Annotated in this window: 52 protein-coding genes, 1 tRNA gene and 1 rRNA gene (1 of these 54 cut by a window edge); 31 read left to right on the plus strand and 23 right to left on the minus strand. The window is 67.8% G+C overall.

Annotated features, from left to right (window positions below; genetic code table 11):
- The 3 genes from rrf to NDI79_RS06395 form a co-directional block, all read left to right on the plus strand.
- A 5S ribosomal RNA gene (gene rrf / locus NDI79_RS06385) occupies positions 1-118 on the plus strand; the annotation flags it as partial.
- 335 nt (positions 119-453) lie between these two features.
- Positions 454-529 (plus strand) — tRNA-Cys (locus NDI79_RS06390).
- Between the two features lie 227 nt (positions 530-756).
- Positions 757-1,614 carry a hypothetical protein gene (locus NDI79_RS06395; protein ID WP_310927647.1) on the plus strand — a complete coding sequence of 286 codons (858 nt, stop codon included), beginning with the start codon at positions 757-759 and terminating at the stop codon, positions 1,612-1,614.
- 68 nt (positions 1,615-1,682) lie between these two features.
- On the opposite strand, the gene NDI79_RS06400 is transcribed toward NDI79_RS06395, so the two are convergent.
- Positions 1,683-1,952 (minus strand): winged helix-turn-helix domain-containing protein, encoded by a 270-nt coding sequence (locus tag NDI79_RS06400; RefSeq protein WP_310927648.1) that lies wholly within the window; start codon positions 1,950-1,952, stop codon positions 1,683-1,685.
- Positions 1,953-2,096: 144 nt separating this feature from the next.
- Between NDI79_RS06400 and NDI79_RS06405 the strand changes: the two genes are divergently transcribed.
- On the plus strand, positions 2,097-2,441 hold the full coding sequence (locus tag NDI79_RS06405; protein WP_310927649.1) for a DUF8062 family protein: 345 nt from the start codon (positions 2,097-2,099) through the stop codon (positions 2,439-2,441).
- Between the two features lie 189 nt (positions 2,442-2,630).
- Here the strand turns inward: NDI79_RS06405 and eif1A are convergent, their stop codons facing one another.
- From eif1A to NDI79_RS06420, 3 genes are all read right to left on the minus strand, one after another.
- Positions 2,631-2,918: a translation initiation factor eIF-1A gene (gene eif1A / locus NDI79_RS06410; RefSeq protein ID WP_310924936.1), complete on the minus strand. Its 288-nt coding sequence runs from the start codon at positions 2,916-2,918 to the stop codon at positions 2,631-2,633.
- A gap of 87 nt (positions 2,919-3,005) precedes the next feature.
- On the minus strand, positions 3,006-3,680 hold the full coding sequence (locus NDI79_RS06415) for a class I SAM-dependent methyltransferase (RefSeq protein WP_310927650.1): 675 nt from the start codon (positions 3,678-3,680) through the stop codon (positions 3,006-3,008).
- Between the two features lie 86 nt (positions 3,681-3,766).
- A complete protein-coding gene (locus NDI79_RS06420) occupies positions 3,767-5,146 on the minus strand; it encodes a M28 family peptidase (protein ID WP_310927651.1) in 1,380 nt (459 codons plus the stop codon).
- A gap of 198 nt (positions 5,147-5,344) precedes the next feature.
- Between NDI79_RS06420 and NDI79_RS06425 the strand changes: the two genes are divergently transcribed.
- From NDI79_RS06425 to NDI79_RS06445, 5 genes are all read left to right on the plus strand, one after another.
- Entirely contained in the window at positions 5,345-7,075 is a 1,731-nt protein-coding gene (locus tag NDI79_RS06425) for an ABC transporter substrate-binding protein (protein ID WP_310927652.1), read from the plus strand.
- A gap of 79 nt (positions 7,076-7,154) precedes the next feature.
- Positions 7,155-8,132, plus strand: coding sequence for an ABC transporter permease (locus tag NDI79_RS06430; RefSeq protein WP_310927653.1), 978 nt, complete (start codon positions 7,155-7,157; stop codon positions 8,130-8,132).
- Positions 8,133-8,136: 4 nt separating this feature from the next.
- The gene (locus tag NDI79_RS06435; protein WP_310927654.1) at positions 8,137-9,117 is read left to right on the plus strand and encodes an ABC transporter permease; all 981 of its coding nucleotides are present in this window, start codon (positions 8,137-8,139) and stop codon (positions 9,115-9,117) included.
- Positions 9,114-10,166: an ABC transporter ATP-binding protein gene (locus tag NDI79_RS06440; protein WP_310927656.1), complete on the plus strand. Its 1,053-nt coding sequence runs from the start codon at positions 9,114-9,116 to the stop codon at positions 10,164-10,166. The genes NDI79_RS06435 and NDI79_RS06440 overlap by 4 nt, the downstream gene beginning before the upstream one ends.
- 1 nt (position 10,167) lies before the next feature.
- Positions 10,168-11,262: an ABC transporter ATP-binding protein gene (locus NDI79_RS06445; RefSeq protein ID WP_310927657.1), complete on the plus strand. Its 1,095-nt coding sequence runs from the start codon at positions 10,168-10,170 to the stop codon at positions 11,260-11,262.
- Between the two features lie 19 nt (positions 11,263-11,281).
- Here the strand turns inward: NDI79_RS06445 and NDI79_RS06450 are convergent, their stop codons facing one another.
- From NDI79_RS06450 to NDI79_RS06475, 6 genes are all read right to left on the minus strand, one after another.
- The gene (locus NDI79_RS06450; RefSeq protein ID WP_310927658.1) at positions 11,282-12,067 is read right to left on the minus strand and encodes an SDR family NAD(P)-dependent oxidoreductase; all 786 of its coding nucleotides are present in this window, start codon (positions 12,065-12,067) and stop codon (positions 11,282-11,284) included.
- A gap of 99 nt (positions 12,068-12,166) precedes the next feature.
- The gene (locus NDI79_RS06455) at positions 12,167-13,633 is read right to left on the minus strand and encodes a metallopeptidase TldD-related protein (RefSeq protein ID WP_310927659.1); all 1,467 of its coding nucleotides are present in this window, start codon (positions 13,631-13,633) and stop codon (positions 12,167-12,169) included.
- Positions 13,634-13,742: 109 nt separating this feature from the next.
- Positions 13,743-14,813: a succinylglutamate desuccinylase/aspartoacylase family protein gene (locus NDI79_RS06460; RefSeq protein ID WP_310927660.1), complete on the minus strand. Its 1,071-nt coding sequence runs from the start codon at positions 14,811-14,813 to the stop codon at positions 13,743-13,745.
- Positions 14,814-14,947: 134 nt separating this feature from the next.
- A complete protein-coding gene (locus NDI79_RS06465) occupies positions 14,948-15,202 on the minus strand; it encodes a hypothetical protein (protein WP_310927661.1) in 255 nt (84 codons plus the stop codon).
- A 208-nt stretch (positions 15,203-15,410) separates the two neighbouring features.
- Entirely contained in the window at positions 15,411-17,477 is a 2,067-nt protein-coding gene (locus NDI79_RS06470; protein WP_310927662.1) for a glycoside hydrolase family 15 protein, read from the minus strand.
- A gap of 99 nt (positions 17,478-17,576) precedes the next feature.
- A complete protein-coding gene (locus NDI79_RS06475) occupies positions 17,577-18,788 on the minus strand; it encodes an NAD(P)/FAD-dependent oxidoreductase (RefSeq protein WP_310927663.1) in 1,212 nt (403 codons plus the stop codon).
- 147 nt (positions 18,789-18,935) lie between these two features.
- On the opposite strand from NDI79_RS06475, the gene NDI79_RS06480 reads away from it, so the two are divergent.
- The 4 genes from NDI79_RS06480 to NDI79_RS06495 all read left to right on the plus strand — a co-directional run bounded on the left by NDI79_RS06480 (position 18,936) and on the right by NDI79_RS06495 (position 22,549).
- The gene (locus NDI79_RS06480) at positions 18,936-20,111 is read left to right on the plus strand and encodes an enolase C-terminal domain-like protein (protein WP_310927664.1); all 1,176 of its coding nucleotides are present in this window, start codon (positions 18,936-18,938) and stop codon (positions 20,109-20,111) included.
- Between the two features lie 57 nt (positions 20,112-20,168).
- Positions 20,169-21,044, plus strand: a complete 876-nt coding sequence (locus NDI79_RS06485) for an MBL fold metallo-hydrolase (protein WP_310927665.1) — start codon at positions 20,169-20,171, stop codon at positions 21,042-21,044.
- Positions 21,045-21,155: 111 nt separating this feature from the next.
- Positions 21,156-21,686, plus strand: a complete 531-nt coding sequence (locus NDI79_RS06490) for a hypothetical protein (RefSeq protein WP_310927666.1) — start codon at positions 21,156-21,158, stop codon at positions 21,684-21,686.
- A 68-nt stretch (positions 21,687-21,754) separates the two neighbouring features.
- On the plus strand, positions 21,755-22,549 hold the full coding sequence (locus tag NDI79_RS06495) for an SDR family NAD(P)-dependent oxidoreductase (RefSeq protein WP_310927667.1): 795 nt from the start codon (positions 21,755-21,757) through the stop codon (positions 22,547-22,549).
- Positions 22,550-22,822: 273 nt separating this feature from the next.
- Here NDI79_RS06495 and xacF read toward each other — a convergent pair whose 3' ends face one another.
- A complete protein-coding gene (gene xacF / locus NDI79_RS06500) occupies positions 22,823-24,286 on the minus strand; it encodes a 2,5-dioxovalerate dehydrogenase (protein WP_310927668.1) in 1,464 nt (487 codons plus the stop codon).
- A 112-nt stretch (positions 24,287-24,398) separates the two neighbouring features.
- On the opposite strand from xacF, the gene NDI79_RS06505 reads away from it, so the two are divergent.
- Positions 24,399-25,271: a fumarylacetoacetate hydrolase family protein gene (locus NDI79_RS06505; protein ID WP_310927670.1), complete on the plus strand. Its 873-nt coding sequence runs from the start codon at positions 24,399-24,401 to the stop codon at positions 25,269-25,271.
- Positions 25,272-25,302: 31 nt separating this feature from the next.
- Entirely contained in the window at positions 25,303-26,820 is a 1,518-nt protein-coding gene (locus tag NDI79_RS06510) for an alpha,alpha-trehalose-phosphate synthase (UDP-forming) (protein WP_310927671.1), read from the plus strand.
- A 51-nt stretch (positions 26,821-26,871) separates the two neighbouring features.
- On the opposite strand, the gene rpiA is transcribed toward NDI79_RS06510, so the two are convergent.
- Both rpiA and NDI79_RS06520 read right to left on the minus strand, forming a co-directional pair.
- Positions 26,872-27,744: a ribose 5-phosphate isomerase A gene (gene rpiA, locus NDI79_RS06515; protein WP_310927672.1), complete on the minus strand. Its 873-nt coding sequence runs from the start codon at positions 27,742-27,744 to the stop codon at positions 26,872-26,874.
- A gap of 12 nt (positions 27,745-27,756) precedes the next feature.
- Positions 27,757-28,848 carry an NADP-dependent phosphogluconate dehydrogenase gene (locus NDI79_RS06520; protein WP_310927673.1) on the minus strand — a complete coding sequence of 364 codons (1,092 nt, stop codon included), beginning with the start codon at positions 28,846-28,848 and terminating at the stop codon, positions 27,757-27,759.
- 230 nt (positions 28,849-29,078) lie between these two features.
- On the opposite strand from NDI79_RS06520, the gene NDI79_RS06525 reads away from it, so the two are divergent.
- Positions 29,079-30,950 carry a glycoside hydrolase family 15 protein gene (locus tag NDI79_RS06525; protein ID WP_310927674.1) on the plus strand — a complete coding sequence of 624 codons (1,872 nt, stop codon included), beginning with the start codon at positions 29,079-29,081 and terminating at the stop codon, positions 30,948-30,950.
- 31 nt (positions 30,951-30,981) lie between these two features.
- Here NDI79_RS06525 and NDI79_RS06530 read toward each other — a convergent pair whose 3' ends face one another.
- Positions 30,982-31,782 (minus strand): NAD-dependent epimerase/dehydratase family protein, encoded by an 801-nt coding sequence (locus tag NDI79_RS06530; RefSeq protein WP_310927675.1) that lies wholly within the window; start codon positions 31,780-31,782, stop codon positions 30,982-30,984.
- A 113-nt stretch (positions 31,783-31,895) separates the two neighbouring features.
- Between NDI79_RS06530 and NDI79_RS06535 the strand changes: the two genes are divergently transcribed.
- A complete protein-coding gene (locus NDI79_RS06535; RefSeq protein WP_310927676.1) occupies positions 31,896-32,756 on the plus strand; it encodes a cytochrome c oxidase subunit 3 in 861 nt (286 codons plus the stop codon).
- Between the two features lie 72 nt (positions 32,757-32,828).
- Positions 32,829-33,020, plus strand: a complete 192-nt coding sequence (locus NDI79_RS06540) for a hypothetical protein (protein ID WP_310927677.1) — start codon at positions 32,829-32,831, stop codon at positions 33,018-33,020.
- A gap of 20 nt (positions 33,021-33,040) precedes the next feature.
- Here NDI79_RS06540 and NDI79_RS06545 read toward each other — a convergent pair whose 3' ends face one another.
- Positions 33,041-33,547, minus strand: a complete 507-nt coding sequence (locus tag NDI79_RS06545) for a DUF7979 domain-containing protein (protein WP_310927678.1) — start codon at positions 33,545-33,547, stop codon at positions 33,041-33,043.
- A 76-nt stretch (positions 33,548-33,623) separates the two neighbouring features.
- On the minus strand, positions 33,624-35,915 hold the full coding sequence (locus NDI79_RS06550; RefSeq protein ID WP_310927679.1) for a DUF6789 family protein: 2,292 nt from the start codon (positions 35,913-35,915) through the stop codon (positions 33,624-33,626).
- Between the two features lie 201 nt (positions 35,916-36,116).
- Here NDI79_RS06550 and coxB point away from each other — a divergent pair, with 201 nt between their 5' ends.
- From coxB to NDI79_RS06570, 4 genes are all read left to right on the plus strand, one after another.
- Positions 36,117-37,088, plus strand: a complete 972-nt coding sequence (gene coxB, locus NDI79_RS06555) for a cytochrome c oxidase subunit II (RefSeq protein WP_310927680.1) — start codon at positions 36,117-36,119, stop codon at positions 37,086-37,088.
- A gap of 201 nt (positions 37,089-37,289) precedes the next feature.
- On the plus strand, positions 37,290-38,057 hold the full coding sequence (gene rdfA / locus NDI79_RS06560; protein WP_310927681.1) for a rod-determining factor RdfA: 768 nt from the start codon (positions 37,290-37,292) through the stop codon (positions 38,055-38,057).
- Positions 38,054-39,841 carry an archaea-specific SMC-related protein gene (locus NDI79_RS06565; protein WP_310927682.1) on the plus strand — a complete coding sequence of 596 codons (1,788 nt, stop codon included), beginning with the start codon at positions 38,054-38,056 and terminating at the stop codon, positions 39,839-39,841. Before rdfA ends, NDI79_RS06565 begins: the two co-directional genes overlap by 4 nt.
- Positions 39,842-40,027: 186 nt before the next feature.
- The gene (locus NDI79_RS06570; RefSeq protein ID WP_310927683.1) at positions 40,028-40,363 is read left to right on the plus strand and encodes a hypothetical protein; all 336 of its coding nucleotides are present in this window, start codon (positions 40,028-40,030) and stop codon (positions 40,361-40,363) included.
- Positions 40,364-40,384: 21 nt separating this feature from the next.
- Here NDI79_RS06570 and NDI79_RS06575 read toward each other — a convergent pair whose 3' ends face one another.
- Entirely contained in the window at positions 40,385-41,554 is a 1,170-nt protein-coding gene (locus NDI79_RS06575; protein WP_425499583.1) for a glutathione-independent formaldehyde dehydrogenase, read from the minus strand.
- Positions 41,555-41,763: 209 nt separating this feature from the next.
- On the opposite strand from NDI79_RS06575, the gene NDI79_RS06580 reads away from it, so the two are divergent.
- Both NDI79_RS06580 and NDI79_RS06585 read left to right on the plus strand, forming a co-directional pair.
- A complete protein-coding gene (locus tag NDI79_RS06580; RefSeq protein WP_310927684.1) occupies positions 41,764-42,870 on the plus strand; it encodes a S1C family serine protease in 1,107 nt (368 codons plus the stop codon).
- A 64-nt stretch (positions 42,871-42,934) separates the two neighbouring features.
- Positions 42,935-43,552, plus strand: coding sequence for a class I SAM-dependent methyltransferase (locus NDI79_RS06585; protein WP_310927685.1), 618 nt, complete (start codon positions 42,935-42,937; stop codon positions 43,550-43,552).
- A gap of 30 nt (positions 43,553-43,582) precedes the next feature.
- Here the strand turns inward: NDI79_RS06585 and NDI79_RS06590 are convergent, their stop codons facing one another.
- Both NDI79_RS06590 and NDI79_RS06595 read right to left on the minus strand, forming a co-directional pair.
- Positions 43,583-45,463, minus strand: coding sequence for a methyl-accepting chemotaxis protein (locus NDI79_RS06590; RefSeq protein WP_310927686.1), 1,881 nt, complete (start codon positions 45,461-45,463; stop codon positions 43,583-43,585).
- 100 nt (positions 45,464-45,563) lie between these two features.
- Positions 45,564-46,403 carry a VOC family protein gene (locus tag NDI79_RS06595; RefSeq protein ID WP_310927687.1) on the minus strand — a complete coding sequence of 280 codons (840 nt, stop codon included), beginning with the start codon at positions 46,401-46,403 and terminating at the stop codon, positions 45,564-45,566.
- Between the two features lie 238 nt (positions 46,404-46,641).
- Between NDI79_RS06595 and NDI79_RS06600 the strand changes: the two genes are divergently transcribed.
- Positions 46,642-47,400 (plus strand): glucose 1-dehydrogenase, encoded by a 759-nt coding sequence (locus NDI79_RS06600; RefSeq protein ID WP_310927688.1) that lies wholly within the window; start codon positions 46,642-46,644, stop codon positions 47,398-47,400.
- 12 nt (positions 47,401-47,412) lie between these two features.
- Here NDI79_RS06600 and NDI79_RS06605 read toward each other — a convergent pair whose 3' ends face one another.
- A complete protein-coding gene (locus NDI79_RS06605) occupies positions 47,413-48,057 on the minus strand; it encodes a type 1 glutamine amidotransferase (RefSeq protein ID WP_310927689.1) in 645 nt (214 codons plus the stop codon).
- A 159-nt stretch (positions 48,058-48,216) separates the two neighbouring features.
- Between NDI79_RS06605 and NDI79_RS06610 the strand changes: the two genes are divergently transcribed.
- Positions 48,217-48,855, plus strand: coding sequence for an NAD(P)-dependent oxidoreductase (locus NDI79_RS06610; RefSeq protein WP_310927690.1), 639 nt, complete (start codon positions 48,217-48,219; stop codon positions 48,853-48,855).
- A gap of 45 nt (positions 48,856-48,900) precedes the next feature.
- Here the strand turns inward: NDI79_RS06610 and NDI79_RS06615 are convergent, their stop codons facing one another.
- Positions 48,901-49,176 (minus strand): hypothetical protein, encoded by a 276-nt coding sequence (locus tag NDI79_RS06615; RefSeq protein WP_310927691.1) that lies wholly within the window; start codon positions 49,174-49,176, stop codon positions 48,901-48,903.
- Between the two features lie 159 nt (positions 49,177-49,335).
- Here NDI79_RS06615 and NDI79_RS06620 point away from each other — a divergent pair, with 159 nt between their 5' ends.
- A complete protein-coding gene (locus tag NDI79_RS06620; protein WP_310927692.1) occupies positions 49,336-50,304 on the plus strand; it encodes a DMT family transporter in 969 nt (322 codons plus the stop codon).
- 47 nt (positions 50,305-50,351) lie between these two features.
- Entirely contained in the window at positions 50,352-51,557 is a 1,206-nt protein-coding gene (locus tag NDI79_RS06625) for a glycoside hydrolase 5 family protein (RefSeq protein ID WP_310927693.1), read from the plus strand.
- On the opposite strand, the gene NDI79_RS06630 is transcribed toward NDI79_RS06625, so the two are convergent.
- Positions 51,558-52,097, minus strand: coding sequence for a hypothetical protein (locus NDI79_RS06630; RefSeq protein WP_310927694.1), 540 nt, complete (start codon positions 52,095-52,097; stop codon positions 51,558-51,560).
- A gap of 203 nt (positions 52,098-52,300) precedes the next feature.
- Between NDI79_RS06630 and NDI79_RS06635 the strand changes: the two genes are divergently transcribed.
- Complete coding sequence (locus NDI79_RS06635; RefSeq protein WP_310927695.1) at positions 52,301-53,641, plus strand: restriction endonuclease; 1,341 nt, start codon at positions 52,301-52,303, stop codon at positions 53,639-53,641.
- Between the two features lie 64 nt (positions 53,642-53,705).
- Positions 53,706-54,623: a UV DNA damage repair endonuclease UvsE gene (gene uvsE / locus NDI79_RS06640; protein ID WP_310927696.1), complete on the plus strand. Its 918-nt coding sequence runs from the start codon at positions 53,706-53,708 to the stop codon at positions 54,621-54,623.
- Positions 54,624-54,660: 37 nt separating this feature from the next.
- On the opposite strand, the gene NDI79_RS06645 is transcribed toward uvsE, so the two are convergent.
- Complete coding sequence (locus NDI79_RS06645) at positions 54,661-55,530, minus strand: hypothetical protein (RefSeq protein WP_310927698.1); 870 nt, start codon at positions 55,528-55,530, stop codon at positions 54,661-54,663.
- Positions 55,531-55,826: 296 nt separating this feature from the next.
- Between NDI79_RS06645 and katG the strand changes: the two genes are divergently transcribed.
- Positions 55,827-56,854: the 5' end (the start) of a catalase/peroxidase HPI gene (gene katG / locus NDI79_RS06650; RefSeq protein WP_310927699.1), read on the plus strand. The gene runs 1,117 nt beyond the window's last position; 1,028 of the gene's 2,145 nt are visible here — the first part of the coding sequence; the start codon lies at positions 55,827-55,829; the stop codon falls past the right edge of the window.

Raw genomic sequence — 56,854 nt, forward strand, 5'->3', positions numbered from 1 at the left:
GCGGCCACAGCGGCGAGGTAACACCCGTACCCATCTCGAACACGGAAGTTAAGCTCGCCAGCGTGAACGCAAGTACTGGAGTGTGCGAACCTCTGGGAACACGTTCTCGCCGCCTCCACTCATACTCGAAGCGATATTCACACTCGCCCGCACGGACCACCCGTGCGGGCGACTTTCATTTCGAACTCCCAGCGACCGCTATCGTCGGACAGCAACTAGCGTCGAGTGACAGCCAAACTCGGTATCGACACCGGCTACGAACGTCACACGAGTACGCGAGAACTCCGGGTAGGCTCCGAGAATGACTCGGTTCGTCGCTCCTGCTCACCGACTCGTCGCACTTCTTTGAGTCCGCTCTCGTCGCCCCGAACCCGAGGACTCGAGCGGGGTGATTCGTCTCTCGACACTCCAGACCGCTAGGCTTAAGCGCGCAACATCACTACACGAAACCGCGCCAAGGTGGCAGAGTTCGGCCTAACGCGTTCGCCTGCAGAGCGAATCTCCGCCGGTTCAAATCCGGCCCTTGGCTTACCGTCGCTCCACTGATCTCTCCTCTACTCGGCTGTCCGAACGAGCAGATTCGCCTCGAAACGTCAGCGTCGCCCGTTCGAGTCCCCGTGAGGGCGCACATCGAAGGTCCCGCGGTCTGACGACCCGTCTTCGCTCGACGAACCGGCGCCGGCGTTTCGACTCGCGGACCACCATGGGTCTGACGAAACGGTAACCGTTATACGCCATCTATTCTTTGCTCGAACTATGCAACGACGCGCCGCGGCTATCTACGTCGCACTCTTCGTAGTCATCGGTGCGGCCTCCTACTCGCTTCTGGTGACGGCGGAGACGCCGCAGATCGAGTTCCAGAACCCCGAGTACGAACTGTCGTCCGGACAGACGTTCCAGGCCGGGTCGCAGACGTACAACGTGACCGGAATAACCGCTGAGATGGAGGGCGGCGGGGCCGGGGGTTCGGCGTCGCTCGCACGGACCGGAACCATCGAGTACACGAACCAATCGGCCGATTACACCGCCTCGTGGTCGAACAACTCCACGGTGAGCATCGACAACACGACGTGGACCGTCCTCGCCCCCGAGGGGGAGAACGCGACGGAGTTCACGCTCCGCGAGGACGTCAACGAGACGGCGCTGCTCCAGCAGGACCAGAACGCCGAGGACGAGATGGTGACGGTGAACGGCACCCAGCAGGTCGTCATCCGGGAGAACGGCACGCGGCGTCTCACGCCGGCCAGCGAGTACTTCCCCGACCCCCGGTCGCAGAACTACAGTCAGGGAGCGACCCTCGACTACCAGGGTAATCAGACGACCATTACCGCCGTCGGCGGCGGCGCGGTCGAAGTCTCTTGGACCGCCCCGCGAACGAACACCATCGACGTGAGCGACCGAGGCAACGTGACGCTCGGCGACCAGACGTACCTCGCCTACTTCCCGAACAACGAGACGATGCAGCTCACGAGCAACTTCGAGAACTACAACGCCCAGAGCGAGGAGATAGAGACGTTCCACACGCACGAGAACGGTCTGTGGGGAATCAGCATCCTCTCGTTCCTGACCGCCATCCTCCTCGTCGGCATGGCGTACATGCCCTCGCGGTACTGAACGCGGACGCTCGTTTTCACGGCCGCTTCGATTCGGACCGTCCCGCCGAGGCCTCGCGGAGTCGCCGGTCAGTTCGGCGCGGGGACCGGGTCGGCTTCGGACCCGCCGTCGCCGGGAAGGTGGTACAGTCGCTTCCGCGCGTCTTGGAGGTAGAGTCGTTCTTCGACGATATCTTCGTCGCGGAGTCGGTCGAGGGCGTACCGAACGGTCCGCGTCGGTAGGAGCGAGTGGTCGGCCAACTGTCGCTGCGTCAGCGGACCGTCGTGCTCCAGCACCTTGTACACGAGTTTCGAACTCGGCGGCATCTCCTGGAGACCGTCGGGTACCTCGCCAGTCATATATCTCGTTCGAGGAGGCGGACCACGCCAAGTGCTTCGGAGTTGTGCGCGTCGCTCGCACAACCTCGGAAGGCGCCGTCGTCGTCCGAACGTGGGATCGGCGCCGGGTACAGATAGAAGAGGCCCGGGCCCGTACCGGCGGACGTGCCCGACCGAATCGACGACGACGCGCGCCCGCACGATATCGACGACACGCCCACGGTCACCTGTTCGCGGTGCGACCACGAGTGGGATTTGGAGTACGAACTCGACGATTTGGAGGTCGGAAACCAGTCGTTCGAGCAGTTCGCCCTCGACCACATGCGCCACACGGGACACTTCCCCGACGGCGTCTCGCCGTGGCTGGTCGCCTGCCGACGGTGTCCGGAGGGCGAGCGGTTCCTCTCGGAGGGGCCGGCCCGGCGGTGGGCCGAAACGCACGCGCGCCACGCGCGTCACGCGGTCGAAATCGAACACGAGGACGATGCGAGCGTCGTCACGCCGGGGTGAACCGGCGTCGCTCGCGGCCGCGGTGAGCGGTTCGCCGCCGCGGTGACGGCGGTAGTCGTCGGTCGCCCGCCGTTCGGAGGCTACCAGTCGTGCGGTCGGTCAGTCGGTGAGAGAAGTAGTCGGAAGCGGCCGCGCGAGTCCGCGCCCGGCGCTCGCGTGGGGCCTCCCAGCGCGGGGAGACACGTCAGTTCAGTCGATGTGGCCTTCGGCGCGGAGCTGCTCCGCGTCCTGCTCGCTGTAGCGCCACTCGATGTTGCCTTTCTCGTCCTGCCAGTCCCACGGTTCGACGAGGACGACGTCGCCCTCCTGAATCCACGTGCGGTACTTCATCCGGCCGGGGATGCGGCCCATGCGCTCTTTGCCGTCCTGACAGCGCACGGTGACGTGGTTGCCGCCGTTGTGCTGTGTGACTACCGCGAACACTTCGTCGTCGTTGGGCATTCGGAGGTTCCGACGCCCGCTGGATTCTTCGCTCATGTGTGTACTATAGGGGCGTCATGGGTTTAAGCCATTGGTGATACGTGGTTCCGCGCCGCACGGCGTCCTCGCGCGGGCGCCGCCGCGTCACTCCGGAACGAACGCGCGGAACGTGTCGCGGTCGAGCGACCGCCACTCGACTTCCGCGAGGCCGACGCCGGTGAACACGTCGTTCCAGTCGCGGTAGTAGAGGGGCACTTCGCCGTCGACGTAGTTGACCGCCGGTCCGCCGGTGCGGTCCGCGGCCGTCGCCGAGTTCTCGTCGTCGGCGCCGGCCCCGCCGTCCGCGTCGCTCTCGCTTCCGTCGTCGCCCTCGTTCTCCACGGTGACGAGCAACGCGCCGGCGACGCGCGCGAGTTCGGCGAACACCCACTCCGAATCGGGGTGGAGATGTTGGAGCGTCTCCACCGAGTACACCACGTCGAAGGCGTCGTCGTCGAACTCGCGGACGACGGACTCGATGGCGTCGTGGTAGAACGTCCCTTCGGCCGAGAGTTCGGGGTACGCCTCCGCCATCACGTCGAACGCCTCCTCGTTTATCTCGACACCTGCGACGTCCTCGTACCCCTCCTCGAACAGGTGCGCGAGGTGTCGGCCCGAACTGCACCCGAGTTCCAGAATCGAGGGGTCGGACCCGGCGAACCGGTCGATTGCGTCGGCGAGTAACTCGCTCGTCTCGTTGGGTCCGTAGTAGGCGTAGTACTCCGGCGAGTACGCGCCGGAGCGTTCCGTCCACCGTCGGTGAACGTCGTTGGAATCCACTGCGTGGCCGTTCGCGGGGGAGGGGTATAGTCCCGTCGTCCCCGCCGTCCTCGTCCGACGGACGCGGAATCGGCCAAACGAACCGTCTACAGTTCGTCCGCCCAGGGCCAGTCCTTCTCGGCGCCCCACGGCCACGTCCCGGTGGCTTTCATCCCGACGTCGAAGTCGTCGTCGACGCAGGCCTCCCGTATCTCGGCGTCGTCGACGTGGTCGACCGTCGCGTCCGCGCGCGCGAGTCGGGCGACGCCCGCGGCGCAGAGGATGGACATGTCGCGCAGGTCGCGCACGTCGAGTTTGTCCATCGTGTCGCCGTGGGTGTGGCCCCACCCGCGGTCGTTGGCGCCCGACGAGGAACGGCCCTGCGCGCCCGCGACGCCGCGTTGGACGAACGGCCAGTGGTCGCTGTGCGGCCGGAGTTGCGACTCGGTTCGAATGGGAACCTCGTACTCGTCGCTGACGGCGTCGAACGCCTCGGATATCTCCTCGAAGCCGTGGTCGTGAATCTCCAACTGCCGGGAGTAGCCCGCGCCGTCGACGTTGAGGACGCACTTCACCTCGTCTAAGTCGTGGGTGTGACTCCAGTAGTACGACCCGTACAGACCGGTCTCCTCGGCGCCGAAGACGACGAGTCGGACCTTCGTCTCCAACTCGTCGGCGACGCGCGCGAGTATCTTCCCGACTTCGACGACCATGGCGGTGCCGAACCCGTTGTCGTTCGCGGCGGTCCCGACGTCGTGGCCGTCGACGTGGGCGGTGAAAAGCACCGCCTCGTCGGTGTCGGGGCCGACCGTCGCCTCGATGTTTCGAGAGGTGCCGCGGTCCGTCTCGCAGTCGACGGTCAGGTCGGCCTCGACGGCGCCGTCGTCGCAGTAGCGCTGGAGTCGCGCCCCGGCCTCCTTGCTCAGGCCGACGGCGGGAATCGGTCCGGGGCCGTTCAGGTCGCCGATGCTCCCCGTCGGCGGCAGCGACCCCTCGATGTGGTTGTAGAAGACGAACCCGGCGGCGCCGGATTCGGCGGCGTAGCGGTACTTCTCCGAGCGGTGGACCCACCGGCCGTAGTCGTCGGGCGTGTCGCTCGACGCCATGGCGATGTCGCCGGTGAGGTCGACGTCCTCGAAGTCCTCCGGGAGGCCGTACCCCACGTCGACGAGTTCGCCCGTCACGTCTCCCGACGGCGTCCCCGGCAACTCCACCAGTTCGTGCGACCGCGCGAACGTCGTCTCCCGGTCGCCGTGGGCGACGGTGAGGCCGGCCTCGCCGCGCCGCCAGACGGGAATCGGGAACTCGTCGAACGTCACGTCGTCGAGGCCGACGTCCTCGAACGCCTCGGCCACGAGGTCCGCGCCGATTCGCTCGCCCTCGTGTCCGGGCATCCGGTCGTTCAGGTCTTCGAGGTCGGCGATGAGGTTCCATCCGACCGTGCTTCGGTAGGCGTCGCCTACGACTGCGTCCGGTAACCGTGTCATCGTTTGGGGTGCAACATCTATTTTCAATAATCTTCCGATACAGTTGTCGGTTCTGTCATCTGGCGTCGGAATAATCCCGACGTCGTTAAGTAAATCTACGCATTCGAGCGTGGTCTTATCGAAAAACGCCACACCGTACCGACATATTCAACCACGGTTGGAAAGAACTTTATACTGCCATTGATGATAGCCAATGACATGGCCGAAGATAGCGAGCGGGTGAGGCGGCGCAGCTTCCTCAAAGCGGCGACGGCGGGTGGATTGGCTGGCATGACGGCGCTCGCCGGCTGTTCGGACCAGACCGGCGGCGGGGAGAGCGAGGGCGAAGGCGGGTCCGGCGGCGGTGGCGGCGGGAGCGAAACCGAAGGCTCCGATACGGGGTCCGACTCGAGCGGGTCCGGCGAGAGCCTCCCGACGTACACGTACGTCAACAACTCCCAGAGCTACAACCCGCCGAGACACGACGCCATCAATCTCATCGCGAGCCAGTTCGGCGACCTCGGCCTCGACATGGAGGTCGACGTGCTGGAGTGGGGAACGCTGTTCAGTCGAGTGTCGCAGGAGTACGACTACAGTTTCGCCACGTGGCACACGTTCTTCGTCTCCGAACCGGTGACGGAGCTGAACAACCTGTTCAACTCCAACAACACCGACCCGGGCCAGGGGAACTACTCGGGGTACAGCAACCCCGAACTCGACGAGATGATGGGTAACTACCTGGCCGAACCGGACACGGATACCCGTATCAACCAGGCCCACGAGATTCAGAAGACGTTGATGGACGACGTGCCGACGATGCCCATCACGCAGATGCCGCAGGCGGCCATCTTCAACAGCAACCAGGTGTCGAACTGGCAGGCCGACCTCGCGAACGGGTTCAACTCCTACTGGACGATGATCAACCTGGAGATGGTCGGCGACAACACGGAGTTGAAGGGCTACTGGCCCGAGACGCTGTCGACGATGAACGTGCTGGGGCACAACGACGAGTCCAAGCACGTCTACCAGTTCAACATGCTGTACGACTTCCTGGTCCAACTCAACGACAACGCCGAACCGGACCCGGAGGTCAGCCTCGCGACGGACTGGAACCGCGTCGACGAGACGACGATGGAGTACACCATCCGGACGGACCACTCCTGGCACGACGGCGAAGACCTGACGGCCGAGGACGTCGCGTTCACGTACAACTACATCACCGAGAACGAGGTTCCGCTGTACTCCACGCAGGCGCAGTACATCGAGAACGCGGAAGTCGTCGACGAGCAGACGGTCCGCATCAACATGTCCCAGCCGCTGGGGCCGTTCAACCTCGCGGTGGCGAACCTCGTCCCCGTCATCCCCCAGCACAAGTGGGAGGGCCGGAGCAACCCGGCGCAGGCGAACATCCAGGAACCCGTCGGCAGCGGTCCCATGATGTTCGACTACTGGGAGCAGGGCAGCGAGTTCGGCATGGTGCGCTTCGACGAGCACTTCGCGCCCGTCAGCTTCGAGCGGCGCTTCTGGCGCATCATCCCCGAGGCGTCGACGGTGTGGGAGAACCTCATCAACGGTCAACTCAACTACGAGCCGTTCGGCCGCATCGACCGGTCGCTCGACCAGAACCAGGACAACGAGAACATCGGCACGCGGTTCCAGACGGCGCCGACGTTCTGGATGTTCACGCCGAACGAGAGACAGCAGGGTCTCGACGACGTGCAGATGCGGAAGGCGCTGGTCGAGACGCTCCCGCGGACGCCCATCGTCGAGCAGATTCTGTTCGGCTTCCCGGAGGAGGGGTACAACATCGTCTCCTCGGCGTTCGGTCCGCTCCACACCGAGGACGTGACCACCTACGACCAGAGCCCGGAGTCCGCGCGGGCCCGCCTCGAAGAGGCCGGCTACACGTGGGACGACAACGACATGCTCCAGGCACCGAGCGGTAACTGAATCTACCCGGCCGAGCGTCGGAGAACCGACTCCGGCGCGGAATTTCACGTAATCAACGGTAATCATACAACACAGAATCATGGGAAAAGCGAGTTTTGTTATCAGGCGCACGCTCCAACTCGTCGTGACGCTCTGGGCCGTCGGGACGGTGCTGTTCGGGCTCTTCCGACTCATGCCCGGGGACCCCACCTCCTACGTCGTCTCCTCGCAGATGACGCAGGAGGCGCGGCGACAGATAATCGCGAGCTACGGACTCAACGAACCGCTGTACGTCCAGTACGTCAAGTTCCTCCAGAACCTCGTCGTGCTGGACTTCGGGCAGTCGTTCCACTCCAACCAACCGGTCACGCAGGTCATCGCCACCTACCTGCCGAACACGCTGGTGCTCATGCTGACGGCGTTCGTCGCGGCCTACGCCATCGGCATCACGCTCGGCGTGCTGTCGGGCTGGTACCGCGGGTCGCGCTTCGAGCGGAGCACCGTCATCACGGCGCTGACCGCCCGGAGCGTCCCGACGTTCTACGTCGGCCTCATCGTGCTGTGGATATTCGGCGCGGAACTGGGCGTCATCCCGATGAGCGGCATGACCAGCCTCGGAACGCAGAACGCCAGCTTCTGGGAGATGGTGTTCTCGGTCGACTTCCTGCACCACCTGCTCGCCCCGGCGTTGGTGCTCGGGTTCTACTTCATGGGCTATCCGCTTCTCATCATGCGCTCCAGCATGCTCGAAGTGCTCTCCGAGGACTTCATCGACGTCTGCCGGGCGAAGGGGCTCACCGAGCGGACGATAATGTTCAAACACGCCGCGCGGAACGCGATGCTCCCCGTCGTCACGGCGGCCGCCATCGCCCTCGGCTACGCCGTCGGCGGGAGCGTCCTCATCGAGACGGTGTTCGCGTGGCCCGGTATCGGTCGGGAGATGGTTCGGGCGGTCCTCCGACGGGACTTCCCCGTCGCGCAGGGGACGTTCATCGTCCTCGCCGCGACCATCATCATCCTGAACTTCGTCGCGGACCTCGCGTACGGCTACCTCGACCCCCGGGTGACGTACGACTAGACCCATGGCACAAGAAGAACAAACCGGTCGGTCGATATTCACCGACCTCGACGACAGTTCGTCCGGCGAGCAGGTCGACAAGTGGAAGCGGACGGCCCGCCTCTGGAAGGAGACGCTGATAGAGCAGTGGAAGATGCTGACCGACGAACTCTCGGTGAAGCTCTCGCTGTTCGTCGTGGCGGGGTTCGTGCTGATCGCCATCTTCGCCCCGTTCATCGCCCCCTACCCGCCGCTCCAGCGGCAGTACCAGGGGGACGACGGGATACTCATCGAGAAGTGGGCCGACCCGTCGCTGCTCGGCGGCGACAGCGGCTACCTCCTCGGGACGACCGCCGAGGGCTTCGACATCTTCAGCCAACTCGTCTACGGGACGCGCGCGGCGCTGATGGTCGGCCTCATCGCGGCGGTGTTCACCGCGGGTATCGGGACGCTCGTCGGCCTCGTCGCCGGCTACTACGGCGGGAAGGTCGACGACGCCCTGATGCGCGTCGTGGACTTCCTGTACGGGATGCCGTTGCTCCCGACGGTCATCGTCCTCGTGGCGGTGTTGGGGCCGAACCTCTGGAACATCATCCTCGCGCTTATCATCCTGCAGTGGCGGTCGACCGCCCGCGTCATCCGCTCGCAGGCGCTGTCGCTCCGCGAGCGACCGTTCGTGAAGGCCGCGGAGGTGGCCGGCGCGAGCGACTGGCACATCATCAGCCGCCACCTCGCGCCGAACGTCCTGCCGATGACGTTCCTGTACGGGTCGTTCGGCATCGCGTGGGCCATCCTCGCGGAGGCGGGCGTCTCGTTCATCGGTCTCGGCGACCCGAACACCGTCTCGTGGGGCACGATGCTGCAGGCCTCGCGGGCGTACTCCGCGCTCCAGTTCGGAGCGTGGTGGTGGTTCGTCCCGCCGGGAATCTGCATCGGCCTGCTGGTCATCAGCGGCTTCCTCATCGGCCGCGGCTACGAAGAAATCACGAACCCCAAGCTACAATGAGTCTACTCGAAGTCGAAGACCTCGAAGTGTACTACGAGACCGAAGACGGGCCCGCACAGGCCGTCGACGGCGTCTCCTTCGAACTGGAGGAGGGCGAGAACCTCGGCATCGTCGGCGAGTCCGGATGCGGCAAGACGACGCTGGCGAAGTCCATCATCGGCATCCTCCCCGACGCCGGCTACGTCAACGGCGGCGAGATACGGTTCAAGGACGACGACCTCACCGGGATGACGGGCAAACAGCGGCGCCGCCTCAAGTGGGAGGAGATATCCATGGTCGCCCAGTCGGCGATGAACTCCTTGGACCCCGTCTACACTATCCGCGAACAGATCGTCGAGGCCATCGAGACGCACCGGCCCGGTACCGGCCGGACCGAGTCGAACGAAATCGTCACCGAGATGTTCGAACTCGTCGGGTTGGACCCCGACCGCGCCGACGACTACCCACACCAGTTCTCCGGCGGGATGCGTCAGCGCGCGATGATCGCGATGTCTCTGGCGCTGGAACCGTCGCTCATCCTCGCGGACGAACCGACGACGGCGCTGGACGTCATCATGCAGGACCAGATCCTCAAGCGCATCGGGCGCATCCAGGACGAGGTCAACTCCTCGATGCTGGTCATCACGCACGACGTGAGCGTCGTCGCGGAGACGTGCGACCGCGTCCTCGTGATGTACGCCGGCAAGGTCGCAGAAGAGGGACCGGTCGAGGAGATATTCGGCCAGCCCTACCACCCCTACACCATCGGGCTGAAACGCGCGTTCCCGAACATCCGCAGGCCCACGCAGGACCTCCTCTCCATCAAGGGCTACCCGCCCGAACTCGTCGACCCGCCCACGGGCTGTCGGTTCGCCGAGCGGTGCCCGATGGCGACCGACCGCTGCCGCGAGGAGGAACCCGAGGCCCACGAGATGAACGGTCTCCGGTCGTACTGCCACTACGCCGAGGACATCGACACCGAACTCCGACCGTACGCCGACAACCCGGAGACGTGGAGTCAGACCGCCGCGGCCCGCAAGGCCGAGACCGGCGACGTCGGGGGTGACTGAGATGAGCGACAGAGCGCTCCTCGAAGTCGAGAACCTGAAGAAGCACTTCAAGGTGAACCAGGGCTGGATTGCCAGCATCATGCAGTCGGTCTCCGGCGACGACCCCGACTACGTCCACGCCGTCGACGGCGTCTCCTTCGAACTCCGCGAGGGGGAGACGCTCGGACTGGCGGGCGAGTCCGGGTGCGGGAAGACCACCACGGGGATGTCGCTCGTGAAACTGCACGACCCGACCGACGGCGACATAGTCTACAACGACAAGAAGCTCTCGGAGGCCAACGAGGCCGAAATCGCGGAGTTCCGGCAGAACGCCCAGATGATCTTCCAGGACCCCTTCGAGAGCCTCAACCCGCGGATGACGGTGTACGACACCGTCGCGGAACCGCTCCGCATCCACGACATCCGCAACGAGACGGCGCGGGTCCAGCGCGCCCTGGAGTTCGCCGAACTCCTCCCGGCCGAGCAGTACTTCGACCAGTACCCGCACGAACTCTCGGGCGGGCAGCGACAGCGCGTCGCCATCGCGCGCGCACTCGTCCTCGACCCGGACTTCATCGTCGCGGACGAACCCGTCTCGATGCTCGACGTGAGTCTTCGGGCGGGCGTGCTGTCGCTGCTCGACCGCATGACCGACGAGTTCGGCCTGTCGGTCGTCTACATCAGCCACGACCTCTCGCTCCTCAGACACATGTGCGACCGCCTCGCCATCATGTACATGGGGAAGATAGTGGAGAAGGGGCCGACCGACCAGATAATCGAGAACCCCCAACACCCCTACACGCAGGCGCTCATCAACGCCGTCCCCGTTCCCGACCCGGACGTGGGCCGCGAACGCGTCGAGTTGCAGGGCGAGGTGGGCGACGTCATCGAGATTCCGAGCGGCTGTCGGTTCAAGGCGCGCTGTCCGGACTACATCGGCGACGTCTGCGACCAGGTCGTCCCGCCGTTAGAACAGAAGGCGGACGTCGGCGTCGACCAGGACATCGCCTGCCACCTCTACGAGAGCGCCGAGGGGTACGACCCCTACGCCGAGTTGAGCGGGTCGCCGGGCGACGACTCCACGGGCGGCGACGCCTCGGCCCCCGCGGACGACTGAGTTCGGTTCAGGCCGCGACTCACCGCTCGGCCCCCGCGGCCGCTTCGCGCTCCGTCAGGAACCGCTCGGTCTCCCGCTCGACGAGAGCGGGGAACCGCTGTGCGAGCGCCAACCCGATTCTCGTCACCCAGTCCGCGTAGATTACCGGCCCTTTCGACTCTATCTTCGCCGCCAACTTTCGCCCCACGTCCGCGGGGTCGCTCATCCGCGACGCCGGGTAGCCGAGCGTCCTCGCCGACCGCGTCGCCGCCAGTCGGGGGTGCACGATGGTGCACGCCACGTTCTCGCGGCGGAGTTCCAGACGCAGCGAGCGAGTCAGCGACTCGACGGCTCCCTTGGTCGAGGCGTATCCGGAGAGCCCCGGGTTACCGACCCGGCCGGCGCCGGAACTCACGTTGTGGACGATTCCCCCGCCACGCGCCCGCATGTGCGGCAGCACCGCGCGTATCGTCCGAACGTACCCGAAGTAGTTGACCTCGAAGACCCGCCGCGCGTCCGAGAGCGTCTGGTCCTCGAAGAACCCGTACTCCAGTACCGCGGCGTTGTTGACCAGGATATCGATCCGCCCCCACTCGCCGACGACGCCGGCCACCGCCGCCTCGACGTCCGCGTCGACCGTCACGTCGCACTCGTGGTACCGAACGCGCTCCGGATGCGCCTCCCGGAGCGACTCGATTGCGTCCCCTTCGACGTCGAACCCGGCGACGCGATAGCCGTCCTCGACGAGAGCGGCGAGGAGGTGGTAGCCGATTCCCTCGTTGGCACCCGTCACGACGACGACCCGCCTGTCCACGGACAACTGCATATCCGGCCGTACGTCGGGACGGACGATGAACTCGCTCCTCGGTGGGGTTCGACGGCGACCGCGGCGCGCCGACCGAACGGTCCCCGTCGCGGACGACCGCTACTGGTCGGCTTTCAGCGTCGCCGTGAGCCGAACGCCGGGCGCCGTCACCGCGAACGGCAGGTGCGATTTGTGCTTCTCGCAGACGCCCGTCGTCGTCTCGCGGGCCGCGCCGAACGCCGAGAGCGTGCGGAGCACGTCGGGGTCGTAATCGAGCGAAAGGTCCTCGACTCGGCCGGCGCGTTCGCCGCCGTCGAGGCGGTAGCCCTCGGCTATCGGGAACTCCGCGGACCCGCAGTCGGGCCGCTCCTCGGTCTTGCGGTCGATGTCCTTCGCGTACAGCACGCTCGCCGGGAAGACGCCCGCGCGCTGGACGCGTTCGAACTCGTCGCGGAACCACGGCTCTCCGAAGCGCTCGACGTAGACGTCGGCGTCCGCGCGGAGCGCCCTCTCCCCGGCGTCGCCGGCGGCGACGTCGAGATGCCGCGCGTGGATGCGCGGCGGTTGGCCGTGACCGAGGCTGGGGACGGCGTTGCCCGCCGGGTGCGCCCCGTCCTCGGCGGCGCTCGCCGTGTTGTGGAGGAGCCGTTCCACCTCGCCGCCGTCGACGAGTCGCGTCGGCGTGGTCGGTCGGACCTCGGCGTCGTAGGCGCGCGCGCCCCACGACCCCGCGCGGACGCCGTCCTCGATGTCGAGCCCCTCGGGACCGATTCGGTCGCCGACGGCGTAGGGGCTCATCCCCATGTAGCCGGTGTCGGCTTCGAGGTAGTGCGAGACGAAGTGGAACAGTTGGCCGGCGGCCCGCGGACTCAGGGCGACGCTCGCCTCGCCCGTCGGCGCGTCGGCGACGTTCGCCGCCGAGAGCGCCCGCGCGTCGGCGGCCGCCGACTCGAACACCGCGGGGAGTTCGTCGAGGAACGCCGCGCCCTCGGTCGACCCGGCGTGGCGGCGCACCTTCGGCCCGCCCTCGAGGTGGAGGCTGCACGTCACCTGCGCGCGGTCGAGCGTCGTCCGGACCGTGCTCCCGGTGGTGTTGCCCACCGTCTCCTCGACGTGCGCGTCGGCGTAGTTGACCCAGACGCGCCGGAGGTCCGGACCCGAGTTCTCGGCCGCCGCGATGCCGTCCTCGACGGCGGCGACTTTCTCGTCGACGCCGACGGCGCCGACGGGTTCGCCCGCCCATCCCTCGTGTACCGCCCGGTGGGTGGTGTGCGCGTCGAACCTCGCGGGGTCGGACTGCGCGAGCATCCCCGCGCCCCGGACCGCGCGTTCGGCCTCGTCTTCGAGGCTCTCCTCGTCGAGGCTGGTCGTGTAGCGGTAGTCGGCCGCGCCGTCGGCGAACGTGCGGAGCCACACCCCGCTCTCGGCGAAGGAGACCCGGTCGCGCGGCCCCTCGTGGGTCACCACCGCGTCGGTCTTCTCCTCGTACACGCCGCCGACTTCGGCGTACGCCACCGCGTCGTCCTCCTCGAACCGTGCCAACAGCCAGTCCATCGCGTCCAACGCGTCCTCGCGCTCGTCCGTCATCGAGACGTGATACGAAATCACCCCACATGAATCCCCGAGAGGCGAGGCTCCCGCGCGGCCGGACGCGTTGAGAAACCGCCGCCCGCCGTCGCGCGGGCCGCGCGCGCCGTCACCCGGACCGCTCGTACAGCAGGGGTTCGCCGTCGGGCACCGCCAGGTCGAGAAGCGGGTCGTTCTCGTACACGGCCGCCCCCTCGTGCAGGCTGAGAACGTACCCCGAGCGTTCGGTGGCCACGCTCGATTTCGTCTCCCCGTGCGGCGTGAGGACGTCCGCGACGACGTCCCCCGAGTCGACCCACTCGCCTTCCCGCACGCGGTAGCGGACGAGGCCGGCGGCGTCCGCGTGCGGATGGACGAACCGTTTCAGGTCGTCCTCGGCGGGCAACTCGAACGCCGTCGAGGGGGCGTGGGCGTCCGGAACCTCTTCGACCATCCCGAGGGCGGCGCAGACGCCGTACAGGCCGGCGACGGCGGCCTCGCGAGCGTCCCGTTCGACGACGAACCGCCCGCCGAGTTCCGGGGTGAACGCGGGGACGCCGTCCGCGACGGCCGCACCGGTGAGGGTGTGTGCCAGCGCCAGTCGTTCCGTCTCCGCGCGGCCGAACTGGTTGACGACGGGGAGGCCGAACGCGTCGGCGAGTTCGACCACGCGGTCCCGGAGCGACGCCGCCGCCGCCTCCCCGCGACCCGCGCCGTACCCGACGCGCGGCCGAATCGTGTAGGGGTGCGTGGCGACCCACGAGGTGTGCAACGAGACGACGGCGTCCGCGTCGGCCCGTATCTCCTCGTACAGGCGCTCGCAGATGACCTGCTGGACGCGCGGGGGTGTCCCGCCTCCGCCGCCCTCGCCCTCGCGGCCGAACAGGCGGTTCGGGTCGTCGCCGTGGTAGTAGGAGGTCCGACTGTTCGTCCGGACGCCGGCGGGGTTCGTCACGGGGACGCAGACGACGGTTCCGCGGAGCGGTTCCTCGCGGATTCGGTCCAGAAACTCGTGTATCGCGGCCGTCCCCGTCGGTTCGTCGCCGTGAATCGCGCCGGTCGCCCACGCCGTCGGCCCCGGTTCCTCCCCCTCGACGACGACGACGGGGAGGCGTTCGGTCCCGCCCGTCGGCAACTCGGCGACGGACAGGTGGCCCGTCGCGGTCCCTCCGGGTTCCGACTCGGCGGTTCCGACCTTCATGCGGTTCTCGCCGCGGCGACGCGGTCTCTGTTCCCGTACATGCGGGGAGGTACCGAACCCCGCGGCATGAATCCCCCGGAGACGGACGGCCCTCGCGGGGGGCGCGGCCCCGGGTTCGGCCCGTCCGCGCGGCGCTACCGCCGCCGCTCGCGTCGCTGTCGCTGTTCGTCGGCCTCCGCCTCGTAGGACTCCGCGACGACGGTGTCGCGCATCTTCCGTCGGTACTCCCAGACGCCGGCCGCGAGGACGAGGACGGCGAGGACGGCGCCTCGGAGGGGCGTCCCCGCCAGCGCGAAGTAGGCGAACGCGGCGACGGCGAACGCGACGGAGAGACCGAGTCCGAGCGTCGTCCACCCGCGTCGTCGGTCCCGAGAGCGGGAGTTCGGCATGATGGCCTTATGGGTGGTCCGGATACGAAGGTGCTCCGGTCGGCGTTCCCGTCGTCCCGACGCCGGCTTAAAACAGGTAACCGTATTCGACCCGGCTGACGGCGGTATTCTCCTGGTTTCGCCCCCTGCGGTCGCCGCCGACGATGGTATAAGACGAGCCACACGGCGACAGCCACTAAGGGACTGTCACGAGATATCCGCCGTCAGGTCAGGCCGCGTCTCCGCTCGGAGCCATCCCGTACGGCTCGTCCCGCACGTGGCTCTCCGCGAGGAGGACGTACATCGCCTGACTCCACTGGAGGTTGCAGTTCCAGCGCACGGAGCCGTCGCCGCGGACCTGTTCGGGCAGGAGACCGGTCGCGGACGTCCACGTCGGCGCGTCCTCGAAGACGTACTCCCGGAGGGCCGCCTCGTCGCCGTCGAGCCATCGAACCGCGTCCGCGAACGCCTCGCAGAGGGGCCAGCCGCCGTCCTCGACGCTCCCGGAGGGGGTGAAGTCGTCCTCGGGGTAGCGGCCGACGCAGGCGGCGTCGTCGGCGCACCACGCCGGGTCCGTCGCCAGTTCCACCGTCGACCGCATCGTCTCGCTGCCGGCGTCGACGACGTTCCACGGCCACGTCGCCATGAACGCCGCCGCGTCCGGCCGTTCGTCCGGGGCCACGTTGCCGTCGCGTTCGGGGCTGTCGGCGGTGACGTAGTGGTCGCCGAGGTAGGCGTCCTCGCGGAAGCAGTAGCCGTCGAAGTTCTCGGCCCACGTCGCCGCCGTCTCGCGGCAGTCCGCGGCGAACTCGTCGTCGCCGCGCGCCTCGGCCAGTTCGGCCATCGCGCGCAGGCCGGCGATGGACGCGGCGCTCCCCTCCGTCGAGTGACCCCACACCTCCTCCCAGGGGTCTTGGGACTTCCCGGGGAAGCCGTCGCCGTTGTCGTAGTCGAGGAGGAACTCCGCGGCCGCCCTGCTCATCCCGTAGTGCTCGTCGAGGACTTCCTCGTCGCCGCCGGTCTCCTCCCAGAGCAACCAGTGGGCGTAGATGGGTCCTCCCACCTGGTCGAGTTGGAGCGCCGTCCAGTTCGGTTCGCCGTCCGAGCGGTAGTTCTGCCACCACGTCCCTTCTCGTTCGATGTCCCTGTCGTCGACGACGTCGTCGGTTATCTGCTTGTCGTCGAGCCACGAGAGCGCCCGACGCGCCTCCTCGACGGCGCCGCCGGCGAGCATCGCGGCGACGATGAACACCTGGTCGCGCGGCCAGACGAAGCGGTAGCCCTGGTCGTCGGGTTCGAACGCGCCGGCGACGGTGCCGCCGCTGGGGTCCTGCGCGCACTTGAGGCTCGTCAGCGACCGCTCGTACGTCGCGTTCGCCGTCTCGTCGTCCGTCGGGCCGTCGGAGACGCCCTCGTGCCACGTCTCCCACGCGTCGGCGAACGCCTCCCGTTCGGCCTCGTAGCCGCGGTCCAGCGTCGAGGTCAGGGCGTCGAGGGCGTCCGACTCGCTGCGGCCGAAGCCGGCGGCCGTCGTCCACGTCGCCGCCTCGTCGTCGTCGAGGTAGAGGCCGAACCCGATGTCGAGGGAGCCCGCCATCTCGTCGTTCGCGTCGATGTAGCCGTCGTTCTCCCGGTAGATGTCGTGCCACGCGCTCTTCTCATCTCCCTCCGTCTCGCCGAGCAGTCCCATGCGACGGCCGTCGAAGGAGCGCTGTCCCGTCTCTTCTCGGCGGAGGGCGACGGCGAAGTAGCGCTCGCCGTCGTGGGAGACGACGCACTCGTACTCGCCGGCCTCGCCCTCGGCGGCGGTCGCGTACGCCTCGTCGGCCTCCGACTCCTCGCCGCCGTCCTGAATCGAGGAGTTGAGCACGGAGAACACCGTCCGCTCGCCCGCCTCGGAGAACGAGACGCTGTTCCGGACGAGCAGCGCGGGCCGGTCGACGGAGACGACCACGTCCTGCGAGAGCGACGCCTCCGCCCCGTCCGCGAAGACGAACTCGTTGTCCAGATGTAGTTCGGGGACGCGCGGCGACTCGTAGGCGACGTCGCTGTCGGCGGCGTCCTCGCGCACGTCGAGCGTCTGCTCCCTGTCGGCGTCCCACAGGAGCGTGTGGAAGTCGCCGAACTGCTCGATATCGGCGCGGAACGCGGACGTCTCCTCGATGAGCGCGCCGCGCCAGTCCTCGTCGACGGCGCTGGAAGGGTACTGGTTCGCGGTCGTCAGCACGTAGCCGCCGTCCTCGCGGGGCGAACTGAGCAACCCGTCCTTGTCACTCGGGGGGTGAAGCCCGTCCATGAGTACGCCGAAGCAATCGTCCGCCCCAACTACGTTCCTTTCGGCCGGCGGGCGATAGCGCCGGTACCGACGGCGGTTTCGGGCCGGTGCGCTCCCGCGCTACATGTCGTCCCAGGCGTCGACGGCGCGCCGCACCCCGCCGACCTTCGTCAGCCACCGCGCGGAGATGAACTTCTTGAGCACCTCGGCGGGGCGGCCGCTGAACGTGTTCACCGGCGACCCGACGACGCCGTGCGCGACGGCGTCGTCGGCGACGGAGACGAGCGTTCCCTTGTTGATGTACGACCAGTGGACGAGTTCGCGGCCGTCCACCTCGCGGGCGACGTTCTGCCCGAGGTGTTTCCCCTCCTCCATGGCCGCCTCGGCCGTCGGCGGCGGCGACGCGTCGGCGTCGGGGTGGACCACCTGCTCCCACAGGTCGTGTTCGGTGTGCGGGCCGCCCTCGACGTCTTGGTTCACGAGGGCGGCGTCGCCGATGGCGAACACGCGGTCGTCGCTCGTCTTGAACGTCGAGTCGGCGTACGCGCGGTTGTGGTCCTTGTCGACGTCGACGCTCCCCATCGAGTCCTGCCCGGTGACGCCGCCGGCCCAGACGAGGACGTCGTACGCCATCGAGTCGCCGTCGTCGAACTCGATTTCGTCCTCGCCCACCGAGGTCATCGCCTTCCCGGTGTCCACCTCGACGTCGTGACGCTCCAGTTTGTTCTGGATGGCGCCCTGGAACTCGTGGTCGTGGCCGGGGAACACCTCGCCGCTCCGTTCGACGAGGTGGACGTCGATGTGCGAGTCGGTCCAGTCGCGCAGGGCGGCCACCTCGCCGGCCGTCTGGATGCCCGTCAGACCGCCGCCGCCGACGACCACCTTCGCCGGGTCGGTGCGGTCGGCGGCGACGGCGGCCCCCTTTATCCGTTCGTGGATGCTCAGGGCGTCGCCGAGGCTCTTGAGCGTCAGAGCGTGTTCTTCGAGGCCGTCGATACCGTAGAACGCGGTCTGACTCCCCAGGCAGACGACGCAGTAGTCGTAGTCGAGGGTGGTCCCGTCGTCGAGTTCGACTTCCCTGTCCGCGACGTCGACGTCGGCGACGCGGCCCTGCACGAACTCCGTGTCGTCGTCCGCTATCTCTTCGATTGGGACAGTCACGTGGTCTCGGACCGAGGGCTTCCGGATGCAGCGGTGGACTTCGTGGAGTACCAGGTGGTACGGGTCCTCCGACACCCAGACGAGGTCGGCGTCCTCGTCCAGTTCCTCCTGGAGGCTCCGAATCGCGGCGCTGCCGGCGTACCCAGACCCGAGCACAACAACTCGTGTCATGGCTTCGCTCGTCCGAGGGCTCTCGCGTCACGGTCTTAAGCGCGATGGCGGGGGGTCTCGCGAGTCCGTTCGTCGCGTAGCGGCCGCCGCGCCGCGGCGTCTTCGCCGACCGTCCGTGTTTTCACGGACGGCGCTGAACACCGACGCATGGCACCGGAGATAACGCGAATCGAGACGACGGAGTTCAGCTATCCGCTGGAGAACGTGGGGATGGACGACGGGTACAACCTCGCCTACGAACCCGGCACGACGACCGAACGACGGCTGTTCGCCATCAAGATTCTGACCGACGAGGGGGTCACCGGCGAGTTCGTCGGCGGCAACTCCCCCGCGTTCGCGCAGGTCCACGAGGTGGCCGACCACCTCGTCGGCGAGAACGCCCTCCGCCGGGAGCGACACTGGAGCGAGATGAAACGCGCCCTGCGGAAGTACGACCGGATGGGCATCGGCCCCCTCGACATCGCCCTCTGGGACCTCGCCGGGAAACACTACGACGCCCCCATCCACGAACTGCTCGGCACCTACCGGACGCGCCTGCCGACCTACGCCTCGACGTACCACGCCGACGACAACGGCGGCCTCGACTCTCCGGAGGCGTACGCCGACTTCGCCGAGGAGTGCCTGGAGATGGGCTACGAGGGGTTCAAGATTCACGGCTGGGGCGGCAGCGACGACCAACGGGACATCAAGCGCGAGGTGGACACCGTCCACGCCGTCGGCGAACGCGTCGGCGAGAAGATGGACCTGATGATAGACCCCGCCTGCGAGTACGAGACGTTCGCCGACGCCGTCCGCGTCGGCCGCGCCTGCGACGAGCAGAACTTCTACTGGTACGAGGACCCCTACCGCGACGGCGGCGTCTCCCAGCACGCCCACCGAAAACTCCGCGAGAAACTGCAGACGCCCCTGCTCCAGACCGAACACGTCCGGGGCATCGAGGCGCACACCGACTTCATCGACAACGACGCCACCGACTTCGTCCGCGCGGACCCCGAGTACGACGCGGGCATCACCGGCGCGATGAAGATAGCGCACATCGCGGAGGGCCACGGTCTCGACGTGGAGGTTCACTCGCCCGGCCCCGCCCAGCGCCACTGCATCGCCGCGATGCGCAACGCGAACTACTACGAGATGGCCCTGGTCCATCCGGACTGCGACAACACCGGCGCGCCCGTGTATAAGGGCGACTACGAGGACGAACTCGACTCCATCGACGACGAGGGAACGGTCGGCGTCCCGGACGGCCCGGGCCTCGGCGTCGAGTACGACTGGGACTACATCGAAGCGAACGCCAACGGCGGCCGGACGTACGAGGGACTGTAACTTCTCCCGCCCCGTTCGGCGAGTTCTTTTTTCCGGAACCGTCACGAACGACCGCGCATGGTACACTCGATGTGGGGCGATTGGTTCGTGAACGACGAAATCGAGGCGGTCGAACCCGAGGGCCTCTCGGCGTGGTACCTCGGCGGCAACGGCTTCGTCTTCCGCACCGAGGAGACGACGCTCTACCTCGACCCGTACTTCGGCGACGGGTCGCCGCCGCGGACGATACGGATGGTTTCCGTTCCCGTCGACCCCGAGGCGGCCGAGATGTGCGACGCCGTTCTCGTCACCCACGAACACATCGACCACATGCACCCGCCGTCGTACGCCCCCCTCGTGGAGAACCTCGACGCGGACGTGTACGCCCCGGAGGCGTCCTACGAGAACCCCGACTACGAGGGCGACTTGCAGGTCCCCGAGGAACACAAGAACGTCATCGAACCCGGCGACGACCTGACGTTCGGCGACATCGACGTCCACGTTCGCGGCGCGAACGACCCCGACGCCGAGGAACCGGTGACGATGGTCGTCGAATCCGGCGGGAAGACGTTCTTCGCCGCCGGCGACTCCCGTCCCGCCGAGGCTTTCGAAGACATCGCCGAGGAGTTCGACATCGACGCGGGCGTGTTCGCTTACGGCACCGTCGGTAACATCCACCACACCGAGGACGACCCCGCGGAGACGTATCCCACGGAGTGGTACAACGACGGCGCGCAGATGGCCGAGGCGGCGAACCAACTCGAACTCGACCGACTGCTCCCCACCCACTGGGACCTCTGGCGCGGTGTCGGCCACGACCCGAAGTCGCTGCACGAACACCTCGCCTCCTACGAGTACCCGCGCACCTTGGAGATAATCCGCGTCGGGGACCGCATCGAAGTCGGCGAACCCGGCGTAATTCGGCCGAAGGACATCCGCGAGGGCGAGCGGTAGCCGCCGAGAACCGGTAGAAACGACGCTTTCTCTCTTCCTCGGGCGGTTTTTGTGACAGTAGCGACGGACCGGGGTGGGAAACTATATTGTCACTCGAACTGAACCTGCGCTATGGAATCCGCCGGCTTTCTCACCGCCCTCGGAACGACGTGTAAACGGTACGGTCCGGGTCGGTTACCGAGGGCCGACCGCCGCGACGTCGGTGCGGGGTACGCGCTCGCGTCCGCCGCGACGGGGGCCACGCTGCTGTTCGCGGCCGTCTCGTGGGGGATGCACGGCATCGGGTCGCCGGTCGGGTCCGACTGGGAGTTCCTCGGTACGATGTCGCTGCTGGCGCTTCCGCTCGTCGTCCCGACGTCGTTCGCCGCCGCGGTCCTCGTCTGGCGCGCCCTCCCCGCCGACGTCCCGCACTTCGGTGCGGTGGCCGGCCTCCTCTCGACCGTGGGAACGTATCTCCTCGCGTTGGGCGCCCTGTTCGCGTTCTACGCCGCCGTCGTGGTTCTCGAAGGGCGGTTCGACCAGATTCTCGAAGCGGTGGGGTTCGTGGCGCTCATCGGGTTCGTCGCCGTGGCTACCACGTGCTGGTTGACGATTCCGGTCGGAATCGTCAGCGGCGTCGTCCACGAACGCGTGACTCGGTGACGCTGTCGCCCTCGACCGATACAGCGTCGGCGAGTAGACTTAACACGAAAACGGGCGCACACGAACGCATGGGAAGCGCTAGTTTCGACTTTAGCGACGAGACGGTCATCGTCACCGGCGCCTCCGCCGGCATCGGTCGAGCCATCGCGCTCCGGTTCGGCGAGGCGGGCGCGACGGTCATCAACGCCGACATCCAAGAGGACCCGAAACGGGAAGGCGAGGACACGCCGACCCACGACAAAATCGAGGAATCGGGGGGGACCGCCGAGTACGCCGAGACGGACGTCTCCGACCCCGCCCAACTCGAATCCGTCGTCGAGGCGGCCCGCGAGTACGGCGGCGTCGACGTGATGGTGAACAACGCCGCCCGCCAGCACAGCGAACCGTTCCTCGACGTGGAACAGGAGGACTTCGACAAACTGCAGGACACGAACGTCCGCGGCTACTACTTCGGGACGCAGGCGGCCGCGAAGGACATGATAGACCGCGACGACCCCGGCTGTATCGTCAACACGGCGTCCATCAGTTCCGAAGTCGCCCAGTACGGCCAGGTGCAGTACGACGCGACGAAAGGGGCGATAAAGATGATAACGCGCGGGACGGCGCTGGAACTCTCCGACTACGACATCCGCGTCAACGCCATCGCGCCGGGGCAGATAGCCACCGAGTTCACCGAGGGCTGGAGCCAAGAGGCGCAGGACGCCGCGGGCGACGAAGAGGGGGAGTTCATCAAACCGATTCCGCTCCAGCGCGCCGGTCACCCCGAGGATTGCGCGGGGGCGACGCTGTTCCTCGCCAGCGAGGACGCCTCCTACATCACGGGCGACCTCGTGTACGTCGACGGCGGCTGGACGGCTATCTGAGCGGTTTTAGAGAGTCGTAGACGGAGCTTTTTCTGCGAGAGAAGTCGAGACGGACGCTGACACTACCTCGAAAGCCCCCGGCGTCTGGACTCCCGCGGCTCGCTGCGCGTCTCGCTCGTTTCACTCGCTCGGTGCTTGCTTCGCCGGGGTTCGCCCAGACGCCGGCCCCTTTCAGTCCCGCCCGCGGCGGTCATCGGTTCGTCGTCGCGTATCGGAGTCTCGGTTCTCTGAGCCGGGCGAAAGAAAATGGAGCGAACCGAGCGAGTTACGCGCTCAGTAGTCCTCGTAGACGGTCTTGATGATGGTGAAGAAGTCCATCCCCTCCTCGCCCTGTTCGCGGTAGGTCTCCGAGGAGGAGGCGTTCATCCCGCCGAACGGGACGTGCAGTTCGAGGCCGGTGGTCGCCTCGTTCACCTTGACGACGCCGAAGTCCACCTCGTCGATGAAGCGGTTCGCCTCCGTGTGGTCGTCGGTGACGATGCCGGCCGAGAGGCCGAACTCGACGTCGTTGACGAGTTCGACGGCCTCCTCGAAGTCGCTGTAGGTGGTGACGCCGACGAACGGGCCGAACACCTCCTCCTGCATGATGTCCATGTCGTTGTCGACGTCGGTGAAGACGGTCGGCTGGACGAAGTAGCCGTCGTCGTACTCGTCGCCGTCGAGGCGCTCGCCGCCGTATTCGAGCGTCGCGCCCTCCTCCTTGCCTCTCTCGACGTACTCCAGCGTGCTCTCCAGTTCGCTCTCGCTGACGTGCGGACCCATCGTCGAGTCGTCGTCGAGACCGAAGCCGGGTTCGACGCTCTCGGCCTCCTCGACGAGGGCCTCGACGAACTCCTCGTACTGGGAGTCGTGGACGATGGCGCGTTCCGTCGCGGTGCAGGCCTGCCCGGTGACGCCGAACGCGCCGGACGCGACCGTCTCTGCGGCCTCCTGCACGTCGGCGCTCGGAGAGACGACGGTGGGGTTCTTGCTGCCGAGTTCGGTCTGGACGCGCTTGTGGTCCTCCGTCGCCTGCTCGTAGATCATCTCGCCGACCTGTCGGCTGCCGGTGAACGAGACGGTGTCGACCTCCTCGTGGTCCAGGATGGCCTGTCCGACCTCCTCGCCGCCGCCGCTGACGAAGTTGAAGACCCCGTCGGGGACGTCCACCTCGTCGGCGGCCTCGTCCATGCACTCGAACACCGCGCGCAGGACGTTCGGCGCCTCCTTCGAGGGCTTGATGACGAGCGTGTTACCGGTCGCCAGCGCGGGGGCCATCTTCCAGCAGGGGATGGCGATGGGGTAGTTCCACGGGACGATGAGGCCGGCGACGCCCATCGGTTCGCGCACGTAGTACAGGTTCTGGTCCGCCGCGCCCTTCTTCCGCTCGCCGGCGTAGTCGAGGGCGCGTTCGGCGTAGTAGTAGAAGATGTCTATGGCGCGGTTGACCTCGCCGTTGGCCTCGCCGCGGAGTTTCCCCTCCTCGCGGACGAGCGTCTCGGTGAGTTCTTCCTCGCGGGCGTCCATCCGCTTCGCCGTCTCGCGGAGGAACTCCCCGCGCGTGGCGGCGGGCGTGTCGGCCCACTCGTCCTCGGCGGAGGCGGCGGCGTCGATAGCGCCGTTCGTGTCCGCCTCGCTGGACCGCTGGAACGACCCGACGACCTCCGAGGTGTCGGCCGGGTTCTTTACGTCGAACGTCTCGCCGGTCTCCGAGTCTCGCCACTCCCCGTCGATGTAGTTCTGGTACGTCTCAGGCATCACCGAGACGTTCGAGCGCTCGACTTACGCCTCTTACGGCCGCGTCCGATCTTCGGAAATTCCACGCCGACTGCCACGAGAAATTAGTGGCGTCGTCGCGTATCGGCAGTCGATGCGATACTTCCGCGTTCGGATCGGCTCCGACGACCCCCGCCTCGTCGCCCGCGACGGCCGGACAGCCTACGATCTCTCGTCGGCGCGCCCGGCCCTCTCGTCGTTCCGCGACCTCGCGATGGTCGCCTCGACGACGGACCGCGGCGTCGACGACGTGGCCGAGGCCCTCCTCGACGACGCCCCCGTCGTCGGCGAAGACGACGTCGAGTCGGGAGCGGTCCGTCCGGTCGTCCCGGACGAGGTGTGGGCCGCCGGCGTCACCTACGAGGTCAGCGGCGACGCCCGCGAGGACGAGAGCGGCCGCCCGGAGATGTACCAGCAGGTGTTCGAGAGCGAGCGCCCCGAACTGTTCTTCAAGGCGACGCCCTCGCGGACCGTCGGCCCCGACGACGAAATCGGCGTCCGCGAGGACTCCGAGTGGGACGTGCCCGAACCCGAACTCGGAGTCGTCCTCTACGAGGGGGATATCGTCGGCTACACCGTCGGCGACGACGTGAGCAGCCGCGACCTCGAAGGCCAGAATCCGCTGTACCTCCCGCAGGCGAAGGTGTTCGAGCGGTGCTGCGCCGTCGGTCCCTGCGTCGCCTCCCCGGAGACGGTCGCGGACCCGCACGACCTGGAGATGTCGATGACCATCTCGCGCGACGGCGAGACGGCGTTCGAGGGGGAGACCGATACCTCCCTGATGGCGCGGACCTGCGAGGAACTCGTCTCCTACCGCAACCGCCACGACGAGACGCCCGAACTCTCGGTGCTCCTCACCGGCACCTCCATCGTCCCGCCCGCGGAGTTCACCCTCCGGGAGGGCGACCACGTCGAGATAGCCATCGAGAACGTCGGTACGCTGACGAACACGGTGACCACCGTATGACGTCGAGCGACGCTCGCGGAGTGGTTCCCCGATGACAGGCGCCGACGATTCGACCGACGCCCCGAACGGCGACGGCGACGAGGAGACCCCCTCGGTCCCCGGCGACCTCGTCGTGGTCTCGAACCGCCAGCCCTACTCCCACGAGTACGACGACGAGGGGAACGTCGTCGTCGACGAACCCGCCGGCGGTCTCACGGCCGGTCTCGACCCCGTCATGCAACGCGTCCACGGGACGTGGATCGCGTGGGGAGACGGCGAGGCCGACCGCGAGGTGACCGGCGAGGACGACGTCGTCCGGATGCCGCCCGAGGAGGAGTCCTACGACCTCAAGCGCATCTGGCTCTCCGACGACGAGGTGGAGGCCTACTACTACGGCTACAGCAACCGCGTGCTGTGGCCCCTGAGCCACGGCGGCATCTGGAAGACGGAGTACGCCAACCGCCACTGGCGGCGCTACCAACAGGTGAACGGCCGCTTCGCCGACGCCGTCGTCGACGCCATCGACGAGGACTCGGTGGTCTGGTTCCAGGACTACCACTTCGCGCTGGCGCCCCGGATGGTCCGCGAGGAGGCCCCCGACGCCCTCCTGACCCACTTCTGGCACATCACGTGGCCCGGGTGGGACACGTTCCGCGCCTGCCCGCAGGCCGACGACCTCTTGGACGGCCTGCTGGCGAACGACGTGCTCGGCTTCCACGTCGAGCGCTACTGCCAGAACTTCCTCGACTGCGTCGACCAGGCGTTCGAGGACGCCTTCGTCGACTACGACGACAACCGCGTCCAGTACGAGGGCCACACCACCTACGTCCGGGCGTTCCCCCTCGGCGTCGACGCCGACGGCATCGCGGAGTCCGCCTCTTCGGCCGACGAGGAGTCCTGGCGGGCGTTCAAGCGCGACCGCGGCATCCCCGAGGAGTCGAAAGTCGCCCTCGGCGTCGACCGACTCGACTACACGAAGGGCATCGTCGAGCGACTGAAGGCGCTCGAACAGTTCTGGAAGGGGCGCCCGGAGCGACAGGGCGAACTCACCTACGTCCAGAAGGCCGACGAGTCGCGGTCGCTCATCCCCGAGTACCAGAACCTCCAGACGAACGTCGACGAGGCCGTCGAGCGCATCAACGAGCGCTTCGGAACCGACGAGTGGACGCCCGTCGTCTACATCGACGACTGGCTCGAGAGCGACGAACTCAACGCGCTGTACCGCTACAGCGACGTGATGCTCGTCAGCGCCCTCCGCGACGGGATGAACCTCGTCGCCAAGGAGTACGTCGCCTCGCAGGTGGACGACGACGGCGTCCTCGTCCTCTCCGACCAGACGGGCGCCTACGAGCAACTCGGCGAGCACTCGCTGGTCGTCAACCCGCACGACACCGAGCGGTTCGCCCGGACCATCGAGGAGGCGATGACGATGGACGCCGAAGAGCGTCGCGAACGGATGTCGGCGCTCCGCGAGGGCGTCCACGACGAGGACCTCAACGCGTGGATGGTGGACGTGTTCGCCGCCGCCGAGGAGGCCGGCGAGCGACGGACGGACGCGGACAGGCAGTAAAACAGGTCGCCGGGCGTTCTTCAGCCGTTTCGTCTCGCCGCTCCGCGCCGCTCAGAACTCGACGTGTTCGACGTCGTCGTCGGTGCCGTATATCACGTCGTCGACCATGTCCACGAACAGGCCGTGCTCTTGGGCGCCCGGGATGCGGGCGAGGTCGGCCGCGCGGCCCTCGATGTCGTCTATCTCGCCGAAGTCGCAGTCGACGATGAGGTTCCCGTTCGCCGTGAACAGCGGTCCGTCCTTCTTCTCGGCGTAGCGCAGTTGCGGGTCGCCGCCCTGCTCTTTCACCCACGACTGCGCCACGTTGCGCGACTCGGGCAGCACCGACAGCGGAACCTCGTACGACAGCGGCGTCGACTGCTTCTCGTCGTCGGTGGCGATGACGAGGCGGTCGGCCATCTCGTCGATGAGTTTCTCGCGGGCGTGCGAGGCGCCGCCGCCCTTCACGACGTGGGGGTTCTCGGGGTCCCACTGGTCGGCGCCGTCGATGGCGACGTCCAGCGACTCGAACTCGTCGACGTCCGTCAGGGGGATGTCGAGTTCGCGCGCCAGGTCGTGACTCTGGAGGGAGGTGGCGACGCCGCGGATATCCTCCAACTCGCCCGATTCGAGTTTCCAGCCGATGGCGGCGATGGCCCACGCCGTCGTGCTGCCGGTGCCGAGGCCGACGTCCATGCCGGACTCGACCATCTCTGCGGCCTCGATGCCGCCGCGGCGGCGCTTGTCCATCAGCACGTCCTCGGGGCTGCTCTTGATGCGCGTCGGCGAGGGGACGACGCGGATTCGCTCGCGTATCTCCCCGTCGTCGAGTTCGACGTCCGCGCTCTCCAGTTTCTCTCGCGCCGCTTCGACCGCCTCGTCGGTCGACTCGGCCCACGCGCTGATCTCTTCGCCGTTCTCGTCGTAGACGAACTGTTTTGCCATTGGTGTCTCCTCCTAGTTGGGGTCGCCGTCGTACGATTCGCGCTTCTCGGGTCGCAGGGTGTCCTCGCCGCTCTCTTCCTGTCGGATGTCGCTTCGCGCGGTGTTGTCGACGCGGCCGGTGACGCGTTCGTCCATCAGGCTCTCCTCCTCGCCGAACGGGTGGAGGCCGAAGCCGTGGCGCATCAGGGCGACGGCGCGCGGGGCGTGCTTCTGGTTCCCGCGCGATTTGAACAGTTCGATGACCGACTGGGTGATGACGGGCACCGGCGTCTCGCCCTTGAACGCCTCCTGCACCAGCCAGTTCACCTCGCCGGTGTCCTCGACGAAGTTCGGCACGTCCTCGAAGTTCTCGGGGGCGTCGGAGAACTGGTCCTCGTTCTTCAGCCCCTTCGACATCAGTTCGACGAGCCAACTCTCGATGACCGCGCCGTTGTTCCACGTCTCGAAGAGGTCGCCCATCTCGCCGTCGAGGTCGAACTGCCCGGCTTCGAGGAGTTCGACGCCCTCCGCGATGGACTGCAGCATCCCGAACTCGATGCCGTTGTGGACGAGTTTGACGAAGTGGCCGCTGCCGGGTTCGCCGACGTGGATGAGACCGCCCTCCACGGAGAGGGTGTCGAGGTAGGGTTCGGCTATCTCGAAGCCCTCCTCCTTGCCGCCGACCATGAAGCAGGCGCCCTCCTTCGCGCGCGGCGGGCCGCCGCTGGTGCCCGTGTCGAGGAAGTAGACGCCCTCGTCCCAGCAGCGTTCCTCGCGACGGATGGAGTCGCGCCAGAAGGAGTTGCCGCCGTCCATCACGACGTCGCCCTCGTCGAGTTCGTCGACGAGTTGGTCGAGTTGGTCGTCTATCAGTTCGCCCGAGGGGAGCGACAGGTAGACGACGCGCGGCGGGTCGAGTTTCTCCGCCAGCGTCTCGTACTCGCCGGCGTCGTGCACTTCGACGCCCATCTCTTCCAGTTCGGGCCGGTCCTCGGCGTCGAGGCCGACGACGCGCATGTCTTTTCCGACGGCCTGCCGCGCGAGGTTGCCGCCGATCTTTCCCAATCCGACGATACCGAGTGTGAGTTCTTGCTCAGACATGTGTGTGTCTCTGTCGTCGTGCATCGCCGTCCGCGCGTTCGGCGCCGCCGCACGCGCGTCTCCGTGATTTACCGCGAACACGAGGCGAGGGAGGCGCTCGGGGGCGCCTTCCCCGTCCGCAATACGTGTCAACGAGCGCCCGCGACGACTAAAATCGTGGTGGCCGACGCGTTTAATCCGCCCGTCGCCGAACCTGACGCCGAACCGACGGTACGGCCGGAAACGCCGGTCACCGGGGGTCTCATCACGCAGCCATGAAGGAGTTCACGCCGATTTCGGACTACGGTATCGTCGGTAACTTGGAGACGTGTGCGCTCGTGAGCGACGAGGGCGCAATCGACTGGTGTTGCTTTCCGTACCTCGACTCTCCGAGCGTCTTCGCCGCCCTCCTCGACGCCGGCCGCGGCGGGACGTTCGCCGTCGCGCCCGTTCGGGAGCACGAGTCGCGGCAGCGATACCTCGACCGGACGAACGTGCTCCAGACGACGTTCGAGACGGCGTCGGGGACGATGACCGTCACCGACTTCATGCTCGCGTCGGGGGAGCGGTACGCCGAGGACTACCCCGCCGACGCCGTCTACCGGAAGGTGACCTGCACCGAGGGTAGCGTCGACGTGCGCGTCGAGTTCGAACCCCGGTTCGACTACGCCCGCGCCGACACGCGGGTCGAGTCGACCGGCGGGGGCGTCGTCGCCGAGGCCGACGGGGAGTCGCTGTTTCTCTCGTCGCCGGTCGACCTCGCCGTCGAGAGCGTCGAGGACGGCGAGGGCGGCGGCGACCGGGCGACGGCGACCTACCCGCTCTCCGCGAACGAGTCCCACTGGTACGTCGCCCAGTACGGGGACCGCGAACCGCTGGCGGGCGGCACCTGCGACGACCTGCTCTCCGACACCGTCGACTACTGGCGCGGGTGGGCGCACACCTGCGGCGACGCGACCGAGACCTGCCTCCTCGACGGCCGGGCGCACGACGTGGCGGTCCGCTCCGGTCTCGTCCTGAAACTGCTGATGCGGCGGGACACGAGCGGTATCTGCGCCGCGCCGACCACGTCGCTACCGGAGGACGTCGGCGGCGTGCGCAACTGGGACTACCGCTACTCGTGGATACGCGACGGCGCGTTCACCGTCCGCGCGCTGACGCACCTCGGTCACTACGAGGAGGCGGAGGCCTACTTGGACCGCTTTCTCGACCTCTCGAAGGAGTTCCACCCCGACGATATCAAACCGCTGTACGCGATGGACAGAGGCGAGGAACTCGAAGAGGAGGACCTCTCGCACCTCTCGGGCTACCTCGACTCCGCGCCCGTCCGCGCGGGCAACGACGCGGCCGACCAGACGCAACTCGACGTTTACGGCGAGTTGATCCTCGCCATCTACCAACTGCTGTGGGACGGCCGCGAGATAGGCGAGGACGACTGGCGGGCGGTCAGCGACATCGCGGACCACATCTGCGAGGTGTGGGACGAACCGGGGTCGGGAATCTGGGAGGTCCGCGGCGACGACCACCAGTTCGTCTACTCGAAGGTGATGTGCTGGGTCGGCCTCGACCGGGCGATTCGGATGGCCGAGGAACTCGATTACGCGTCCGCCGAGGACCGCTGGTCGACCGTCCGAGAGGAGATTCACGAGACGGTGCTCGAACGCGGCTACGACGAGGAGTTGGGCAGTTTCACCCAGCGCTACGACGACGACACCCTCGACGCCACGGGACTGCTCATCCCGCTGACGGGCTTTCTCCCGGCCGACGACGAACGGGCCGTCTCGACGGTCGATACGATACGCGAGGAACTGGCGACCGAGGAGGGACTCGTCTTCCGCTACAAAGGGGGCGCCGACCCGCTTCCGGGCGAAGAGGGGGCGTTCGTGCTCTGTTCGTTCTGGCTCGTCGACGCCCTCGCGGTCACCGGGCGGGTCGAGGAGGCCGAGGCGGTGTTCGAGAACGTGCTGGAGTACGCCGAACCGCTCGGCCTGCTCTCCGAGGAGATAGACGCCGAGACGGGGCGACTACTCGGCAACTACCCGCAGGCGTTCAGCCACATCGGACTGGTGAACGCGGCGCTGTACCTCGCCGAGGCGCGTCTGGACCGCGAGATACAGCCGTTCGGTTCGCACTCCTTCGAGGAGTGAGGGGGCGCCGAGAGACCGACTGTCGCCTCGGTCAGTTCGACTCGATGACCTCGGCGGCGTTGTCGCGCGGCCGGTAGCCGATGGTTCGGAGGCCGTGCGTCAGCGACAGGCAGCGCTCGTCGTTCGCGGAGATGGCGTTGACCGTGACCGAGTTCTCCCCGTCGGGCAGGTCCGCGAGACTCGCCGCCCGCACGGCGTCCTTGCAGTCGCTCGGACTCAGCCACATCGCGCGGGCGAACCGGGCGGCCTCCTCGGCGTACTCCTCGGAGACGGGGTCGGTTACCTCGTCTTTGAGGTCCTGCTCGGAGAGCAACCACCCGATGCGGAGGTTCACCGTCTCGACGCCCTCGCGGTGGGCGAAGTAGTTCCCCATCGCCTCGCCGGCCACCTTCGTGACGCCGTAGAAGGAGTCCGGCGCCGTCTCGTCGTCCGGGTCGATGACGTCGGCGTCCGCGCGCATCGTCTCGGGTTCGTCCGGGTCGGCCACGATGTGGCCGTTCGTCGCGTGGTTCGAGGAGGCGTACACCACCCGGCCCACGTCGTTCTCGTCGGCCGCGTAGTAGGCGTTGAATGCGCCGTCGACGTTGACCTCCTTCACCTCGTCCCACTCGGCGTACGGCGAGGGGTTCGCCGCGAGGTGGACCAGGACGTCCGCGTCCTCGGGCAGTTTCTCGACGAACTGCTCGCGGTCGGAGACGTCGACGACGACGCTCTCCATCCCCTCCGTCTCCGAGTGCGTCATCGGCGTGACCTTGTGCGTCTCGTGGTCGAAGGCTTCGACGGCCGCGCTCCCGACGTTGCCGTCGGCTCCGGTGATAGCGACGTGTGCCATGTCGGTGACAACTGCGCCGGCGAGGAGTAAAGCTTCGGCGGCCGCGCGTCCCGGTGCGAACGGCGTCAGAATCGCCCACCGGCTATTTTACGCTCCCTCCCGACGCCGAACGTATGGGTACGGCAACCGACTCTGAGGACGAGGAGGGCGGACTCGGCCCTCCAGCGGGGTGGGATTTCCCCCGCGGACTCGACGAGTCGTCGTGGTGGCCGTTCATCGCCGCCGTCGGCGCGACGAACCTCTATCTCGGCGCGGGCCTGTTCATCATCGGCTGGACGGACTACTCGCTCGTCCCGAAGTTCCTCGGACCCCTGTTCTTCGGCGGCGGGGCGTTCCTGCTCCTCGTCGGCATCTTCGGGTGGCTCCACCAGGCGTTCGTCGAACCGTACTGGGAGCGAGACGCGAGCGTCCTCGACTCCGGCGTCCACCGACTCGGGATGCTCCTGTTCGTCATGACCGACATCGCGACGTTCGCCGCCGGACTCACCTACTACTACTTCGTCCGCCTCGGGTCGTGGCCCACCGAGGAGCTTCCGCACCTGCTCACGCCGGTGCTGGCGATAAACACCGTCCTGCTCGTCGGGTCCAGTTTCACCTTCGAGTACGCGCACAAGAAGCTCTCCGGCGGGGAGCACAAGCGGTTCCTCGCGTGGCTCGGAGTGACGCTGGCGCTCGGACTGGCGTTCGTCGGCGGACAGGTGTACGAGTATTACGAACTGATAGTGAGAGAGGGGTTCACCCTCTCCTCGGGACTGTTCGGTCCCGCGTTCTTCGGGCTGACGGGGCTGCACGGCCTCCACGTCGTCACCGGAGTCATCCTCATGGGTATCCTGCTCGTCCGAGGGCTGATGGGGCAGTTCGGCGCCGGCCGCGACACCGCCGTCAGGACCGTCTCGATGTACTGGCACTTCGTCGACGCCGTCTGGCTCGTCATCGTCGTGTCGCTGTATCTCGGGGCGGTGTACGGCGCTTGAGGCCGGTCAGGCGTTCGGCGCGAAGCACCGAACGCCAGTAGATTTACCCTCGATTCCGCCCCTGGTTCTCCCATGGCGACGCTCCCCGAACTCACGACGACGCAGGGCGTGTACGACTGGCTCCTCGCGCTGACGGTGCTGTTCGCGGCGTTCCTCGGGGCTCTCCTCCTCGCGTCGTTCCTCGGCTTCGTCCCCCCCATCGACCAGTTGGACGGGGGCGGCGCGCTCCTGTTCCCGGTCGCTCCGGCGCTCGGACTCGGGTGAGGTCCGTCGATTTGGGGTCCTCACGGCTCGGAGTCCGACCGGCCGGCCAGCATCCGAGCGAGTCGCGGCGAGTAGAACAGACCGAGGCCGACGAGGACGCCGACGACGCCGCCCGGCAGGACGTACCCGCTCACCGCGACGCACTCGTTCATCGTCTCGACGGCGACGTAGTACTCCTCGCCCTCGTAGGCGACGAGGGCGCCGCCGCTGAACGCCGCCTCGTGTTCGAGTTCGCCGTCCACTTCGCCGGTCCCGCTCACCGTCCCGACGGCCGACTCGAACGCCTCCTTCTCCGCGTCGCTCAGTTCCTCGTAGTCGAGTCGCGCCCACGAGGGGTCGACCATTCCCTCCGGCGCGTTGTGGTCGATGTCCTCCGGCGGCGTCACCGAGATGGCGGGCGCGCCGCAGAGGCCGAGGTCCTCCTGCACGGCCGCGTACCCGCCGAGGACGGCGCCGCCGACGCTGGCGGAGAACACGAGGGCGCCGAGGAACGGGAGGACGTACGTCGCGGCGTCGCTCCGGTTCACCGGATGTCACCTCCGCGCGTGGTCCGCCGCGGCGTGCGGTCGTCCGCCGTCGCCGACGCGGCGCGGCTTCTCGTCGTCATTCCGAGACGTGGACGAGCGACGTTTGCAGACGGCCGCTCAGCATCTTGAACACGGTCGCCAACCCCGTTCCGTAGGCGAGGTGGGCGACGAACGCCACGAGGATGTAGCCGACGAGTTCCCAGCCGGACTGCCCGCTGTAGAACGCCACGAAGAAGCCCGGCAGCATCACCACGGCGAACACGAGGCCCGTCCTGACGAGGGGTTCCCCCGGCAGGAAGTCCGCGAACGTGACGAACAGGAGCGCCCACGTCGTCATGCCGCCGCCGAGGAAGATGAGGTAGCCGACGAGCGGACTGCCCTCGACCCCCACGAGTTCGGCGAGTTCGGCGAACGCCCCGAGTTGGAACACGCCGAGGAGGGAGCCGACGTAGAGGACGGCCGACATGAGCATCATGCCGACGAAGCCGGCGGCGGCGCCGACGACCACGTCGGTGCCGATGCCGGAGAGGTCCTCGAACGCCTTCGGACTGCCCGCGTCCGACTCCTTCTTCTGGTCGCCGACCATCTGGCTCTCCGCGGCGGGCCGCGTCTCCTCGGGCGGGGGGCTGGTGACGCCGTACTTCTCGGCGAGTCGCGCCTCGAACGCCTGCCACTCGCGGGTGAACTGCTGGGTCTTCTTCAGGTCCCACACGTCGGCGTCGCGGACGAGGTCGCCGAACCACAGCGAGTGCAGCATGTTGTACAGCCACAGGAGAACGCTGAAGCCGATGACGAACGCGCCCACGGAGGCGATGTCGTGGAGCCACTGGAATCGCGGGGGGTAGGAGGCGAACCGCCGCGGCATCCCGAGGGCGCCGAGTATCAGGAACGCCGTGAACGTGACGAACACGCCGACGGTGCTGAGCACCGCCTGCAGGCGGGCCAGTCGCCGGTCGAACATCCGTTCGGTGATGATGGGGAACCAGTAGTAGGAGGCGGCGAACATCTGGAACGGGATGATCGCCATCAGGATCATGTGGAAGTGTCCCACGACGTAGTAGGTGTCCTGATACATCACGTCGATGGGGATGGAGGCGAGGAAGACGCCCGTGATTCCCCCGATGACGAACAGACCGAGGCTCCCCGCGGAGAACAGCATCGGCGCGGTGAGTCGGATGTCGCCCTTCCACATCGTCGTCAGCCAGTTGAACACCTTGATTGCGCTGGGGACGGCGATGGCGATGGAGACGATCATAAAGGAGGTGAGAAGCCGCGGGTCCATCCCCGTCGTGAACATGTGGTGCGCCCAGACGCCGAACGACATCACGCCGATGGCGAGCGTCGAGTAGACGACGAACTTGAACCCGAACAGCTTCCGCCCCGAGAACTTCGGGAGGATGGTGCTCATCAGCCCCGTCGCGGGTAGGAAAATAATGTACACCTCGGGGTGGCCGAAGAACCAAAAGAGGTTCTGATAGAGGATGGAACCGCCCGCCTCGACGGCGTAGAAGGAGGTGCCGAAGTTGCGGTCGAGAAGCAGCATGAGGATGGCGCTCCCGAGAAGCGGGAACGCGAAGAGGATGATACCGCTCGTCGTCAGCATCGACCACGTGAAGATGTCGAAATCGCCGATGTCGACGTCCGGACCCCGCTTCATGAAGATGGTGACGATGAAGTTTATCGCCCCCATCATCGTCGAGAGTCCGGAGAGATGCAAGCCCAGCAGCATGAAGTCTATCTGCGGGTTCGCCAACTGCGTCGATAACGGGGTGTACAGCGTCCACCCCGTCGCCGGCGGGGCTAAGATGTAGAGTATCTCCAGCATCGACCGCGGGAGTCCGAGGCCGAGAACCCGCGCGATGACCTCCGTGATGAGGCCGCCGCGGACAAGAAGCAACGAGGGCGGGAGGAGCCAGAAGGCGATGGCGTTGATGCGCGGGAACGCCAGGTCGTCGGCGCCGACGAAGAGGGGGAGAAAGTAGTTCGCCATGCCGAAGAACACCGGGGTGACGAAGAAGAACAGCATCGTCAGCCCGTGCGTCGTGAACAGGGCGTTGTACGTCTCCTCGGACCACACGTCGACGGCGGGCGTCAGCAGTTCGGTCCGAATCATCATCGAGTCGACGCCGCCCCACAGGGCCGCCACGGTCCCGAAGACGAGGTAGAGGAGGCCGATGTCCTTGTGGTCAACGGTCGTCACCCACCGGAGGAGGTTCGCCTTCTTCTCGCGTTCTTCCGTCTCGTCGCCGCGGACGTGGCCCCCGTCCGCGAGGATGGTCCGCGAGAGGTTCCGGAACGACCCGAACCGCGCGCGGAGGACGATCCCGACGACGAGACACGCCACGAACGCGTACGGGGCGACGCTCACGGAGAACTCCGAAGAGCGAACGGTTCGACTGCGTAGTTCATATCGTCTTCGAGAATGGTCGTCCCTCGATTAAATCTACTCCCCGACCGGCCGAAAGATTCAACCTCCGGACCCCACAGACACGTCTCCGAGTCGGACAGTCAGTCGCCGCGTCCGGTGGGCCCACCAGAGTTTAGTTCATATCTCTCGGAGTTGTACTCAATGGACCGGACGCGCGCGCGCCTCGGCGGGTTCCTCGCTCTCGTCGTCGCCTTTCTCGCCCTCGCGACGACGCCCGCGGCGGCCCAATCCGTCAACAAGGCGCTCATCAACAACCTCAACCGCAAACTGCTGTACGTCGCCCTGCCGCTGATGATGTCCGTCGAGTTCATCATCTTTTACACCATCTATCGCTACCGGAACAACGACGACCCGGCGCCGACCGAGGAGAACCGCCGACTCGAAATCACCTGGACCGTCGTCACCGCCATCATCCTCGCGTTCGTCGGCATCGCCTCGATGGTGGTGCTGGCGAACCCGTACATCTCTCCCGTCGTCGCCGCAGACAACGGCCCGCAGGAGGGCGGGACGAACCAGTACCTCCAGGGGGCGGTCCAACCCGACGACCCGAACGCCGTCGAAATCGAGGCGCTCGCCTACCAGTGGGGCTGGGAGTTCCGGTACGCGGGCGAGGAGAACGTGACGACGAAGAAGAAACTGGTCATCCCGAAGGATAGGGACGTCTACATCCACGTCAGTTCCAAGGACGTGATACACGCCTTCTACTCGCCGAAACTCGGGCTGAAGCAGGACGCCATGCCCGGCGCGTACGCCACCATCCGGACGAAAGCGACCGAAGAGGGCGTCTACCCGTTCTACTGCGCGGAGTTCTGCGGCTCCGGCCACGCCCGGATGGGCGGCGACGTGGTCGTCGTCTCTAACGACGAGTACCGGTCATGGGTGCGAGAACAGCGGAACCGCAACGCCACCGCGTCGGCGGTGGCCGACGCGAAGGACGGAGCGGGGTCGGGCGACGATACGAATCTACTCGGAAACGCCACCACAGAGACGGGTGACGACGCGAATCTGCTCGACAACGCCACGAACGGGTCTGAAGACGACACTGCGACGTCGGGTCCGAATCCGAGACTGCGCGCCGGCGACGCCACCGACCCGACGGTCCGGAGCGCGTAGCCGCGACCGCGGGCTCTCACCTCTCTCCTTCCTCTTCGACCGCGACCGGAGAACGGCGGTCCGAAGCTGACAACCACTAAGGGGTTGTCTCTCTATCACTCTCCTCGGCGACCGACAACGCCTTAGCGGTTGTCGGAGGCGAGACGGGTCCCTGGACGGAGTCTTTTACCGCGACGGAGTCCAACGGGCCTCCACGAACCGATGTGTAAAGTAGACGTCGCGGCCGACCGATTCGACCTGAACGCGCCGACGGCGCGGTACGACTCCCTCGACGCCTACCTCCTCGCGCGGTGGACGGGGGCCGACGGCGCGGAGAGCGAGGGGTACAAGTCGCTGACGGACTGGTTCAACCGCCGCCTGCTGAAGCGCGTCTACGAACTGGAGGGCCGCGACGCGACGAGCGTGCGCGCCGAGAGCGAGTACGAGGCGCTCACCGGCGAGGACGACGTGCGCCGGGACGAGGTGGCCGCCGACCTGCGCGCCGACGGCATCGACGCCGAGGAACTCCGGCGCGCGATGGTGTCGTGGAGCACGATGCGTAGACACCTCAACGGCTGTCTCGACGGCGAGAAACCCGAGCGGACGGCGACGACCGACTGGGAGCGAGAGAGCGTCCGCGTCGCCGCCGACCGCGTCCGCGAGAAGGTGCGCTCGGCGCTCACGTCGTTGGTCGGCAAGGGTCGACTCGCCGACGGCGAGGGCGTCGGCGTCGACGTGCAGGTGAAACTCTCCTGTCCGGAGTGTCCCGCGCGCGTCCCCCTCGAAGACGCCCTCGACCGGGGGTACGTCTGCCGCGAGCATGCGGCCGGCGTCGACGACGCCGTCGCGGACGTCGAGGTGCCCGCCGGTGGGAACTCGGAGTCGTCGCGCGGCCTCGTTCCGTTCGGCGCGGCGTCGTTCCTCGGTGCGTCGCTCGCCGAGGAGGCCGCCGTCGCCCTCCAGGCGCTCCTCGCTCTCGCCGCCGTATGAGTTGGCGACTCGCCGTCGAGAACGTCGCCGGCATCCGCCGCGGGGAGGCGACGCTCGAACCCGGCCTCAACGCCGTCCGCGCGAGCAACTGGCAGGGGAAATCAAGTTTCCTTAGCGCCATCGGGACGGTGCTCGGGGCCGAGTCGACGCTCACGGAGGGGGAGTCGGAGGGTTGCGTCTCCCTGCGAACCGACGAGGGTGAGGAGTACGAAGTCCGACTCCGCCGCCGAGGCGAGACGGTCGTCGCCGAGGGGTCGCCGTACCTGACCGACGACGCCGACCGCGTCTGTCTCGACCTGTTCGCCCTCCTCGACGAGGGCAACGAGGTCCGGCGCGCCGTGCGGGAGGGCGCTGACCTCGGACCGATTCTCACCCGCCCGCTGGACTTCGAGGACATCGACGAGCGAATCGACGAGCACCGGCGCGAACGCGACGCCGTCGACGACGACCTGTCCGCCGTCGACGCCGCGGCCGACCGCGTCCCGGTGCTCCGAACCCGCGCGGACGAACTCGAATCCGACCTCGCCGACCTCAGAGAGGCGCGCGAGGGCGTCGCCGCCGACGGCGACGAGGGCCTCCGCGAGGACCTCTCGACGGCCGAGGCCGAACGCGGCCGAGTCCGCGACCGGCGGGAGCGTCTGTCGGACACGGTCGACCGCGTCGAGGAGCGACTCGCGGAGCGTCGAGAGGAACTCGCGTCGCTCCCGGCGGTCGACGAGGGGGACGACGAGACACCCGAGGAGGAACTCTCGGCGGTCCGCGAGCGACACCGTCGCCGCGAACGCGACGCCGAACTCCTCCGCTCGGTGTACGAGGCGAACCGGCGCGTCGTCGAGGAGGACCGCCTCGACCTGCTGACGGACGTGACGCGCGGCGTCGAGGCCGACTCGCTCGACTGTTGGGTCTGCGGGCGGGAGACGACCGCCGAGAGCGTCGACGAGCGGTTGGCGGCGCTGGCCGACCGCATCCGGTCGCTCGAATCGGAGTCGGAGTCGCTGGCCGAAAGAGCCGACGAACTGGAGGCCGCGCGGGAGGAACGCGCCCGCGTCCGCCGCCGCCGGTCGGAACTCCGAGCGGAGGTCAGAGACCTCGAAGAGCGCCTCGCCGACGCAGAGCGCCGGTTGGCGGAGACGGACTCGGAGGCAGAGCGACTCGACGAGCGAATCGAGCGCCTCCGCTCGTCGCTGTCGGCGTCGACGGAGCGCGCGACGGACGTCGAGAGCGACCTGAAGTACACGGAGGCGCGCCTCGAAGACGCCCGCGAGGAACTCGCCGAGGCGGAGGCGGCCGCCGACCGGCGCGAGGAACTCCGAGAACAGCGCGAGCGGTTGACCGCCGAACTCGCGGACCTCCGACGCCGGAAGGCGGCGGTGAGGCGGCGGACGCGCGAGGCGTTCGACCGGACCATCGAGGAGGTGGCGGGGCTGTTCGAGACGAGTTTCGAGACGGCGCGCCTCACGAGCGACTTCGAACTCGTGGTCGCCCGCGACGGCCGCGAGGTGCCCACCTCGGCGCTGAGCGAGGGCGAGGTGGAACTGCTCGGCATCGCGGCGGCGGTGGCCGGCCACCGCGCCTACGACGTGGGAGAACGCGTCCCCGTCGTGACGCTCGACCGACTGGGCGGCATCGCCGACGACAACCTCGGCCGCCTGACGGAGTACCTCCTCGACCGCTCGGAGTACCTCGTCACCACCGCTTACCCCGAGCACTCCTCGGTGACGGGACACGAAGTCGACCCGGCGGAGTGGCGCGTCGTCTCCGACCGACCGGAGACGTCGCACTGACCGCGGGCCAGGCCTACCGTCCGCCCGGACGGAGGGTCGGTATCGGCCGACCGGCCCGCCGCGGACCGTCGGCCTCCCGTCGCCGCGACCCGGCCGTCGCCCGCTTGGGCGCGAATCCGAAGATACCGCTCCGCATCTCCGATGGTTGGGAACGCTTATGGTGTTTTGCTCGCATCTGTCGGTAGCATGGATTCAGATGGTGACGACGTCTCGGTGACGATGGAGATTACGGGGTCGTACGACGAGGTGCTGTCGAAGCTTTACGCCGAAGAGGAGGGCCGGCCGGGGCTCGAACCGCTGATGGAGGACGTCGACATCCTCCTCGACACGCTCGACCGGATGGAGGAGGGGACGCGTTCGGCCATCGCGGACAGACTGCCCGAGGAGATGACCGTCGACTACGACGCGGAGGCCGTCGTCGACCTGCTGCAGGTGCTCAAGCGCTACGACCTCGTCACGCTCGAAGGCAACACGTGGAAACCCGGGCCGAAGGCGGAGCGCCCGGACAGCCGACAGCGATAGTTCGACCCCGCTCGCGTCCCGCTACGGCTTCAGGAGAACCTTCGTGACGCCCTCTTCGCGTTCGTCGAACCGCTCGTACATCTCCGGCGCCTTCTCCAGCGGTTCCACGTGCGAGACGATGAAGCCCGGTTCCGCGCGACCCTGCTCTATCATGTTCCGCAGGCGGCGGTCGTAGCGCTTCACGTCGCACTGGCCGGTGCCGACGCGGAGTCCGCTCTCGAACAGTTTCCCGAAGTCGACGCTGAGTTCGCCCGGTTCCTGCACGTGTTCGGGCGGGTTCGGGTCCGACGAGAAGTAGACGCCGACGACGCCGACTTTCCCCGTCGGGCGGACGGTGCCGATGAGGTCGTTGATGACCTGCGAGGGGTTCTCCCGCGACTTGTCGTAGGCGCCCTCGCCGTGGCTGTGCCGGCCGCCGTCGATGGCCTGGTAGCCGACGGCGTCGACGCCCTTGTCGACTTTCCCGCCGTGCATCTCGGGGATGACCTCGGTGGGGTCCTCCTCCTCGAAGTTCACCGTCGTCGCGTCGCAGTACTCCTCGGCGAGTTCGAGGCGGCTCTCCACCCGGTCGACGAGGTATATCTCGGAGGCGCCCTTCAGTTTCGCGCTGTAGGCGGCCATCAGACCGACCGGACCGCCGCCGAAGACGACGACGGACTCCCCGGAGCGCAGGTCGGCGAGTTCACAGCCGTGCCACCCCGTCGGGAACACGTCGGCGAGCATGATGAAGTCCTCCTCGTGTTCGTCGCCGTCGGGGAGGGGCAGGGCGTTGAAGTCGGCGTGCGGGACGCGCACCTTCTCGGCCTGTCCGCCCTGATACGACCCCATCATCGCGTAGCCGTAGACGCCGCCGGGCGTGTCGGAGTCGACGTTCTCGCAGAACGCGGTGTAGTTGTCGACGCAGTTGCGGCAGTGACCGCAGGCGACGTTGAACGGGAGGACGACCCGGTCGCCGGGTTCGAAGCTCTCGACGCCCTCGCCGACCTCCTCGATGACGCCCATGATCTCGTGGCCGAACGCGCGGCCCTCGTCGATGGTCGTCCGACCCTCGTACATGTGGAGGTCAGACCCGCAGATGGCCGTCGTCGTGATGTCGACGACGGCGTCGTTCGGCCCCTCCAGTTCGGGGTCGTCTATCTCCTCGACCGACATCTCGTGCGGTCCGCGGTAAATTGTAGCGTCGATAGGCATGAGAGAATCCGTTTCGTTCGAGCGTCGAGACGTAGTTAGGGCCTCTGCCTTCATGCACAAGCACCGCCGCAGTCCGGCGATTATCTCCGGTTCTCGGCGCCGGCGAACGACCGTACTCTCCGATTCGTGTCCGTTCATCCGACGACGCGGCCGCGGAGACCTGAACGGCCGTTGTCACTATGTGGTGCGCTCGGCTACACGTCACCGTCATGCCATCCGACTCACCGACCCGGCGACGGATGCTCCGCGGCGCGGGCGTCGCCCTCGCCGCGGCGTTCGCGGGATGCGGGGGAGCGCAGTCATCGGCCACCGAGTCGTCCGCGCCCGCGTCGGCGTCGACGGAGGGGGCGACGCCGACGTCGACGTCGACCGAACCGGCCTCGGCCGAACCCGCGACGTCGACGGAGTCCGAGGCCGAGGGCGAGTACACCGAGGTCTATCGGAACGTCATCGATTCGGTCGTTCTGATACAGGTGTCCTCCGGCGGGCAGGGGTCGGGGTTCGTCTACCGCGACAACTTCGTCGTCACGAACGCCCACGTCGTCGGCGACGCCTCGGACGTGCAGGTCCGCTTCACCGACGGCGAGTGGCGCGCGGCGTCCGTCGTCGGCGTCGACCCCTCCGCCGACCTCGCGGTGGTGCGGGTGGAGGACATCCCCGACGACGCGGAACCGCTCCCGATGGTCGACGAGCAACCGGCCATCGGGACGGAGGTGGTCGCCATCGGCAACCCGTACGGTCTCGAAGGCTCGGTCACCTCCGGACTCGTCAGCGGCGTCAACCGCCTCATCCCGGCACCGAACGGCTACAGAATCCCCGACGCCATCCAGACCGGCGCGCCGGTCAACCCCGGCAACTCGGGCGGGCCGCTCGTCACCCTCCACGGGGCGGTGGTCGGCGTCATCAACTCCGGCGGCGGCGAGAACCTCGCGTTCGCCATCTCGGCGGCGCTGGTGAAGCGCGTCGTGCCGGCGCTCGTCGAGGACGGCGAGTACCGCCACGCGTACATGGGCGCCGGGCTTCGGACCGTGACCCCGGACATCGCCGAACAGTTGGGGCTCTCCGAACCCCGCGGCGTGGTCGTCACCGACGTACTGGACGACGGCCCGTCCGACAACGCCCTGCAGGCGGGCGACGTCGTCGTCAGCGTCGGCGGTCGACGGGTCGACAGCCGACAGCAACTCGCCTCCTACCTCGCCCTGCGGGCGTCGCCCGGCGACTCGATTCGCGTCACGGTGCTCCGCGACGGCCGGCGACAGCGAGTCGAGTTCACGCTGGGCACGCGTCCGCGGCAACCGGACACGACCTCGCGGTGAGGCCCGCGCCGCCGACGCGACGGATTCCGGGGAGGCTTTACTCCCCGGCGCCCTCCCCCCGCCCGTGCAACCGGACGACAACCGTCGCGGGTGGGCCGAGCGCTCGGGGGACTTCTCGCCGGCCTACTACGCCGAAATCGGGCCGAACGAGGTGAGCGAGACGCTCGCCGCCGTCTTCGAGCACTACGTCGACGAGGACGCCGCGATACTGGAGGTCGGCTGTAGCTCCGGCCGCCACCTCGCGCACCTGCTCGACCGGGGGTACGAGAACCTCACCGGCGTCGACATCAACGAGGACGCCTTCGAAGTGATGGCCGAGCACTACCCCGAACTCGCGGAGACGGGGGCGTTCCGCGCCGGCGCCATCGAGGACGTGGTCGCCGAGTTCGACGACGACGCCTTCGACGTGGTGTACTCCGTCGAGACGCTCCAGCACGTCCACCCCGACGAGACGTGGGTGTTCGAGGAGCTGATTCGGGTCACCTCCGACCTCCTGATAACCGCCGAGAACGAGGGCAACAGCCCGCAACGCGGCCGCGACGGCGCCGAGGTGAGCTACGTCAACGACGACTTTCCCCTGTTCCACAGAAACTGGAAGCGGGTGTTCTCCGACCTCGGCCTCGCCCAACTCCTCTCGGAACCAGGCAAGCGCGACACGGTCCGCGTGTTCCGCGCGCTCTGAACGCCCGAACAGAATCGCGAGGCCCGAGAATCAGGGCGACCCGCTGGGAGTCGCCGTTCGGCCCGCCCTGGTCGCTCCGGTCCGGGTTTCGATTCCCGACTCGGTCCCGGTCCCCGTTTCCGTCTCGCAGGTGAACGCGTCGAGTCGACGCTTTAGGTCCGCCGTCTGTTCGGTCAGGCGGTCGAGCCGCGACCGGACCTCCGAGATGGTCGCCACCCCGCTCTCGGCCCGGTCCGCGAGCGACTCGCTCCGTTCGGCGATGGTCCGGGAGCGCTCGGCCACGCGTTCGATGGCTCCGACGACTTCCTCGGTCGACCGGGCGCCGTCGTCGGTCGCCGCGGCGACCGTCTCCACCGACGCGTCGACGCCCTCGACCGTCTCCGAGAGCGCCGCGAACGCGTCGCCCGCGTCGGCCATGGTCGCCTTCCCGTCCCCGATGCAGGCTCTGGTCCGAGCCATCTCCTCCTGCACGCGCGCGACGTCCGCCACCGTTCGGGCGACGGTCTCCTCGATGGACGACGAGTGGTCGCGCGTCTCGTCGGCGAGGGTCTTGACCTCCTCGGCGACGACGGCGAACCCGGCGCCCGCCTCGTCGGCGCGGGCCGCCTCGATGTTGGCGTTCAGCGCCAGCATGTTCGTCTGCTCGGCGACGTCCTCGATGAGGTCGGTGCTCTCCGCGACGCCGTCCATCCGCCGGTCGAGCGACTCGACCAACTCCGCGAGTTCGTCGACGCTCCGTTCGATCTGTCCCATGGCCTCGACGGCCTCTTCGGCGGTCTGCGTCCCTCCCTCGGCGGCGTCGGCCGCGTGACCGGCCTCCTGAGAGACCTGGTCGGCGTTCGCGGCTATCTCCTCGATGGTCGCCGACAGGGTGGTGAGTTCGTCGGTCGCGGATTCGAGCGTCTCCGCCTGCTCGCGGATGTCTGTCGCGAACTCGCGGGTGTCGGTCGCCTGGTCTCGTTGCGTCCGTTCGAGCGTCTCGGCGTCCTCGTACACCGACCGGGTCGTCCCCTCGACCGTCGAGGCGAACGCCCGGATGTCGACGACCGTCGACGAGAGTTCCCGCCGCATCCCGTCGAACGCGTCGCCGATTTCCGCGATGGCCTCGATGTCCGTCTCGGCGGGTCCCTCGGCGGTGAAGTCGCCCGCGGAGACGGCGTCCATCGCGTCCGCGAGTTCGTCCGCGCGCAGCAGCAGTCGCTCGTTCAGTCGCTCCACCTCCGCCCGCGCCTCCTCGCTGTCCCGGACGTTCCGAATCTGCGCTCTGGTCTCCTCGCGGGAGCGCTCGATGGAGAACCAGTTCGCCACCAGCGCCGCCGACAGGGCGAGGAGGAACGTCGCGTGGACGAGCGCCCAGCCCATCGGTCGGGCGACCGCGTCGGGGTGGTTGTAGACGACTTCCGGATACGACATGCCGAAGGCGGCGTGCTCGACGGCGACGTAGCCGACGCCCGTCGCGAACGGAAGCCAGTCCTCGTACACCGCGATGATACCGACGACGACGAAGAAGTGGAAGTGCGCCTCGATGAACCCCCCCGAGAAGTACACGAGCACCGCCGACGACGTCATCAGTCCGACGGACACCACCGCGGTGCGGATGCGCCGCGGGAGCACCGGCAGCGCCGACAGGAGCGTCAGCGCGACGATGGCGCCGACGCCCGCGAAGAGGTGCGCCTCCGGGACGGCCGTGAACGTCGCACCCGTGACGTAGGGTTCGGTCCCGGTGTAGCTTCCCAGCGCGAAGAGGAAGGGCACGTGCGCCGCGAGTATCAGTACGATGTTCCGGTGACGGGCGCGCCAGGACTCCTCCGGGATGGAGTCCCCCCGCGGGATGTATCTAACAACGTCTCTCCCCTTACGCACCCACTGCCTCGGCGACGGAAGCCACGCTTCCGATGTCGGAGTGGACATACTGCGATAATCGTTTTATGCTACATATATGTGGGCTTCAAATAATCGTAGTTGATAATACTATTCCCGGCTGATCGCACCGTTCGACCCCATCCCGCCGCTATTCGGCGCGGAACCGAACGGCGACTCCGCTCGGGTCGGTCACCTCGAACCCGTCGTCGCGTTCGGCGACCGAAACGCCCGCTGCCGCGAGTCCCCGCCGGACCGCCGTCAGCGCGTCCCCGTCGGGGAGGAGGAACTCGAACCACGCCACGCCGCGCCCGCCCGCCGGCCGCGTCCGCCCGTTCCAGACGTTCACGCCGAGGTGGTGGTGGTAGTCGCCCGCCGCGAGGAACAGCGCCGAGGGCGACTCTGACTGCACCCCCAGACCGAGCGTGTCCGCGTAGAACGACCGCGACGCCGGCAGCGACGTCGCCTCTAAGTGGATGTGCCCCACCGTCGTCCCGGACGGGGCGGCCGCGGCGCCGTCCGACGCCGAGAGGAGGTCGTCGAGGTCCAGCGGGGCCGTTCCCATGTTTATCGTCCCGTCCTCGTCCCGGGGCCACTCCGCCCGCGGCCGGTCGGCGTAGATCTCGACGCCGTTGCCCTCCGGGTCCGAGAGGTAGAGCGCCTCGCTCACGTCGTGGTCGGAGGCCCCGCTCGGTTCCGACCGGTCGCGGACCCGTTCGAGCGCGGCGCCCAACGCGGCGCGGGAGGGGACTCTGAACGCGGTGTGGAACAGTCCGGCTTCGTCGTCGTTTCGGGGCGGGGCGTCGTCGTCCCGCCGCAGGACGAGCAGCGCCGTCCCGTCGACGCCCAGCGTCGCCCTCTCCTCCGTCTCCGTCAGCACCGACAGGCCGACGACGTCGCGGTAGAACGCCGTCGTCGCCGCTATGTCGGCCACGGTCAGCGCGGTTCGACCGATTCGCGCGGCGTCGGGAACGAGGGGGGTTCGTGTCATTCGCGGCTCTCGTCCGGGAGTTCGTCGCTCTCGGGTATATACCTCAGCGAACGCGAGGCTCACCACGTAACCCCGATGTCACCGGCCGCACGGAACGGTTCGCTCGGCGTCGATTGTGACGGACGGCCCCGCGTCCGGTCGTTCCGCTCGCCGCAGAAACTCCAGAGCAGAACAAATAATGGTTATCTTCTCCGGTATCTAACATTCTGGAAGTGACGCGCTGTCACTGGTGAACTCAATGAACGGAATAAGCGGCAAAGTCGCACTCGTAACGGGTGCGGGGTCGGGTATCGGACGGGCGACAGCGGTGGCCTTCGGCGAGGCGGGGGCGACGGTGGCCGCCGCGGACGTCGACGAGGCGGCGGCGACGGAGACGGCGCGACTGGTCGAGGAGGCCGGCGGGGAGGCGGCGGCGTTCCACGTCGACGTGAGCGACGAGGACAGCGTCGCGGCGCTGGTAGAGTCGGTCGTGGACCGCTTCGGCGGTCTGGACTTCGCGCACAACAACGCGGGCATCGAGGGCGAGGGCGGTCCGGTGGCCGAGCAGACCCTCGAAAACTGGGACCGCGTCATCGACGTGAACCTCCGCGGGGTGTTCCTCGGCATGAAACACGAGATTCCGAGAATCCGCGAACGCGGCGGCGGCGCCATCGTGAACACGGCGTCCGTCGCGGGCCTCGTCGGCGCCGCCGGTCTCTCGCCGTACTACGCGTCGAAACACGGCGTCGTCGGCCTGACGAAGTCCGCCGCGGCCGAGGTGGCCGAGGACGGTATCCGCGTCAACGCCGTCTGCCCCGGCGTCGTCGACACGCCGATGGTCGGGCGCTTCACCGAGGGGAACGAGGAGGCGATGACCGCGCTGGTCGAACCGCAGGCGATGAAGCGGCCCGCGGACCCGGCCGAAATCGCGGCGGCGGTGGTGTGGCTCTGCGCCGACGACTCCTCGTTCGTCACCGGCGTCCCCCTCCCCGTCGACGGCGGCTACGTGGCGCAGTGAGCGACGATTCGCTCACGCCGTCTTTTCTTCCCGACAGAACCGCGCGAAGTTCGCCAGCGTCCGCGTCGCCGTCGACTCGTCGAACGAGCGCTCGCCGTTCTCCCAGACGGCGTCGTACTCCGGCCGGATGGCGGGCGTGAACTCAGGGTGGTACTGGACGGTCCACACCGGATGCTCGCGGTGGCGCGTGGCGAAGTGGTCGTTGTAGTCTGTCGCGCCGACGGTCTCCATCCCTTCGCCGGGGTCGGTCACGAGGTCCGAGTGGAGGACGGGAACCACGGGTTCGACCCCCTCGAACAGCGGGATGTCGGCGAGCGACGCCTCCACGAGTCGGTTTCGGAACTCCCCGCTATCGACGACGGTCCCGCCGAGGGCCGCGTTCACGAGTTGGTGTCCGAAGCAGATGCCGAGGAGCGGGATTTCCTCCGCTACGACCGTCTCCACGAACCGCTTCTGTCTCCCGATCCACGGCTGGTCGGGTTCGTCGTAGACGCCGCACCCGCTTCCGCCGAGGACGACGCCGTCGACGCCGTCGAGTGACGGGTCCGACGTCCCGTTCGGGTAGCCGTGCATCTCCGCGTCGTCGCCCGGGAGGAGGCGGGCGACTTCGCCGGCCATGTGCCCGCCCTCCACCGCGTTGTCCACTACCAGTATCACGTCGTCCGACGGTTCGGCGCCGAGCGTCTTACCCCCTCGGGTCCGGTTTCGCCCCCATACCCCGTCCCTCGCCGCCCACCCGTCGACGATAACGCCGGTGTGACCTGGTAACGCGTGCGTTCGCTGAGGTATATCTCGGTCGCCCGCCTTCACCACATCGTGAAGGTACTCTTGCTCGGCGCGAGCGGACGAATCGGACGGCGAATCGCGAGCGAACTCCTCGACCGCGGGCACGCGGTGACCGGCGTCTCCCGCGGCGGGACCGTCGAGGAAATCGACGACCCTGCGTTCACCTCCCTCGCGGGCGACGCCACCGACGCGGACGCTCTGACGAAACTCCTCGCGGGACACGACGCGGTGGCCTCCGCGCTCGGTCCGAGCGGCGAGGAGTCGCCGGACGCCCTCGTCGCGATGATGACGGCGGTGGTCGAGGCGATGCGCCGGGCGTCGGTCGACCGACTCGTCTGGACCGGCGGCGCCGGCATCCTGCGGGTCGGCCCGGAGACGCGACTCGTCGACAGCGAGGAGTTCCCCGAGGAGTGGAAGCCGGTCGCCCGCGCCGCCGTCGAGGCGTACGACGTCCTCGAAGCGGCCGAGGACCTGCGGTGGACGTACCTCGCGCCCGCCGCCCTCATCGAACCCGGCGAGCGGACCGGCGAGTACCGGACGGCGACGGGCGAACTCGTCGCCGACGAGGAGGGCGACAGCCGCATCTCGATGGAGGACTTCGCCGTGGCGTTCGTCGACGAACTGGAGTCGGGCGAGGGGGTCCACGCGAAACTCGGGGTCGGCTACTGACGGACCGGAGGGACCGCCTTCGCGGGCGTCGGAACGCGGCGGTTCTCACTCCCGCCGGCCCCGGTAGAGGTAGACGAAGACGGCGACGGGAACGCCGGCGACGACCGCGTAGTGCCACTCGCCCGCGAAGACGCGCGGCGCCCAGAGGACGAGGAGGACGACGAACCCGACGAGGGTGCCGACGACGGCCCCGCCCTTCGCGTCCCCGAAGTACTCCGTGGCGGCGCCGACGAGGGCGAAGAGGACCACCGCGGCCGCCGCGACCGCAACCTCGTCGAACGAGGAGAGGAGACCGTGTCCGGGGTCGAAGAAACTGGGCACGCGCCGACGGACGCCGCGCGAGGCTTTGGCTCCTTCTCACGGGGCCGAGAACGTCGTCTCGGGAGACGCTTCAACCCGTTCTCGACGGGCGGTGACCCGCACGCGACGGTCGACCGCGAACCGTACGACTCACGGTGTCCGCTCCCACACGCGTACCCGATGGACCGAGACCGGTTACTGGCGGCCGCGCCGCTCCTCGCGGCGGCCCTCTGGGGCGGGATGTACGTGGTCAGCAAGTGGGGGTTCCGCGAGGTTCCGCCGCTCACGCTCGTCTTCCTTCGCGTCGCACTCGGCGCCGGAGCGCTCTACGCGGTCGTTCGGCTCACCACCCCGGAGCGGTCGTTCTCCCGGCGGGACTGGCGACGGCTCGCCGGACTCGCGGCGTGGCTCACGGCGGCGCTCTCGACGCAGTTCGTCGGGACGGACCTGACGAACGCGAGTCAGGGGGCGCTGCTGACGGTGCTGACCCCCGTGTTCATGGTCGCTCTCGGGGTGACCGCCCTCGACGAACGCCTCTCGCGGCGGAAGCTGCTCGGAACCGCGCTCGCTCTGGTCGGAACGCTCGTCGTCCTCGCCGGCCGGTACGACCCGACCGCCGTCGCCGGCGGCGGACTCGCCGGCGTCGGCCTGCTGCTGTTCTCGGCGTTCGCCTTCGCCGGCTTCTCCGTGTTCGGAAAGCCTCTCATCGAGCGCTACTCCGCGCTGGAGACGGTGACGTACGCGACGCTCCTGTCGGTCCCCATGTTCGGCGCCCTGGTCCCGTTGGAGTGGTTTCTCGACCCGGGCGCCTTCGCCTCCGTCGCGGTGACCCCGACGCTCGTCGCCGCGGTTCTCTACCTCGGACTGCTGAGCACGGCGGCGGCGTGGTACTGCTGGTACAAGGGGATGGAGTACGCCGACGCGAGTTCGGTCGCCGTGTTCTTCTTCGCCCAACCCGTCGTCGGCGTCCTGCTGGGGGCCGTCGTCCTCGGCGAACGCGTCGGCGTCGAGATTCTCATCGGCGGAGCGCTCCTCGTCGCCGGCGTCTACGTCGTGAACCGCGCCGGGGAGTCCGGGGACGCGGGCGGGGCGGAGGAGGCGGACGCGGGGGCAGAGGCGTCACGAACGCGGCCCGCGCGCTCCGAGTAGTCGCGGCGGCCCCGACGCTTATTGACCGGTCCGCGGTAGTAGACATCATGGATTCGGAGCACCGCCGACGGGAGTTTCTCAAAATCTCGGCGGCGGCGACCGGTCTCGCGTCGGTCGGCGGGCGCGCGGCGGGCAGGCGGGTCCCCGCTCCCGACGGCGCGTCCGGAGGCGACTCCGCACCCCGGTCGGGTCCGGCCGACTGCGCGGACGGCGCGTCGGTCGAGAGCGCGGAGCCGATAGACGTCCGCGGGGCGATGTACCTGCCCGCGCGAGCGCTCACGTTCTACCAGATGTGGGCGGACTACGACGAGGCGGTGATCGAACGCGACCTCGGATACGCCGCGGACGTGAACCTCAACGCCGTCCGGACGTGGCCGAGTTACGAGTTCTGGAAGCGGGAGCCGGCGGCGCACGAACGCCGCATCGACCACTTCCTCCGCGCGGCGTCCGAGCGGGGCATCTCGGTGCTGTTCAGCCTCTTCGAGGGGAACGGCGTCTGGCCGACCGAGGAGAACCTCACCGACGACAACCCGTTCACCGGCGTCGGCGTCCGGTCGCCGGGGAACGCCCTCCTCGCCGACCGGTCGCGGTGGGGCGAGGCCGAGCGGTTCGTCGAGTGGTTCGCAGAGCGGTACGGCGACGACGACCGACTGCTCGCCGTCGAGGCGATGAACGAACCGCACTGGGACTCGCGGACGAAGCCGTTCGCGCGGTCGATGTTCGAGACGCTCGCCCGGAATCGGGGATCCGTCCCGCTCACCGTCGGGTCGACGAGCATGGTGAACAACGCGACGTACCTCGACTGGGGCGTCGACGCGCTCCAGTTCCACTACAACTTCCCCCGCTCGGAGGAGCGCTACCGGCGCTTCCTCGACCGGATGCGCGGCCTCGCCGACGAGTTCGACGGCCCGACGTGGCTGGGCGAGTGGCAACGCGTCCGGTCACCGCCGTTCGGCCCCTGTCCGCCGAACGACGACCACACCTACCCGAACTACGCCTCGCTCGCGCCCGCGATTCGCGACTCGGGGTTCGGCAACTTCTTCTGGTCGCTGATGGTGAAGCCCGCCTACCTGCCGCCGATGCGCGGGAACGGCGTCCTCAACGGCCTGTTCCACGAGGACGGCGCCGTCTGGAGTCTGGAGGACGCCCGAGCCATCAAGGCGATGTCCGGCGACCCCTCCGTCGACGGCCTCGAAGAGCGCTCCGAGTGGCCGGAGTGGGCGGCGGGCGTCAAGGAGTTCGCCTGCCGCTGATCAGCAGTCGTCGGCGCGACGGACGTCCGCGAGTCTGTTGTTCGAGACGTCGTTTCCGCTCTCGAAGTCGAACGCCGACGGGGACGTAGACGCGGACGTCGAATCCGACGTCGAGGCGGAACCTGACGCCGCGACGACGGAGACGCCGACGAGGTTCTCCCGGACCGCGCAGTCCGCCAGTCGCGGGGTCGCGACCCCTTCGAGGAGGAATCCGTACCCGTTCCCCGTCGCTTCGACGCCGCGCACCGTCGCGCGGTCGACGTTTCGGAGGGAGACACCGACCTCCCACGCCTCGACGACGACGTTCTCGACGACCACCTCGGAGAGCGCCGACTCGCCGCCCGCCGCTATCGCCGTCGTGTCCGAGACGCCGCCGCCGACGAGGGCGTGCCCCCGACCGTCGAGCGTGACGCCGTCGGCAGCGATTCGAACCATCGCCTCGGACGCCGGGGAGACGCCGCTGACGACTCTGTCATCCGTCAGCGCGTACTCGCCCGATTCGGTGATTCGCCCGTCCTCGGGCACCGGTCTCGGAGCCATGCCGGCCGGTACGTCGGGCGAGGTTAAGGTCGCTCGGGCGGTCTCGGTGTCGTCTCCGAGAAGGGGTCGTATCCTCCCGGTTTCCGTCACCGATACCTCACCGAGAAGTGCCCACTCTCCGCCCAGCGGCTTGCCTGCAGCGGTGGATTCCCACGGCAGATCCTGACGGAAAAATATAATTATTACCAGAGAAAGTATTTTCCATGACACTACTCGACGATCTGTCGGGCTTCGAGTTCGAGGACGTGATGGAAGACGTCTTCCGAAAACTCGGCTACCAGAACGTCCGTCAGTCGGAGAAAACGGGTGACGAAGGGCGAGATATTCTGATGGAAGAGCGCGTGAACGGTCAACGACGCGGTATCGTTGTCGAATGTAAACACAAAGACCGAGTCGGTCGTCCGGTCGTCCAGAAACTCCACTCTGCGGTCACGACGTACGATTTCACCGGTCCGAAGCGCGGTATCATCGTCACAACCGGGTCGTTCACCGATCAGGCCCGCGAGTACACGCGCAAGCTCAGGGAGCGAGGCGACGGAACCGAGATACAGTTAATCGACGGTAGCGACCTCAGAGAAATGGCCGATGACGTCGGCCTCGACCTCTACAACGGCCGAATCGAGATCGTCTGTGATCAGACGCTCCGACCGATCGATCCGGCGGGCGGCGTCGACAAACCGGTGCGCGACGCGTTTCGGGACGTCGCGAACTTCGACGCTCGAACCCTCTCCACGGTCGACTCGACGGTCCGGTTCGAGCCGGTCGTTTCAGTCGACGCACGAACCGACGCGACGTTCGAGACGTCGGTCGGCGTCATCCACCGAGTGGACGAGCGGGACCGTCTGCTGCTGGACGCCAGCGGTGATGCTCCGAGCGTTGCAGACGGAACGATCCGACAACTCGTCGCGGACGGCGGCCAGCACACGGTTCGCCTCGACGACCCCCGCATCGTCGATTCGTTCAGCCGACGGACGTCCGATCACTTCGGGCAGTCGGAGACCGATTACAAGGAGTGGACCGTCGACCGCCTCCGGGCGCAGTACACGACGACCGTCGAGTACACCGGCGACAACAACGTCGACTACGAGAAGGAGTGTGAGCCGCAAGTGTCGGACGTCTCGATTCAGTCGATCGATTCGGTGTACGTCCCGCGGATACGCTCTCGGACGACGCTGAAGGAGTACGAGTATTCGTTGGAGTACTACGCCGCGGGTCCGTCGCGGTCGACGGTCGAGAACGGAATCGGCCGATGCGTCCACTGCGGCGCGACGTGGCTGAAACACACCTACTGCGACAACTGCGGAAGCATCAACTGCCGGCGTCACACCAGAACCGAACGGCTCGAAGGTGAGCCGGTCTGTACCGGCTGTGCGGTCTCCGACCGCTTCGCGCTCCGCAAGCGATTCTTCTACGACGAGGAGAATCTCGCGACCTTCCGCGAGCAGTACGAGGATCGCCCGGTACACATGAAGGCGATGGAGAACAAACCGATGGTCGCGAGCACGGTGGCGATGGTGCTCTTCGCGATGCTCTTTCTGATCTGACCCGCCCGGCCGAGGTCGACCACCCGTGCGGTTATCCGCGTCGGGTACTCAGCGTCACACGTCGATGCTGGGCTACGCCTGTATGAACCGCACGCTGCGAGAGCGCGACCCGCCGCTGCGGTGCAACCGGGGGATGCAACGGAAGACGTGGGAGTCGCGGGGACTGGAGTACGCCTCCGAACTCGCCCTCCAGAACTTCTCCGACCTGTCCGAGATACTGCGCTGGAACGTCGACCACGGCATCTACTTCTACCGCTGTACCTCCGATCTAGTTCCGTGGAACTCCCAGTTCGAGTTGACCGACCTCCCGGACTACGAGGAGATAGCCCGAATCGCCGCCGACTGCGGCCGGTTCGTTCTGGACAACGAGATGCGCTTCACGTTCCACCCGAGCCACTGGTGCAAACTCGCCAGCGAGTCGGCGGACACCGTCGAGAACTCTATTCGCGACCTCGAAGTGCACGGCTCGTGGCTCGACCTGCTCGGTCTCCCTCGAACCCCGTACTACGGTATCAACGTCCACATCGGCGCCCACTACGGCGACAAGGAGGCGACGGCCGAACGCTTCCGCGAGGCCGTGAACCGCCTTTCGCCCGCCGCCCGCGAGCGTCTGATCGTCGAGAACGACGACGAGGAGGGCCTCTGGAGCGTCCCCGAACTGGTGGAGGCGGTCGCGGAACCGCTCGGGGTGCCCGTGGTGTTCGACTACCACCACCACCAGTTCGCCAGCCGGGGGCTCACGTACCGGGAGGCCTTCGAGTCGGCCGCGCGGACGTGGGGGGACATCCGCCCCATCGCACACTACTCCGAACCCGCGCGGCTGTACGGGGAGGACGCGCGGCCGCAGGCGCACGCCGACTACGTCTCGTCGGTCCCCGATTGGCTCCTCGACGGCGCGGACGTGATGCTCGAAGCCAAGGCGAAGGAGCGGGCGCTGCTCCGCTATCGGGACGGGACGGAATCGGTCGCCGCGGAGTCGTAGCCGGTCGGTCGGCTGGGGGGCCGAGACGACTCCCGGTTCACTCCGCCGATTCGGGCGTCCCCGCGGCGGCGTAGCGCACCGTCACCAGCGGCAGCCCTAACAGCGAGATGCGCTGTTCGGCCAGTACGTCCGCTTCGTCTCCGAACTCCTCGAAGCCGTCGAACGACGAGCCGAGGTCGTCCGCCGGCAGGACGCGGAACCGCTGGGCGGCCGGGAGGCGAAACGCGCCCGCGGCAGTGTGCAGGTACAGTCCGCCGTCCGGGCAGTCGGTCGTGAGGGCGACGCCCGCCCCGTCGTGCTCCATTCGGAGAACGGTCGAGAGGTTCGCGCCGGGGAGCGGCACCGCGATGTCGACGAACCGCTCTCCGGCGTCGACGTAGCTGGCGTAGACGGCGACGAACACCGCCTCGCCCGTCTCGTCGTCGGTTCGGACCCACAGCCGAGGGTCCTCGCGCGGGTCGTCCGCGGCCGCCGCGTCGGCCAGCGCGAACAGGTCGCTGGAGACGCGCTTTCGGTCCTCGCCGGGGCCGGGGAGGTTCAGCTGTTCGATTCGGCTCGTCACCCGACTCGCGAGACGCGCGCCGAGCGCGTACGGTCGGTGCCACTCCGCGTCGACGGTCATCCCGAACGAGGCGGTCCGCTCGTAGAGCGCGCGGACGTCGGGGTGGACGGCGCCGGGGTCGAACCCGGGGCGGGCGTAGTCGTCGAGCGAGCCCATCTCGCCGGGGACGCCGTCGCCGCGGAGGCCGCCGCGCTCCGGCCACGCCGGGCCGACGTACCGGTCGCCGTGCAGGGGGGAGAGCGGCACGCCGCGGGCGGCGCGACGGGCGCCCGCGAGGACGCCGCCGACCGCCAGTCCGACGCCGCCGAGACCCAGCGCGACCCTCCGAGTCAGACCCTCGAACACGGGTTCCGTACGGACCGTCGAACGTTAAGGCCGGCGCCCGTCTGCCGACCGCCCTCCCGGCGTCCGCGGAGTCCAAAATGATAGTTACGGACAGTCGCGGACAGACGCCGGTCGGACGCGGGCGCGGACGGCGCCGAGTGCGGCGGGTCGCGCCCGGCCGCGGCGCGCGATGTATTACCGAAGAACATTCCCGAACTAGATAATTCCTTTGCGTGGAGCCGAGTCTTCATTCCCAAAATGGAACTTCAATTCCGAATTAGACAATCTTAACACGCGAAAGAACCAAGCAGCTCGTAATGCCGAAATCCAACCGAGAGTGGTGGCCCGAACAGTTGAAGTTGGAGATCCTGGACAACAACGCGGACCCCGGGAATCCGATGGACGAGGACTTCGACTACGCCGAGGCGTTCGAGGAACTCGACCTCGACGAGGTGAAATCGGACATCGAGGACGTGCTGACCACGTCTCAGGACTGGTGGCCGGCCGACTACGGCCACTACGGCCCGCTGATGATCCGGATGGCCTGGCACAGCGCCGGGACGTACCGGGTCGCCGACGGCCGCGGCGGCGCGAACCGCGCCGGGCAGCGGATGGCGCCCCTCAACAGTTGGCCCGACAACGCGAACCTCGACAAGGCGCGACGCCTGCTCTGGCCGGTCAAGCAGAAGTACGGCGACAGCCTCTCGTGGGCCGACATGATCGTCCTGACCGGGAACGTCGCCCTCGAATCGATGGGGTTCGAGACGTTCGGCTTCGGCGGCGGGCGCGTGGACGCGTACCAACCCGACGAGGCCGTCGACTGGGGCCCCGAGGACGAGATGGAGAAGACTTCCCCCGAGCGCTTCGACGAGGAGGGCAGCCTGAAGAACCCGCTCGGTAACTCCGTCATGGGCCTCATCTACGTGAACCCCGAGGGTCCGTACGGCGAACCCGACCTGGAGGGCTCGGCGCACAACATCCGCGAGACGTTCAGCCACATGGCGATGAACGACGAGGAGACCGTCGCGCTCATCGCCGGCGGGCACACGTTCGGGAAGGTCCACGGCGCCGACGACCCCGAACATCTCGGCCCCGAACCCGAGGCCGCACCGATGGAAGAGCAGGGTCTCGGCTGGAAGAGCGACCACGAGTCCGGCCGCGGACAGGACACCATCACCGGCGGCATCGAGGGTCCGTGGAACAGCGCACCCACCATGTGGGACATGGGCTACATCGACAATCTGCTCGACCACGAGTGGGAACCGCACAAGGGTCCCGGCGGCGCGTGGCAGTGGCGGCCCGTCGGCGACGAACTCGAGGAGTCCGTGCCGGACGCCCACGACGA

The sequence above is a fragment of the Halogeometricum sp. S3BR5-2 genome (genome assembly GCF_031624635.1).
Classification (GTDB): domain Archaea; phylum Halobacteriota; class Halobacteria; order Halobacteriales; family Haloferacaceae; genus Halogeometricum; species Halogeometricum luteum.

Bases quoted from the DNA above. Each gene is read 5' to 3' on its own strand.
- NDI79_RS06470 (WP_310927662.1), bottom strand. From the start codon at position 17,477: ATGGACGGGCTTCACCCCCCGAGTGACAAGGACGGGTTGCTCAGTTCG.
- NDI79_RS06570 (WP_310927683.1), top strand. From the start codon at position 40,028: ATGGATTCAGATGGTGACGACGTCTCGGTGACGATGGAGATTACGGGG.
- NDI79_RS06420 (WP_310927651.1), bottom strand. From the start codon at position 5,146: ATGACACGGTTACCGGACGCAGTCGTAGGCGACGCCTACCGAAGCACG.
- NDI79_RS06630 (WP_310927694.1), bottom strand. From the start codon at position 52,097: ATGGCTCCGAGACCGGTGCCCGAGGACGGGCGAATCACCGAATCGGGC.
- NDI79_RS06425 (WP_310927652.1), top strand. From the start codon at position 5,345: ATGGCCGAAGATAGCGAGCGGGTGAGGCGGCGCAGCTTCCTCAAAGCG.
- NDI79_RS06530 (WP_310927675.1), bottom strand. From the start codon at position 31,782: ATGGCACACGTCGCTATCACCGGAGCCGACGGCAACGTCGGGAGCGCG.
- NDI79_RS06505 (WP_310927670.1), top strand. From the start codon at position 24,399: ATGCGATACTTCCGCGTTCGGATCGGCTCCGACGACCCCCGCCTCGTC.
- NDI79_RS06395 (WP_310927647.1), top strand. From the start codon at position 757: ATGCAACGACGCGCCGCGGCTATCTACGTCGCACTCTTCGTAGTCATC.
- NDI79_RS06490 (WP_310927666.1), top strand. From the start codon at position 21,156: ATGGAATCCGCCGGCTTTCTCACCGCCCTCGGAACGACGTGTAAACGG.
- NDI79_RS06580 (WP_310927684.1), top strand. From the start codon at position 41,764: ATGCCATCCGACTCACCGACCCGGCGACGGATGCTCCGCGGCGCGGGC.
- NDI79_RS06520 (WP_310927673.1), bottom strand. From the start codon at position 28,848: ATGCACGACGACAGAGACACACACATGTCTGAGCAAGAACTCACACTC.
- eif1A (WP_310924936.1), bottom strand. From the start codon at position 2,918: ATGAGCGAAGAATCCAGCGGGCGTCGGAACCTCCGAATGCCCAACGAC.
- NDI79_RS06495 (WP_310927667.1), top strand. From the start codon at position 21,755: ATGGGAAGCGCTAGTTTCGACTTTAGCGACGAGACGGTCATCGTCACC.
- NDI79_RS06440 (WP_310927656.1), top strand. From the start codon at position 9,114: ATGAGTCTACTCGAAGTCGAAGACCTCGAAGTGTACTACGAGACCGAA.
- rpiA (WP_310927672.1), bottom strand. From the start codon at position 27,744: ATGGCAAAACAGTTCGTCTACGACGAGAACGGCGAAGAGATCAGCGCG.
- NDI79_RS06455 (WP_310927659.1), bottom strand. From the start codon at position 13,633: ATGACGGACGAGCGCGAGGACGCGTTGGACGCGATGGACTGGCTGTTG.
- NDI79_RS06625 (WP_310927693.1), top strand. From the start codon at position 50,352: ATGGATTCGGAGCACCGCCGACGGGAGTTTCTCAAAATCTCGGCGGCG.
- NDI79_RS06620 (WP_310927692.1), top strand. From the start codon at position 49,336: ATGGACCGAGACCGGTTACTGGCGGCCGCGCCGCTCCTCGCGGCGGCC.
- NDI79_RS06525 (WP_310927674.1), top strand. From the start codon at position 29,079: ATGAAGGAGTTCACGCCGATTTCGGACTACGGTATCGTCGGTAACTTG.
- NDI79_RS06430 (WP_310927653.1), top strand. From the start codon at position 7,155: ATGGGAAAAGCGAGTTTTGTTATCAGGCGCACGCTCCAACTCGTCGTG.
- NDI79_RS06485 (WP_310927665.1), top strand. From the start codon at position 20,169: ATGGTACACTCGATGTGGGGCGATTGGTTCGTGAACGACGAAATCGAG.
- coxB (WP_310927680.1), top strand. From the start codon at position 36,117: ATGGACCGGACGCGCGCGCGCCTCGGCGGGTTCCTCGCTCTCGTCGTC.
- NDI79_RS06475 (WP_310927663.1), bottom strand. From the start codon at position 18,788: ATGACACGAGTTGTTGTGCTCGGGTCTGGGTACGCCGGCAGCGCCGCG.
- NDI79_RS06445 (WP_310927657.1), top strand. From the start codon at position 10,168: ATGAGCGACAGAGCGCTCCTCGAAGTCGAGAACCTGAAGAAGCACTTC.
- NDI79_RS06600 (WP_310927688.1), top strand. From the start codon at position 46,642: ATGAACGGAATAAGCGGCAAAGTCGCACTCGTAACGGGTGCGGGGTCG.
- NDI79_RS06450 (WP_310927658.1), bottom strand. From the start codon at position 12,067: ATGCAGTTGTCCGTGGACAGGCGGGTCGTCGTCGTGACGGGTGCCAAC.
- NDI79_RS06480 (WP_310927664.1), top strand. From the start codon at position 18,936: ATGGCACCGGAGATAACGCGAATCGAGACGACGGAGTTCAGCTATCCG.
- NDI79_RS06510 (WP_310927671.1), top strand. From the start codon at position 25,303: ATGACAGGCGCCGACGATTCGACCGACGCCCCGAACGGCGACGGCGAC.
- NDI79_RS06595 (WP_310927687.1), bottom strand. From the start codon at position 46,403: ATGACACGAACCCCCCTCGTTCCCGACGCCGCGCGAATCGGTCGAACC.
- NDI79_RS06565 (WP_310927682.1), top strand. From the start codon at position 38,054: ATGAGTTGGCGACTCGCCGTCGAGAACGTCGCCGGCATCCGCCGCGGG.
- NDI79_RS06635 (WP_310927695.1), top strand. From the start codon at position 52,301: ATGACACTACTCGACGATCTGTCGGGCTTCGAGTTCGAGGACGTGATG.
- NDI79_RS06575 (WP_425499583.1), bottom strand. From the start codon at position 41,554: ATGCCTATCGACGCTACAATTTACCGCGGACCGCACGAGATGTCGGTC.
- NDI79_RS06400 (WP_310927648.1), bottom strand. From the start codon at position 1,952: ATGACTGGCGAGGTACCCGACGGTCTCCAGGAGATGCCGCCGAGTTCG.
- NDI79_RS06540 (WP_310927677.1), top strand. From the start codon at position 32,829: ATGGCGACGCTCCCCGAACTCACGACGACGCAGGGCGTGTACGACTGG.
- xacF (WP_310927668.1), bottom strand. From the start codon at position 24,286: ATGCCTGAGACGTACCAGAACTACATCGACGGGGAGTGGCGAGACTCG.
- NDI79_RS06590 (WP_310927686.1), bottom strand. From the start codon at position 45,463: ATGTCCACTCCGACATCGGAAGCGTGGCTTCCGTCGCCGAGGCAGTGG.
- NDI79_RS06435 (WP_310927654.1), top strand. From the start codon at position 8,137: ATGGCACAAGAAGAACAAACCGGTCGGTCGATATTCACCGACCTCGAC.
- rdfA (WP_310927681.1), top strand. From the start codon at position 37,290: ATGTGTAAAGTAGACGTCGCGGCCGACCGATTCGACCTGAACGCGCCG.
- NDI79_RS06535 (WP_310927676.1), top strand. From the start codon at position 31,896: ATGGGTACGGCAACCGACTCTGAGGACGAGGAGGGCGGACTCGGCCCT.
- NDI79_RS06465 (WP_310927661.1), bottom strand. From the start codon at position 15,202: ATGCCGAACTCCCGCTCTCGGGACCGACGACGCGGGTGGACGACGCTC.
- uvsE (WP_310927696.1), top strand. From the start codon at position 53,706: ATGCTGGGCTACGCCTGTATGAACCGCACGCTGCGAGAGCGCGACCCG.
- NDI79_RS06460 (WP_310927660.1), bottom strand. From the start codon at position 14,813: ATGAAGGTCGGAACCGCCGAGTCGGAACCCGGAGGGACCGCGACGGGC.